The following is a 55,255-nucleotide window of genomic DNA, read 5'->3' as shown; positions in this document are numbered from 1 at the left end:
AAGTCGATGACGCGCGGGCCGTCCTCTGCGAGCAGCACGTTGCCGGGCTTGAGGTCGCGGTGCACCAGCCCGACCCGGTGGATCTCGCGGAGTGCCTCGGCCAGTCCGGCGGCCAGCCTGCGCACCTCGGGCGGGGGCAACGGACCCTGGCCGGCGACCCGCTCGCCCAGCGACGGGCCGGGGACGAAGAGGGTGACGAGCCAGGGCGCCGGAGCGTCGGCGTCCGCGTCGAGCACGGGCGCGGTGAACGCGCCGCTGACCTTGCGCGCCGCCGTGACCTCCAGCCGGAACCGGGCCCGGAACTCGGCGTCCGCGGCCAGCTCGGGCCGGATCACCTTCACCGCCACCTGGCGGCCGGACACCGACCGGGCGCGGTAGACCACGCCCATCCCGCCCGCACCGAGCCTGCCCTCCAGGAGGTACCCGCCGATCTCCCGCGGATCGTGCTCCATCAAGCTCACGTGCCGATTCCCCCCAGGCGTGTACGGCCGACCGGCCCAGCCTAGTGGGGCGCCCGTTCGCGGACGGGGGGCGGCTCGGGGGAGGACCTGCCTCGACGACCCGTCGGCGGGGAAGAAAAAACGGCCGGTCGATCCGAGGATCAACCGGCCGTTCTCTGTGCGCGAGGGGGGAGTTGAACCCCCACGCCCTTTCGGGCACTGGAACCTGAATCCAGCGCGTCTGCCTATTCCGCCACCCGCGCATCTGGGTGATGGGTTAACTATAGACCACCCTGAGGGGTGCCTCCGACCACCTCAGCCCCACCGTGGGGAAGCCGCCGCACCGGCCTGCGACCATGAGCCCGTCGACCCACCGAGCGGAGGATCCGCATGGAGCTACGGCAGCTGCGCTGCTTCGTCGCCGTCGCCGAGGAGCTGCACTTCGGCCGGGCCGCCGAGCGGCTGCTGCTCGGGCAGCCCGCCGTGAGTCAGCAGGTGCGACGGCTGGAGCGCGAGTTGAAGGTCGAGCTGTTCGACCGGTCGCCCCGGTACGTGCGGCTGACGCCCGCGGGTGAGCGGTTCCTGCCCGCCGCCAGGAACGTGCTGGCGGCCGAGGACGCCGCCCGGGCGCTCGCCGCCGATCTGGCCGCGCCCGCCGTGCTGCGACTGGGCACCATCACCGGGCTGGGCGAGCGGCTGGACCTGATCCTGGACACCTACCAGCGGCAGGCGCCGGGCGTGCGCGTCGAGCTGCAGTCCGTACCGGTGCGGGAGCGGCTGGCTCGGCTGACGGACGGGCGGCTCGATGCCGCCTTCGTGCGCGGGGCGATCGCCGGGGGCAGTCCCGAGCTGCGGTTCCTGCCGGTCTGGGAGGACGAGTTGCTGCTCGCGCTGCCCGCCCGGCACGCCCTCGCCACCCACCCCGAGGTGGATCTCGCGGACCTCGCCGCCCTGCCGCTCCGGCTGACCGACCGCCGCAACAACCCGGCGCTGGTGGACCTGGTGATGGGCGCGTGCGCGGAGGCCGGCTTCCGGCCGGTCCTCGGCCCGGCGCACGGCGCGCTGCAGGACACCCTGGCCTCGATCGGCACCGGCACCCCCATGTGGACGGTGGTGTACGCCGTGAACGCCCGGATGACCAACTCCCACCGGGTGGCCTTCCGGCCCTGCCGGACGCGGCTGGCGCTGCCGACCTCGCTCGCCGTGCGGCGGTCCGCCCCGCTCCCCCGGCTGCTCCTCGCGGCTTGCCGCGAAACACCGCCGACCTGCGACGATCAGGATTCGTGATCGCTGTGAGAGCGATTCGGGTCTGGGTGCGGGCCGCCGGATCGGGTGGACTGCTCCTCGCCGGGGGAACCGGCCGAGGAGCCGGGCGGAAGAGCCCGGCAGGAAACCCGATCAGGAGCCGAAGATGCCGATCGTCACCATCCAGCAGGGTCCGCGCAACGTCGAGCAGAAGCGCGAACTGGTCAAGAAGGTCACCGAGGCCTTCGTGGAGGCGCTGGAGGTTCCCGCCGAGAGCGTGTACGTGTGGATCCAGGAGTACCAGCCGGAGAACTGGGGTGCGGCCGGCAAGCTCACCGCCGACCGGTAGCCGCCATCGGCGTGACCGAGGCGTCGAGGTGCGGGCCGCCGGCGGTGAGCCGGCGGCCCGCAGCGGGCGGACGGCCGCCAACGACCAGCTCCCCGACTCGTCGACTTTCTCGCCAACTCCGACCACTTCGACCGCTTCGACTTCGGCCCGCGCACCGGCCCGGCCTCCGCCTCGTCCGACGGCCCGCCGACCCGCGGCGAACTGCGCCTCGACGGCACGCCCGTCCCGGTCGGGACCCACCACGGCCCGGGCTGCGCAGCGCGATGATCACCGAACTCCCGGGCCGGCAAGGCCATGTGACCGTCACCGCGCCCGACGAACACCGGGACGCCGTCGCCGATCCGGTCCTCCGCCCTCCGGCTGACTTCCCCTCAGTCTTCCGACCGGACATGGCCTGAACTCGACAATGCCGACCGGGGAGGGGGTTAGCCTGACGATATGGTTGCAAACTACAAGGAAGAAGTGGCCATGACCGACCAGGAGTTCGTCAGCGCACCCGCCTCGATCCTCCGGTCCCTGGTCTCCGACCCGCACCGGCGGGCCGTCACCACCGCCGACGGCGTCGAGATCACCGGCGGCGACTTCGCCGCCGCCACCTACCGCCTCGCCCACGAGCTCATCGCCCGCGGCGTGGGCCGCGGCGCGACGGTCACCCTGCTCACCGGCAACACCGCCGAGGCGCTCAGCGCCCGCTACGCCGCGGGTCTGGCGGGCGCGCGGGTGGTCAACCTGTACGACGGGATGAGTGCCCCGGTCCTGGCCGAGATCACGGCCAGCGTGGACACCACCGTCCTGCTCGTCGACGCCGAACGCTACGCGGGCGCCGCCGAGTTGCTGCCGTTGATCGACGTGCCCGCCGTCCTGACCCTGGGCCCCGGCCCCGGCCCCGACGGCGCCGGCGTCGCCATCGGCGAGGACGTGATCGCCGCCTCCGCCGGCCGTCCCGCCGAGGAGCCCGCCGTCCGCATCGGCCCCGACGACGACCTCGGCATCCGCCACACCGGCGGCACCACCGGGATCCCCAAGGGCATCCTGAGCCTGCACGGCCCCTACCGCGACATGTTCGACGTGCCCTTCGCCGGCCGCCCCGAGGACGAACCGCCCCGCCTCCTCGCCGCCACCTCCCTGGCCCACCTCGCCGGGGTGCTCTCCGACGTGACGCTCCAGCGCGGCGGTTCCGTGGTCCTCCAGCGCTCCTTCGACCCCGGCGAGGTGCTCGCCGCGATCGAACGCGAACGCATCACCGACATGTGGGTCCTGCCCCCGCTGATCTACCAGCTCCTCGACCACCCGGCCATCGGCCGCACCGACCTGTCCAGCCTTCAGCGGCTCGACTACGGCGGCTGCGCCGCCTCCCCGACCCGGATCCGCGAGGCGCTCAAGGTGTTCGGGCCCGTCCTGGTCAGCCTCTACGGCATGTCGGAGGCGCAGAAGATCGCCGCCCTCGCCCCCGCCGAGCACGCGCGGTTCGGCGACGACGGACCGCTCCCCGTCGGCCGTCCCTTCCCCGACGTGGAGGTGGAGATCCGCGCCGCCGACGGCACCGTGCTCCCGACCGGCGAACAGGGCGAGGTGCACGTCCGCTCGGACACCCTGATGGCCGGGTACTGGAAGCAGCCCGAGCTCACCGCCCGGGTCCTGCGGGACGGGTGGCTGGACACCGGCGACATCGGCTACTTCGACGCCGACGGCTACCTCTACCTCGCCGACCGCCTCAAGGACCTGATCATCGTCGTCGGCGGCCACGTCTACCCGACCGAGGTCGAGGACCTGCTGCTCACCCACCCGGCGATCGCCCAGTGCGCCGTGTTCGGCGTGCGCGACACCCAGGAGTCCGAGCACGTCCACGTCGCCGTCGTCCCCGCGCCGGGGCAGCAGCCGCGGCTGGAGGAGGTCCGTGCCTTCGTCACCGCCCGCAAGGGCCGGATCTACGCCCCCGAGGCCCTGCACCTGGTCGACGCGATCCCCCTGACGTCCGTCGGCAAGCCGGACAAGAAGCGCCTGCGCGCGACCCTCGTGGGCTGAACGGCACCCGGGGCGCCCACCCCGGCCTCCGGAGCGCCTACCCGGGGCCGGGGCAGGAGCCCCGGCGCGAGGTCCGAAAGCCGCCGGTGCGGGCGGGATCCGCTTCGCAGGACGGGCGCATGACCAGTGCCGCCGCTGCCGCCGCCTTCGACGGGCTCCTCGACCGGTTCCTGCTCGCCAGCGGCGGGTTCGAGCGGATCCTGCGGTCCGTCCGCCCCGGGCAGTGGACCCTGCCCACGCGGAACCCCGCTCTGATCCCCACCCGGTTTCACCCCCAGGCGGGGTTTGGCTCAATGAACCACCGGCCCGGTGCCGAGGAGCCAATGGGGGGTGGCGGCGCTGAGGGCTGCCACCCCTCCCCCTCCTCCCGCTCCTCGACGGCCACCGGTCACTCCTGGGCGGCGGCGTCCAGGCAGCACCGCACGAAGTCACGCACCACCGGGTTCCCGTCGTCCGCCGGGGACCAGGCGACCCCGATCCGGCTCGGGCTCACGCCGCTCACCGGCCGGTAGGCGATCCCGGGGCGGGCGTAGAAGCGGGCGGTGGACTCCGGGGCGAGAGCGACGCCGTAGCCGTTGGCGATGGCGCTCAGCCAGTCGTCCGGGTGCTCGACGACCGCGCCGAAGCGGACGGGATGCCCCTCGCGCTCGTCGGCGGCGACCCAGTAGTCCCGCCAGCGACCGGTCTCGGCCGGGGCCGCCACGAAGGGCTCGTCCCACAACGCGCGGAACGGGACCACCTCCAGCGCGGCCAGCGGATGCGCCGACGGCAGCGCGACCCATCGCGGCTCGGCGAACAGCTCGGCCACCCGCAGCCGCTCCTGCCCGGGGAACGGCAGCCGAAGCAGCGCGGCATCGGCCTCCCCGGCGGCCAGACCCGCCGTCGGGTCCGACCAGGCCGTGTGCCGCATCTCGACCCGCCAGCCGGGGTGGCGGGCGGTGAACCCGGCGACGATGCCCGGCGTCGCCTCGTTGGCGGCGCTGGCCAGGAAGCCGACCCTCAGCACCCGCTCCGCCCGGCTCGCCGCGCTCCTGGTCTCCCGCAGCACCGCGTCCCATTCCGCCAGCAGCCCCGGCACCCGCGCCGCCAGACTCCGCCCCGCGACGGTGAGCGCCATCCCGGCCCGGGAGCGTACGAACAGCGGCACGCCGAGCAGGCTCTCCAGCTGCCGGATCTGCTTGGTCAGCGCGGGCTGGGAGACGTAAAGCCGCTCCGCCGCGCGGGTCAGACTGCCCTCCTCGGCGACGGCGGCGAAGGTGCGCAGCAGCCGGGTGTCCACATCCATTCCACCAGGTTATGGAAGCAGGTATTGGACGCGAGGGGAGCACCCCGAAGAGGCTTGGCGGCGGGGCGAAACCGCCCGATCTCCCGATCTCCCGCCCCGCCCCGTCCAGTCCCGTCCCGCCCGCCCGCCCGCCCGCCCGCACGCACGCACGCACACGAAGGAATCCCATGCCGTCCGCCCTCGTCATCGTGACCGTCCTCGCCGTCGCCGCCAACGGCGCGATCGCCGCCGCCGACTTCGCCAAGGCCGAGTTCGTCCTGGCCAACTCGGCCGAGGTGAACGTCAAACCGGAGTGGGTCCCGTGGCTGGCCTCGCTCAAGATGGCCGGCGCCGCCGGACTGCTGCTCGGCCTGGTCGCCGTCCCGCCGCTGGGCGTGGCGGCCGCAGTCGGGCTGGTGCTGTTCTACGTCGGCGCCGTGGCCACCCACCTCCGCACCCGGGTCATCCACAACGTCCACTTCCCCGTCGGCTACCTGGCCCTGGCCGCCGCCACCCTGGGCCTCACCCTCGCCCGCTGAGCCCTGGGCACCCCTCGGAACGCCCCGCACCACCACCGCGCACACGGTCGGCGTTGCCGTCCGACACGGAACTCCCTCATGTCGAACGGGAGTTCAGGTTGACGACACCCCACCCACCGCCCGCAGGGCGAACGGCAGCAGGCGGTCGGCGGTCTCGCGGGCGGCGGCCTCGTCGACGTCCTCGGGCAGCCGCGGGGTGAGCAGGAAGTGGGTCATCACCGGGCCGACCACCACCTCGCCCAGCAGGTCCACCCCGTCGACGGGCGGGATCTCGCCGCGCTCGACGGCCCGCCGGACCACCTCCGCCACCCTCCCGTACAGCGGCTGGAGGAAGGCCGTCACCAGCGCCTCGGCCAGGGCGGTGTTGTGGGCGGCCTCGCCGATCAGGGCGCGGATCAGGCGACCGGCTTCGCCGGTCATGGCGGCGGCCTTGTCCCGCAGGACGACCCGCAGGTCGCCCTCCAGGGTGCCGGTGCCCGGCTGCTCGTACGAGCTCTCGCCGTGGAGCGCGGCGGCGGCGATCACCAGTTCCTCCTTGGAGGACCAGCGGCGGTAGAGGGTCGCGGTCGAGACCCCGGCCCGGGCCGCCACGGCGGCGGTGGTCAGCCCGCCGTAGCCGTTCGCCGTGAGCACGGCCAGCGTGGCGTCCAGCAGGGCCCGGTCGCGGGCGGCGTCGCGGGGGCGGCCCCGGCGCGGGGCGGGCGCGGGTTCGGCGGGGTGGGGCGGGGGCGTGCCGTGCGTCATGCCGTGAAGTTTACCGAAAACAAGAAACGAAATCGTTTCGTTTCGTTTACGCTCGGCGGTATGAGCCTCTCCGTCGAAGTCACGCCCACCGGCGATCCCGAGAACCCCGGCAACGCCGAGAACACCGGCGACGACACCGCCGCGACCGTCTCCCGCCTCCACGCCGCCTTCGCCACCGGCCGCACCCGTCCCCTCGCCTGGCGCAAGGCCCAACTGCGCGCCCTGCGCCGCCTGTTGGTCGAACAGGAAGCCACCTTCACGGCTGCCCTCGAGGCCGACCTCGGCAAGAGCGCCGCCGAGGCGTACACCACCGAGATCGGCTTCACGATCAACGAGATCGACCACACCCTGCGCCACCTCGACCGCTGGCTGCGCCCGCGCCGCATCCCGGTGCCACTCGCACTCCAGCCCGCCCGGGCCCGTACGGTCCGCGAACCGCTGGGCACCGTACTGATCATCAGCCCGTGGAACTACCCGCTGCAGCTGGCCCTCGCCCCGCTGGTCGGCGCACTCGCCGCGGGCAACTGCGCGGTGGTCAAGCCCAGCGAACTCGCCCCCGCCACCTCGGCCGCCATCGCCCACTGGCTGCCCCGAACCCTCGACCGGCAGGCCGTCGCAGTCGTCGAGGGCGGCGTGCCGGAGACCAGCGCCCTGCTGGAACAACGCTTCGACCACGTCTTCTACACCGGCAACGGCACCGTCGCCCGCATCGTGATGGCCGCCGCGGCCCGCCACCTCACCCCGGTCACCCTGGAGTTGGGCGGCAAGAGCCCCGTCGTCGTCGAACCCGGCACCGACCTCGCCACGGCCGCCCGCCGGATCGCCTGGGGCAAGTTCATGAACGCCGGCCAGACCTGCGTCGCCCCTGACTACGTCCTCGCCATCGGCGGCACCGCGAGCGCTCTGGAAGCCCACCTCACCGCCGCCATCCGCGAGATGTACGGCACCGACCCGGCCACCAGCCCCGACTACGGCCGCATCGTCAACGAACGCCACCACGACCGCCTGACCGCCCTGCTCTCCGACGGCCGCCTCGTGACCGGCGGCGACCACGACCGCGCCGACCGCTACCTCGCCCCGACCGTCCTCGCCGACGTCGACCCGGACGCCCCGGTGATGCGCGAGGAGATCTTCGGGCCCGTCCTGCCGATCATCCGCGTCCCCGACCTCGACGCCGCGATCGCCTTCATCACCGCCCGCGACAAGCCCCTCGCCCTCTACGCCTTCACCGCCTCGGCCGCCACCAAGCGCCGCCTCACCGCCGCCACCTCCTCCGGTGCGCTCGCCTTCGGCGTCCCCAACGCCCACATCGCCGTCCCCGGCCTGCCCTTCGGCGGCGTCGGCGAGAGCGGACTCGGCCGCTACCACGGCGCCCACTCCATCGACACCTTCAGCCACACCAAGTCCGTCCTCGACAAGCCCCTCCTCGCCGACCCCCTCCGCCCCGCCTATCCGCCCTTCACCCCCCTCAAGTCCCGTCTCCTGCGCCGCCTCCTCTGACCCCGTCCGGTTGGGCTTCGGCTATTCGTCGATCAGCCGTGGAGGGAACGCCATGAGCAACGAGATCGGCGGCAACGTCACGATCGACGGCCGGGTCCTCCGCCTGCTCGCCCACCTCGCCGCCACCGGCACCCCGGAGGCCACTGCGGCCCGCGCCCTGGCCGACCGCCTCAGGGGCCCCGCTTCCGCTAAGGCCTGAAGATCGGCTCGTACGCGTTGCCCTCCACCGCGTTGAGCAGCGTGTACGACGGCCCGAGGCCGAGGGCGATCTCCCGCAGCCGCGCCAATGCCTCGGCGACGGTGGGCACTTCGAGACCGATCGCGGCGGCGGCCGCGTCCCGGTCGGCGAGCAGGTCGGGCTCGTCGGCCAGGTAGTCCTCGGCCGCCTCCGTGCTCTCCTCCTCGGTCAGCCGCCGGCAGTCCCGCCACCACGGCACCGCGAGCAGCAGCCGGACCATCTCCTCGAGCCCGACCGCCAGCAGCGCCGCGCTGCCCTCGGAGTCGGCGTAGAGGACCGGCCGCTCGTCGCCGCCCTCGCCGCACAGGAAGAAGGTGCCGCCCGCGCCGCACTTGGCCACCTCCTCCAGGGCCTCGCCGGAGGCGAGCACGACCTCCTCCACGTGCGAGTAGGCGTCGAGGGAGAAGTCCCCCGGCCAGAGCAGGTAGTCGACGGTGGCGGGGGTGGCCCGGAGGCGCTGGAGGAAGGACATGGCGGCCAGCCTAGGACGTGCCTCGTGGGTTCAGGCCGCGAGCCGCTCGGCCAGGAACTCCTCCCAGGTGCGCCGCCCGTGCTCGGCCCCGGCCAGGTTGAGGTTCGCCCCTGCCCGGTACGCGCGCCCGACCTTTCCCGGCACCCGTACGGGCAGCCGCCGGCGGCTGCGGCCCCGCGCGGCCAGGTACGCCCGGACCAGCTCGTCCATCGCGTACACCGTCGGCCCGGCCCGCCGGGCGGCCGCGACGAGGCGACGCGTCGCCTCGTCGTCGCCCTTGGGACCGCCCGCGAGGTGCAGCACGGTGTCGACGCCGGCGAGCGCCTCGTCCAGCCGGGCGGCCGCCTCGGCCGCGTCGCCGAGCAGGTCACCGCGCACGTGCGTCACGCCGTCCGCCGTCACTCCGTCCCGCTCCCTCCGGCTCAGCACCCGCACCGGCAGGGCCGCTGCGCGCAGCAGCGGTACGACCTGCCGGCCCAGGGTGCCGGTGCCGCCGGTGACCAGTACCGGGTCGTTCGTCACGATCGTCTCCGTTTCGTCCCGGGCCGGGAGTTGATCCCCGGCCGCCCCCGCTGTTGGGTGGCTCTGCTGCCCTGACCCGAGGTGACGAAGGAAAGTGACACGGTGGACGACGGATCTGCCCGGACCGCGCTCTTCGAGGAGCACCGCCCGCACCTGCGCGCGGTCGCGTACCGGATGCTCGGCTCGATCAGCGAGGCCGAGGACGCCCTCCAGGACGCCTGGCTGCGGTACGACCGCACCGACACGGCCGAGGTGGGCAATCTCGGCGGGTGGCTGACCACGGTGGTCTCCCGGGTGTGCCTGAACCTGCTGCGCGACCGCGCCGCGCGCCGCGAGGAGCCGTTGCAGCCGACCGGACCGGACGGCGCGAGCGGCCCCGAGCGCATCCCGGACCCACTGCTGCGGCGCGAGGGGGTGGTCGACCCGGAGCAGGAGGTGATGCTCGCGGACTCGGTCGGCCTGGCGCTGATGGTGGTGATGGAGTCGCTGTCGCCCGCCGAGCGGGTCGCCTTCGTGCTGCACGACCTGTTCGCGGTGCCGTTCGAGGAGATCGCCCCGCTGATCGAGAAGACCGCGGCCGCGACCCGCCAGCTGGCCAGCCGGGCCCGCCGCAAGGTGCAGGGGCAGGCACCCGCGCCCGACCCGGACCAGGGCCGCCAGCGCCTCGCCGTGGACGCCTTCTTCGCCGCCGCCCGCAACGGCGACCTGGACGCCCTGCTCGCGGTGCTCGCCCCCGACGTGGTGCTGCGCTCGGACGGCGGGGCCGGCCAGGCCCGGCACACCGTGGTGCTCACCGGCGCGGGGACGGTGGCGGGGCAGGCCGTCCTGTGGGGCAAGCTGTCACCGTTCGCCCGCCCGGCACTGGTCAACGGCACCGCGGGCGCGGTGGTCATCGGCGACAACGGCCGGGCACTGTCGGTCATGGCGTTCACCGTCGTGGACGGCGCGATCGCCGCGATCGACGTGATCGTCGACCCGGAGCGGCTGGCCTCCTTCGACCTCTCGGCCTTCCGGGACTGACCCTCACCAGCGCGGGGCGGCCGGGGTTCCGGCCGCCCCTGCCGCGCTCAGCGCCCGACGGCCCCGTCCAGCTGCTCGCGGATGATGTCCGCGTGCCCGGCGTGCCGGCCGGTCTCCTCGATCATGTGCACCAGCACCCAGCGCAGCGACGGCCCCTCGACGGCGTCCGGCCGCAGCGAGCGCGCACCCGGTCGGTCGAGGTCCGGGGCGGCCGCGGCCACCGCGTTCGCCCGGGCGATCGCGTCCCGGTAGGCGGCGACCGCCGCGGCCACCGTGAGGTCGGCCGACGCGGCCTCCTCGCTGTCGAAGGGCTCCTCCCCCAGTCCGCCGTAGGCCCACTCGAACCAGTTGTGCTCGACCACGGTCAGGTGCCGCACCAGCCACAGCAGGCTGGTGCCGGAGGCGACGCCGGGGCGCCGGGCGTCCTCGTCACCGAGGCCCTCGACCTTGGCGATCACGGCCTCGCGCAGGTAGTCGAGGAAGGCCAGCAGGGTGGTCCGCTCGTCGGCGTTCACCGTCGGCGGACGGCTGTCGGAGAGCTTGCTCGGCGCAGCGCCAAGGGGCGCGGTGTTCTCGTTCACCGCGCCACCCTAGCCACTCGCGCCGACCCGACGCACCGTCACCAGCCCTGGGTGCGCACCCAGTCCGCGAGGTGCCGGGCGCAGTCGTCGACCGACTCCCGCCAGGTGTGCCCCGCGCCGTCCCCGGCCTCGTCGCTGACGTACTTGACCAGCCGCACCGGCACCCCTGCCCGGTGGGCGACGGTGGCGACGGCGTAGCCCTCCATGTCGACGAGGTCGGCGTGCTCGGCCAGCCGCTCCTTGGCCGCCGGGGAGTCGACGAACAGGTCGCCGGTGGCCAGCACCGGGCCGTCGCCCCTGCCGACGACCAGCGGGGTGCCGTAGCTGCGGCCGGTCAGGGCCCGCAGGGCCTCGCTGTTCAGGTCGTGCTGGATCACCTGGACGACGTGGTGGACGCCCTCCCAGCCGGGGCGCAGCGCGCCGGCGGTGCCGAGGTTGATCACCTCGGAGGGCTGCTCGCCCTGGGCGAGCACGGTGGCCAGGGCCGCGGTGGCGTTGACCTTCCCGATCCCGGTGAGCAGCACGGGCAGCCGGTCGTCGAGGTGGGCGGCCTCCTCGCGGACCGCGACGACGAGCAGCGGGCGGTCGGGCGAGATCGTTCCAAGCAGTCGCATGGGGCCCATGGTACGGAGGGGCGGGGTGCCGCACCCGGGATCAGCGCGGCGCGCAACCGTGCGGGGCACCGCCCGCGTCGCACCCATCGCCACCTCTCCGTACGGCCGGACCGGGCCTGGAGGCACGACGCACCGGTACGGGCCGGCCACCGGCCGGCCCGTACCGCTGCGCGCCGACCCGACGCCGCGCGAGCCGGTACGAACGGTACGAGCCGTGCGGGAGCGTGCCGAAACCGTGCACGACATGCTCAAGATCCGCGCAAGTCGGGTGTGGCCGCGGGGAGTCACGGCCATACTGCTGCCATCGGTCGGGCCCCGGGTGTCGGGTCCGGCCCCAGGGGAGGATGAGGCGGGTGGCAACACCAGTAGGCAACGGCACTCCGGGCGCCGCGTTCCCGGCACGGCCGAGCGCGCCACCGGCCGTACCGGGGGCGGCACCGGCGGCAGCGGCACGGGGTGCGGCGCCGCCCGGCCTCCCGGGACCCGGACCGGGTGGCACGCCGACGAACAAGCCCCGGCCAGCCGCACCCGTCCGCGGCGTACGCGCCCGGCTGGCGCAGGCCACCCGCACGCCCCCGGGCCGGCTGCGGCTGGCCGGGGTGGTGCTCGCGGTCCTCACGGTGGCCTTCGGCGGGCTCACCGCCTGGCAGTTGGAGACCAGGGCGTCGGCCGCCGACCGGGTGGTCTCGTACAGCCAGCCGCTGACCCGGGACGCGGCCGAGATCCACCGCTCGCTGGCCGACGCCGCGACCACCGCGGCCTCCGGCTTCCTGCTGGCCGGCGCCGAACCCAAGGACGTCCGGGCCCGCTACGAGCAGGACCTCGCCCAGGCCGCCAAGCTGATCTCCCAGGCCGCCGCCCGGACCACCGCGACCTCCCCGGCCCAAGACTCACTCTCCCGGCTGAACCAGCAACTCCCGGTGTACGCCGGTCTGGTGGAATCCGCGCGGGCCGACAACCGGCAGGGAATCCCGCTCGGCGGCGCCTACCTGCGGTACGCCTCCGAGCAGATGCAGACCGTCCTGCTGCCAGCCGCCGCCGAGTTGAACACCATCGAGACCAGGGAACTGGCGGACGACTACGCCGCGGCCCGGGCGGTGCCGTGGGGCGCGTACGGCCTGGCGGTGCTCACCCTGGCCGCGCTGGGGTGGGTACAGGTGACCCTGTTCCGCCGCACCAACCGGGTGTTCAACATCGGCCTGCTGGGCGCCACCGCCGCCGTCCTGGCGGGCACGCTCTGGCTCGCCGTGGCCGGGCTGACCACCGGTTCGGCCCTGGAGGAGAGCGACCACGACGGCGCGACCCCACTGCGGGCGCTCAACACGGCCCGGGTGGACGTGCTGACCGCCCGGCTGGCGGAGAACCTGAACCTGGTCGCGCGCGGCTCCACCGCCACGTACAACGGGCAGTACGCGGAGGCCACCAAGCGCCTGGCCGGAACCGCCGGGAAGTCGACCCCGATGCGGCGGCGCAGCGGCTCCCTGCCGAACGCTCTGGCCCTCGCACCGCGCGACGCCGACCAGTCCCTGGCTGCGGCCGCCGACCAGTACGACTCCTGGCAGGACCGCTACGCCGCCGCGCACACGGCCGAGGTGACCAACGCCGACTACCAGGGCGCCCTGAACAAGACGGTGTCGGCCACCGACACCACCGACACCGCCGACGCCGCCTTCAACGGCACCGACCGGGCGCTCGCCCAGGCCGCCGACATCGAACAGGCCCGGTTCAGGGCCGCCGCCGACGGCACCGCCGGGGACCTCCGCCTGGCGGCCGGTGCGGCCGCGGTGCTCGGCCTGGTGGCCGCGGCCGCCGCGCTGCGCGGCCTGGGCCGACGACTCGCCGAGTACCGGTAAGGAGGGAACGGGAGAGATGCGCAGCAGAACCGTACCGACCAGGAGCGCCGCGGCGCTGGCAGTGCTGGCGGCCTGCGCGGCCGTGCTCGGCGGGGGCGGCCCCTCCGGCGCCGCGCCGGCCGCCGCGACCGTCGCGCCGCGGGCCGTCCAGCAGTCGCAGGAACAGCAGACGCAGTCCGACGCCTGCGACATCTACGCCAGCGTGCCGCCGAGTTCGGTGGACGGCCCGGCGGTGAAGGCCATCAAGGCCAGGCGCAGCCTGGTGATCGGCGTGGACCAGAACAGCTACCGCTGGGGCGCCCGCAACCCCAACACCGGTCAGATCGAGGGCTTCGACATCGACCTGGCCCGGGCGATCGGCACCGCCATCATGGGTGACCCGGAGAAGGTGGTGCTCAAGCCGGTGGCCACCGCCGACCGGTCCGACGCGGTGCAGCAGGGCCGGGTCGACCTGATCGTCCGCACCATGACCATCAGCTGCAAGCGGATGGACGAAGTGGCCTTCTCCAAGCCGTACTTCAGCATCTCCCAGCGGGTGCTGGTCCCGAAGACCTCTTCGGCGAAGAACCTCGACGAGGCGATCGGCGGCAAGAACGTCTGCGTCGCCAAGGGGTCGACGGCCGCCGACGTCCTCGACCCGGCCAAGGGCGCCAAGAAGGACGCCGGCGCCCACCTGACGGTCGTGGAGAACCAGCTGGACTGCCTGGTCCTGATGCAGCTCGGCAGGATCGACGCCACCATGACCGACGACGGCCTGGCGGCCGGTCAGGCCGCGCAGGACCAGACCGTGCGCATCGTGGACGGCGACGTGCAGCCGGAGGTGATCGGCGTCGCCATGCTCAAGAGCAGCCCGGACCTCACCGCGCGGGTCAACCAGGTGCTGGCCGACTACCACGCCGGCGGCGAGTGGGCGCGCAGCTACGACCGCTGGCTGAAGCCCTACATGCTCAACGACGCCGAGCACTACTGGCCGGTCCCGCACTGAGGCCGGCGCCGGTACGGACGGGTACGGACCAGTGCGGACGCGGGGTGTTGACGCCGTCTTGACGCCCCGCGCCCGCACCGCCCGGACGCCCACCGGCTAGGGTTCGGGACGATCACCACGGGGAGACCGGTGGTGGGCACGGGGGCTGTCGCGGGACCGCCCGTCGCACGCGACGGCGGCCCGCGCGAGGAAGGAAGGACACCGCGGTGGCGGCATCGGCTGGCCCGGTACTGAGCCGGGAGGAGGTGGACCGCGCGCTCGCGCGCCTCGGTGCGGAGCGGGACGCGGTCGAGTCGGCGCTGCTCGCCCTCCAGGACCACCCGGGCCTGCGGCTGCTGGACGGCGCCGAACTGAGCGGGCGCACCCTGGAGCGCTGGTCCGTCGCCGGCAAGGGCCTGCCGCTGCTCTGGGCGCTGTTCGACCGCTACTCCGAGGCGCTCGCCTCGGCCCGCGCGGTCCGGGCCCGCAAGGCCAAGCCCGGCAATCCCGAACTCGCCGAGCTGAGCGAGCTGCTGACCGGCGACGCGGTGACCGTCCCGGGAGGCGCGCTGCCGGACGGGCCGCAACTGCTGGGCGCGCCCGCCAAGCTGGTCGAACGGGTCAGCCTGGACACGCTGATGGCCCGGATGAACTCCTGGTACGCCACCGTGCTGGAGGTGGTCAGCGCCGCCGACGCGGTCTGGTCGGCGCTGCCGGCCCGGATCGACCTGCTGCTGGCCGAACTGCACCGGGTGCAGACCCTGGCCGCCTCGCTCGGCGTGCGCGTGGGCGGCCACCCTCTGGGCGACGACCTGACCGGACTGGCCCACGACCTCACCGAGCTGCGCACCGAGGTCCGCGAGGACCCGTTGGCGCTGTGGCGCCCGGCCCGGGTGCCCGCCCAGCGCGGCACGGTGCCGGAGGGCGAGGCCTTCGCCACGCCCTCCGGGGTGGTGGACACCGAACGCTTCGACCGGGCCGGGCGGGCGCTGGACGGCGTCCGGCTGGAGCTGGAGAACCTGCTGCGGCTGCGCGACGACGCCGAGGAGCGCCTCCAGGGCGTCGGCGACCTCCTCCAGCGGGCCGACGCCACCCTGGCCGAGGCCCGCCGGGCGCGCGGCGAGGTGCTGGCGAAGATAGCCTCCAGCGACGTCCCGGCCGTGCCCGGCCCGGCCTCGGCGCTGCGCGAACGGATCGTCACCGCGCTGGACCTGCGCCAGGGCGGGCAGTGGGGCCGGCTGGCGCCGCTGCTCGACGCGCTGGAGGACGCCGCCGCCAAGGAGCTGGCCCGGGCCCGGCAGTCGCTCACCGAGGTCACCCAGCCGCTGGCCGTCCGGGCCGAACTGCGCGGCCGGCTGGACGCCTACAAGGCGATGGCGGCCCGGATGCGGGTCGCCGAGGACCCGGAAGTGATCGAGCGGTACGAGAAGGCGCGCTGGCTGCTGTGGAGCGCGCCCTGCGACCTGCGGGCGGCGGCCGCCGCGGTGGCCCGCTTCCAGCAGTCGCTGCGCCCGGCCCGGGCCGAGACCTCCGACGGCGCGCAGGCACACGAGGGCGCGCAGGCACGACAGGGCGCACAGGCACACGAGGCGGCCGGCCAGACGCCGGTCGACGGACAGGTACAGGGGGGCTGAGGTTGATGGGCGAGGTGTGCGTACGGCCGGACTGCTCCGGCAACGGCAGGATCGACGCCGACGGCTACTGCGACGAGTGCGGGCTGGCCCCGGCGGGGACCTCCACGGTGGCCCCCGCGGGCACCAGCGGAACGACCGCACCCCCGCCGACCGCCGCCGGCCCCGGTTCCCCGTGCCCACGGGACTGCGCGGGCACCATCGACGCGGACGGCTACTGCGACGAGTGCGGACTGACCCCGCCCGGCGCCGACACCGGCGTCACCCAGCCCTACGTCCCGTCCGCCCGGGTCGCCCCGGACTCCGCGCGCAGCGGCTCGGTCCGCTCGCTGTCGGCCCGCACCGGCTCCGCCCGCTCGATGTCCGGCCGCTCCCGCTCGCACCGCTCGACCCGCACCGGCAGCAGCCGCTCGGTCTCGGTGCGCTCCACCCGCGGCAGCGTCAGCGCGGGCACCCGCAACCGGCTGGGCGCCGGCCTGGTCACCGTGCCGACGGTGGCGACGGCCGACCCGGCACAGGCCGTGCTGGCCAACCCCGAGGTGCCCGAGCGCAAGCGGTTCTGCTCCAAGTGCGAGGCCCCGGTGGGCCGGGCGAAGAACGGCCAGCCGGGCCGCCCGGACGGCTTCTGCACCAAGTGCGGCACGCCGTACTCCTTCACGCCCAAGCTGCGCCGCGGCGACCTGGTCGGCGGGCAGTACGAGGTGGTCGGCTGCCTGGCGCACGGCGGGCTCGGCTGGATCTACCTGGCGGTGGACCGGCGGGTCAACGACAAGTGGGTGGTGCTCAAGGGCCTGCTGGACACCGGTGACGAGGACGCGCTCGCCGCTGCCGTCGCCGAGCGGCGCTTCCTGGCCGAGGTGGACCACCCGAACATCGTCCGCATCATCAACTTCGCCGAGCACCCGGACCTGCGCACCGGCTCCACCGACGGCTACATAGTGATGGAGTTCGTGGGCGGCAAGTCGCTCAAGGACATCGCCAACGACCGCCGCACGCCGGACGGCCGGCGCGAGCCGCTGCCGGTCGAGCAGGCGATCGCGTACGCCCTGGAGGCGCTGCCCGCGCTGGGCTACCTGCACGGCCGGGGCCTGGTCTACTGCGACTTCAAGATCGACAACGTGATCCAGAGCGGCGACACGCTCAAGGTCATCGACATGGGCGCGGTCCGCCGCTTCGACGACGACGGCCCGATCTACGGCACCATCGGCTACCAGGCCCCGGAGATCGCCACCGACGGCCCCTCCCCCGCCTCCGACCTCTACACCGTGGCCCGCACCCTCGCGGTGCTCACCTTCGACTTCCAGGGCTACAGCACCACCTACCGCGACTCGTTGCCCGGCCCCGAGGACGTCGAGGTCTTCGCCAAGTACGAGTCGTACTACCGCTTCCTGGTACGCGCCACCGACCCGGACCCGGCCCGCCGCTTCTCCTCCGCCGAGGAGATGGCCGACCAGCTCACCGGTGTGCTGCGGGAGGTCCTGGCCCTCCAGGACGACCGGCCCCGGCCCGCGCCGTCCACCCTGTTCGGCCCCGAACTGCGCGTCGTCGACACCGAGTTGGTGCTGCCCACCGCTCAGCCCGGGCAGCTCCGGGTGGCCGCCCTGGACCCGTCGGCCGCCGCCCTCGCCCTGCCCGTCCCCCGGGTCGACCCGGGGGACCCCAACGCCGGCTTCCTCGCCACCCTGCTCGCCACCGACCCCGAGGAGGCGCTCGTCGCCCTGGGCGGCGCCCCCGCCGTCTCGACCGAGAGCCGGCTGCGCGAGCTGCGCGCCCTGCTCGAACTCGGCCGCCACGGCACGGCCGTGGAGAGACTGGCCGAGCTGGAGCACGACCACCCGGACGACTGGCGGGTGGTCTGGTACCGCGGCCTGGTCGCCCTGGTCGGGGCCGCGGACGACTCCGACAACGGCGGCAGCGCCTCCGGAGGCGGCGCCGGAACCGGCCTCCGGGCCGCCGCCGAGGCCTTCGACGCGGTCTACGACGCCTTCCCCGGCGAGGCCGCGCCCAAGCTCGCCCTCGCCATCTGCGCCGAACTGCTGGGCGACGGCGGCGACGCGGCCGAGTTCTACCGCCTGGTGTGGACCACCGACCACGCCTACCTGAGCGCCGCCTTCGGCCTCGCCCGGGTCCGCCTCGCCGAGGACGACCGGCCCGGCGCGGTGCGCGTGCTGGAGTCCGTCCCGGCCACCTCCAGCCAGTACACCGCCGCCCGGATCGCCGCCGTCCGCGCCCGGCTGCGCGAACGGGCCGTCACCGACCCGCTCGCCGCCGACCTCGCCGCCGGCTCCGACCAGCTGACCGCGCTGCGGCTGGACGACCGCCGCCGCGAGGAGCTCTCCGTCGAGGTGCTCGGCGCGGCCCTCGGCTGGGTCGGCGCCGGTTCGGCCGGTGCGCCTCAGGGCGTCGACCTGGTGGTACTGGGACGTCCCGCGGTGGAGCGGGAACTGCGCTTCGCCCTGGAACAGTCATACCGGGTACTCGCCCGGTTGGCCGACCGGGCCGAGACCAGGATCGAGATGGTGGAACGGGCCAACCGGGCCCGCCCCAGGACGTGGGTGTAGCCGATGCCGCAGCAGACCGAGTGCCCGAGCTGTTCCGAGCCGATGGACCCCGACGACGCCTTCTGCGGGCGCTGCGGGACCGGCCGGGACGGCCGGGCGGCCCCGGGCGCGATGCCCGCCGGCTGGGCCGCCGCCCGCGGGGGGGCCGTCCCGTCGCAGCGCGGGCCGGTCTGCGTGAACTGCGGGCAGCCGCAGGTCACCGAGGACGGCTACTGCGAGGGCTGCGGCAGCGCCCAGCCGCGCCCGCGCGACCACATGGAGAAGGCGCTCGCGGGCGTCGCCGGGGTCAGCGACCGCGGCGTGCGCCACCACCGCAACGAGGACTCCTTCACCGTCGCCGCCAGCTCGCTGCCCGGCGGGGAGCCGGTCGTGGTCGCCGTGGTGTGCGACGGCGTCTCCTCCTCCGACCGGCCCGACGAGGCCTCGGAGACCGCCGTCGACGCCGCGTCGGAATCCCTGCTGACCTCGCTGGAGGCCGGCCGGGACCCGGAGGAGGCGATGCGTGCGGCCGTCGCCGACGCCGCCAAGGCCGTCGCCGACCTCGCCACCGACGGCACCGGACCCGCCCGCCCCGACGTCAACGCGCCCGCCTGCACCTTCGTCAGCGCCATAGCGGCCGGCGGCCGGATCACCATCGGCTGGGTGGGCGACACCCGGGCGTACTGGATCCCGGACGACCGTGCCACCGCCGTCCCCTTCCGGCTCACCCAGGACGACTCCTGGGCGGCCCGGATGGTCGAGGCCGGGCTGATGGGCGAGGCCGAGGCGTACGCCGACCCGCGCGCCCACGCCATCACCGGCTGGCTCGGCGCCGACGCCGAGGAGGTCGTGCCGCACACCCTCGACTTCACCCCGCACGTCCCCGGGGTGCTGCTGATCTGCACCGACGGGCTGTGGAACTACGCCGAGGCGGCCACCGACCTGGCGTACTACGTCCGGCCGGACGCCCGCACCGAGCCGCTCGCGGCGGCGCAGACGCTGGTGAAGTTCGCGGTCGCGGCCGGCGGGCACGACAACATCACCGTCGCGGTGCTGCCGATCGACCCGCCGACGGCCTCCGTCGAGGAGGTCGAGGAGACGCCGACCGCGCTGAACCTGAAGGTGATCACCCCGGCCACCGCCAAGAGCGCCCCGGAGGACGACCCGGACTACGAGCCGACCCTGCCGGACCTCCCGGTGATCGGCTCCCCCGCCGCACCGCTGCCCCCGGTCACGGGCGCCCCGGCCGCCCCGCCGGCGCCGCCCGCACCCCCGGCGGCTCCCCCGGCCCCGCCCGCACCGCCCGTCGCCCCGCCCGTCCCGCCGCAGCCGCCGCAGCCGCCGACCGCCTGACCGGCCGTCCGCCGCCGGCCCGACGGCCCTCGTCCGCCGCACCGCCGGCCCGCCGGACCGCCCCACCGACCCGATCGCATCCACCCCTCACCCGACGGGAGCCACCGCCCCATGGCAACACTGGCGAAGCCGAACCTGCCCAGGTTCGATGTGGAGATCTTCCAGAACGAGTACCTGGCCGACGGCGCCCGCGAGGTGAACGCCATCGTCACCGTCACCTCCACCGGCGGTGGCACCTCCGGCGGCCGCCCGCTGGGCCTCACCGACGCCGGTCCGAAGCGAGGCGACGCCGACGCGGCCGTGGTGATCCTGGTCGACTGCTCGGGCTCGATGGACTACCCCAAGACCAAGATCAACGGCGCCCGCGAGGCCACCGCCGCGGCCATCGACGCCCTGCGCGACGGCACCGCCTTCGCCGTGGTGGCCGGCACCCACGAGGCCCGCGACATCTACCCCGGCGACGGCACCCTGGCGACCGCCTCGCCGGGCACCCGGGAGCAGGCCAAGGAGTCGCTGCGCCGCCTCACCGCGGCCGGCGGCACCGCGATGGGCACCTGGCTGGCCAAGGCCGACAAGCTCTTCCTCACCCGCCGCGACATCGCCATCCGGCACGCCATCCTGCTCACCGACGGCAACAACGAGCACGAGTCGGCGGAGGACCTGGCCCGCACCATCGAGCGGGTCACCGGCCACTTCACCGCCGACTGCCGCGGCGTGGGCACCGACTGGCGGATCGACGAGCTGCGCAAGATCTCCTCGGCGCTGCTCGGCACCACCGACATCGTCGCCGAGCCCTCCGGCCTCGCCGAGGACTTCCGCTCGATGATGGCCGGCGCGATGGGCAAGCAGGTCGCCGACGTCGCGCTGCGGATCTGGACCCCGGCCAACGCCACGGTGAAGTTCGTCAAGCAGGTCGCACCCGCGGTCGAGGACCTCACCGGGCGCCGCACCGAGGCCGGCCCCCGGGCCGGTGACTACCCGACCGGCTCCTGGGGCGACGAGAGCCGCGACTACCACGTCTGCGTCGAGGTCCCGGCCGCCTCGGTCGGCAACGAGATGCTCGCCGCCCGGGTCAGCCTGGTGCTTCCCCCGCAGGTCGGCGGCGGCACCCCCGAGGTGCTCGGCCAGGGCCTGGTCAAGGCGGTCTGGACGGACGACCTGGCCTCCTCCACCCGGATCAGCCCGCAGGTCGCCCACTACACCGGGCAGGCCGAGCTCGCCTCCTCGATCCAGGAGGGCCTGGAGGCCCATCGCGCCGGGGACGTCGACACCGCCACGGCCAAGCTGGGCGCCGCCGTCCGGATCGCCCACGCGACCGGGAACGACGGCACCTACAAGCTCCTGCAGAAGGTGGTGGACGTGGTCGACCCGAAGGAGGGTACGGTTCGGTTCCGTAAGAACGTGAGCGAGGCCGACTCGATGACCCTTGAGACCCGGTCGACCAAGACGGTACGTGTGAAGAAGTGACCGCGAAGTGACCGCTGAAGACGTGACCGGGCCGGCTGCCCGGCGCGACGCCGCGCCGCACCGGCCCGAAACGAGGGGGACCTGATGCCGATCTGCCCGAGGGGCCACGAGTCGCAGGCCGAGGACTGGTGCGACTTCTGCGGCTTCCCGATGACTCCGCCGGTCCCGACGCCGGGCGCCCACGGGGGCTACCCGGGAGCGCCCGGCGCCGACCCCGCGTCCGGCGCAGCCGCCGGGCACCCGCAGCACGGCGGTGCGCCCTTCGGTGCGCCGCCCCCGCCGCCCGGGGCCGTACCGCCGTCCCCGCCCGGGGCGTTCCCCCCGCCCGGCGCCTACCCGCCGCCGCCGGGAGGCGCGTTCCCGCCGCCCGGGGCCGTCCCGCCCCCGCCGCCGCACGGCCTCACCGAGGGCCTGTCGGTCTGCCCGATCTGCCGCAGCCCGCAGACCGGCCGGTTCTGCGAGGAGTGCGGCTACGACTACGAGCTGTCCACCCCCTCGCGCCGCCAGGTGCCGGCCGGCGGCGCACCCGCGCCCGCGCCCGGCCCGGACCAGCCCCCGCCGCTGAACATCCCGGCGGCCTACGGCGGCACCGCGCAGCCCCCGCAGGCCCCGCCCGTCCCGCCGCAGCCCCAGCCCCACCAGCCGCCGGCTCCCGAGTACCCGCACACCTACGGCTACCCGCCGCCGGAGGGCGCCTTCCCCGAGGCCCCGGTGCGCGAGGACTCCGGCCCGGTGTACGCCCAGCCCGCCGGCCCCGGCCCGAACAACCGCGGCGGTGACTTCGGCACGTCCTTCCACCTGGCCCCGCCGCACCCACAGCCGGGAGCCCAGCCGGAGCCCGTCCAGGCCGAGCCGGTCCGGGCCAACTGGATCGCGGTGGTCTCGGCCGACCGCGACTACTTCACCGACATGATGGCCCGCAGCGGCCCCGAGGCGGCCGGCCTGTTCTTCCCGCCGTACTGCCCCGAGCGCCGCATCCCGCTGACCGGCCGCGGCCAGCTGCGGATCGGCCGGCGCAGCCAGCACCGGGGCACCGTCCCGGAGATCGACCTGTCGGTACCGCCGGAGGACCCGGGCGCCTCGCACCAGCACGCGCTGCTCGCCGAACAGGCGGACGGCAGCTGGGTGCTGGTGGACCAGGACTCCACCAACGGAACCACCGTGAACGGCGGCGCGGAACCGATCTCCCCGCACACCGCCGTCCCGCTGAACGACGGCGACCGGATCCACATCGGCGCCTGGACGACGATCACCGTGCACCGCGCCTGACCTGCGGTTTGAGGTCGCGTCAGGGACAACTGCGGCCGGGCCGGGCGGAATTCGATAATTCCGCCCGGCCCGGTTTTCTCATGCCTTCCTCAGGAAATCCGCAAATCCCGGTCCGCGGTGTGCACAAGACGCCTCGAAAGCCCTATTCTCTGGCCTCATGACTGCTGCTATATCCGCTGACGGCATCCGCCAGCGGTACGGGGATGTGCAGGCCGTCGACGGGGTGTCGTTCACCGTCGAGGCCGGCGAGTTCTACGGGATCCTGGGCCCCAACGGCGCCGGGAAGACCACCACCATGGAGATCCTGGAAGGGGTCCGCAAGCCCGACGAGGGCCGGGTCGAGCTGCTGGGGATGTCCCCCTGGCCGCGGAACCCCAAGCTGCTGCCGCGGATCGGCGTTCAGTTCCAGGCCTCCGCCTTCTTCCGGAAACTGACGGCCCGGGAGACCATCCGCACCTTCGCGTCGTTCTACGGGGTCGGCCCCAAGCGGGCCGACGCGATGCTGGAGCGGGTCGGCCTCGCCGACAAGACCGAGACCCTCACCGACCAGATGTCCGGCGGCCAGGCCCAGCGCCTGTCGATAGCCTGCGCGCTGGCCCACGACCCGGAGCTCGTCTTCCTGGACGAACCCACCACCGGCCTCGACCCCCAGTCCCGCCGCAACCTCTGGGACCTCCTGCGGGACATCAACAACGAGGGCCGCACCGTCGTCCTGACCACCCACTACCTGGACGAGGCCGAGGTGCTCTGCGACCGGGTCTCGATCATGGACCACGGCAGGATCCTGCACACCGGCGCCCCGGCGGCGCTGATCCGCGAGATCGACGACACCGTGCGGATCAGCGTGGCCTCCGGCCAGCTGCCGGTCGAACGGGCCCGCGAGCTGCTGGCCGCGGCCGGCGCCGACGTCGCCACCCTGGAGGACGACACCGTCTCGCTCTCCGTCTCCACCCGCCTTCCGGCCCCGGTTCTCAGCGTGCTGGCCGAGCAGAACGCGCTGCGCGGCCTCGAAGTGCGCGGCGCCACCCTGGAGGACGTCTTCCTCCAGCTGACCGGACGGGAGTTCCGCGCGTGACCACCACCACTTCCACCGAGCCGAAGGTGCCCGCCCCGCGCGGGGGGTCGGCCGGCGCCGCCGACGGGCGGGAACGGGTCAGCGCGTTCTGGAGCCTGTCCCGCGCGATGCTCCTCGGGATGAAGCGCGACCGCACCGCGACCTTCTTCATCCTGCTGTTCCCGCTGGTGTTCCTGGTGTTCTTCGGCAGCGTGACCAAGGGCTCGAGCAGCCCGCACGCCAAGGTGGCCCAGGTCGGCGCGGTGAAGCTGTTCGACTCGATGCAGGGCGAGGCCCGCACCGAGCTCGACAAGGTCCTCACCATCACCCGCACCGACGACGAGGCCGGCACGCTGGAGAAGGTCCGCAAGGGCGACTTCGACGCGATGATCGAGCAGGGACCGGACGGCAAGCTCGAGCTGCGCTACACCGCCGCCGACCAGGTCCGCGCCGGAGCGCTCCAGGGCATCGTCGACTCGGTGGTCCAGGGCGCCAACCAGGCGGCCACCGGGAAGCCGCCGGCCTACGTGGTGGACGCCCAGCAGGTCGAGGACAAGTCGCTCAAGCCGATCCAGTACCTCACCCCAGGCCTGCTCGGCTGGGCCGTCGCCACCGGCGCGGTGTTCGGCGCCGCGCTGACCCTGGTCGGCTGGCGCAAGTCCAAGGTGCTGCGCCGCCTGCGGCTGGCCCCGATCAGCGCCGGGACGGTCGTCAGCTCCCGGATCGTGGTCTCGCTGCTGACCGCCTTCCTCCAGACCACCGTCTTCCTGGTGGTCGCGACGAGCTTCTTCGGGCTCAAGCTCACCGGCAACTGGTGGCTGGTCCTCCCGCTGGTGGCCTGCGCGACGCTCGCCTTCATGTCCATCGGCCTGCTGGCCGGCTCGGTCGCCAAGACCGAGGAGGCGGCGAACGGCATCTCCCAGCTGATCGTGCTGCCGATGTCCTTCCTGTCCGGCTCGTTCTTCCCGCTGGACGGCGCCCCGGGCTGGCTGAAGACCGTCTCCCAGGTCATGCCCCTGAAGCACCTGGTGTCGGCCGCCCAGTCCGTCCTGACCCGCGGCGGCGGCGTGATGGACGCACTGCCCACCATGGGCGGACTGCTGCTCTTCGCGGCCGTCTTCACCGGCATCGCCTGGAAGCTGTTCAAGTGGGAAGACGCCTGACCGTCGCCCGCCGGTCACCTCACTGACCGCCTCCACTGACCGCCGAACCCCGCGGGGTCGTACGCCTTTGGTCCCGGTGTACGACCCCGTCGGCGTCTGCGACCATGGTCGGGTGACTGAAATCGGACGAGGCACGTTCAGCGAGGAGACCTTCTTCGAGCAGGTCGGCGGTGAGCCGACCTTCCGGCTCCTCACCCGCCGCTTCTACGAGGGCGTCGCCCAGGACGAGTTGCTGCGGCCGATGTACCCCGAGGAGGACCTCGGCCCGGCCGAGGAGCGGATGGCGCTGTTCCTGATGCAGTACTGGGGCGGCCCGCGCACCTACAGCGAGCGGCGCGGCCACCCGCGGCTGCGGATGCGGCACGCGCCGTTCAAGGTCGACAAGGCCGCGCACGACGCCTGGATGACGCACATGCGGGCGGCCGTGACCAGCCTGGAGCTGCCCGCCGAGCACGAGCAGCAGCTGCTGGACTACCTGACCTACGCCGCCGCCTCGATGGTCAACACCCCGGGCTGAGCCGGCCTGCCGCTGCTACCGCAGCGGGCTGAGCCCCAGCCCCGCGCCCGGCGCGGCCACGGTCCGCACCACCACCGAGCCCGCCGGAGCACTCAGCCGCAGCCAGCCGCCAGCCCGGTGCACCGAGAGCGGGGCGGCGGGCTTCAGGAAGCCGATCACGTACGCGGCGTGCACCGCGCGCAGCGGCAGCTCCGGCAGCACCCCGACCGGCCGGGACCAGATCTCGTCCGCCAGCTGGTCCAGCACCGCGCGGGTGCGGTGGTGCGCCGGGACGGCCTCGCTGCGCTCGCGGAACTCCCGCACCCCGGCCATCAGTTCCGGGTACACCTCGGCCACCGGCGGGGCCCCGACCGGCCGCCAGCCGGCCCGCGGCGGCAGCAGCCCGGCCCAGGCCGGGCCGGTCACCGGCCCGGGCAGCGCGACGGCGCCCGCCCCGGCGTCCACGCCGTCCAGCAACTGGCCCGCCGAGACGGTCAGGTCGACCGGCTCGTCCAGGCCGCTCAGCCGGGCGGTGCGGATCGCCAGCGCGCCGGAGCCGCCCAGCGGCAGTCGTCCGAAGACCGCCAGCACGCCGTCCTCCCCGGCGGGGCCGACCGCCTGCAGCCGCACGGCCGCCGCCTTGTCGAAGCGCAGCAGGCGCAGCAGGAAGGCGGAGAGGTCGGCGGCCTCACCTGTGTCGGTCAGGGCGAGGCGGGCGGTGACGGTCAACGCGGCTCAGCTCAATCGGTTCGGGGGTCCTGGGAGTTTCAGACTGCCGCGACGGCCGGGGCCTCGTCCATGAACCGGGAGAGGAACTCCCGCTCCACCGGCGAGATCCGGCGCGGCCGGCCTTCGGCCAGGTCGTAGGGCACGACCACGGTGGAGGCCCGGACGTACACCGTCTCGGAGCCGTCCGGGTGGACGTCCTTGATGTCGTAGGAGACGGTCAGCGACGCGCTGCCGATGCGCGTCACCCGGGTCTCGACGGTGACCGGCTCCGGCCGGTGCACCAGCGGGCGCTTGTAGTCGATCTCGTGGCGGGCCACCACCGAGCCGCCGGCGAACTCCCCGGCGCCGGCCTCGGCGGCCTGGGTGAACATGAAGTCGATCCGGGCCTCCTCCAGGTAGCGCAGGAAGACCACGTTGTTGACGTGCCCGAAGGCGTCCATGTCGGACCAGCGCAGCGGGCAGGCGTAGATGTGGCGAGCCACGGGTTGTTCTCCTCGGTGTCCGGTCGCCCGCCGGCGCCGCTTCTCGGCGACGGCCGGCGGTGACGGCTGGCCGCGGCCCGGCAGGCCGCCCCGGGAGGGCGGTCCGCCGGGCCGTCGTGACAGCTGGATGTCAGCCTCGGGTCAGCTTCTTGTACGTGGCCCGGTGCGGACGGGCGGCGTCGGCGCCCAGTCGCTCGATCTTGTTCTTCTCGTACGACTCGAAGTTGCCCTCGAACCAGAACCACTTGCTGTCACCCTCGTAGGCGAGGATGTGGGTGGCCACCCGGTCCAGGAACCAGCGGTCGTGGGAGATGACCACGGCGCAGCCGGGGAACTCCAGCAGGGCGTTCTCCAGCGAGGAGAGCGTCTCGACGTCGAGGTCGTTGGTGGGCTCGTCGAGGAGCAGCAGGTTGCCGCCCTGCTTGAGGGTGAGCGCCAGGTTCAGGCGGTTGCGCTCACCGCCGGAGAGCACGCCGGCCGGCTTCTGCTGGTCCGGGCCCTTGAAGCCGAAAGCGGACACGTAGGCGCGGGACGGCATCTCGACCTGGCCGACGTTGATCCAGTCCAGACCGTCGGAGACGACCTCCCAGAGGGTCTTCTTCGGGTCGATGTTGGAGCGGGTCTGGTCGACGTAGCTGATCTTGACGGTCTCGCCGACCTTGACCGAGCCGCTGTCCGGGGTCTCCAGGTCCTGGAGCATCTTGAACAGGGTGGTCTTGCCGGCGCCGTTCGGGCCGATGATGCCGACGATGCCGTTGCGCGGCAGGGTGAAGCTCAGGTCGTCGATCAGGACCTTCTCGCCGAAGGCCTTGTTGAGGTTCTCGACCTCGATGACGACGTTGCCCAGGCGCGGGCCCGGCGGGATCTGGATCTCCTCGAAGTCCAGCTTCCGCATCTTGTCGGCCTCGGCCGCCATCTCCTCGTAACGGGCGAGGCGGGCCTTGGACTTCGCCTGGCGGCCCTTGGCGTTGGAGCGGACCCACTCCAGCTCTTCCTTGAGCCGCTTGGCGCGCTTGGCGTCCTTCTGGCCCTCGACCTTGAGACGGGACTGCTTGGTCTCCAGGTAGGTGGAGTAGTTGCCCTCGTACGGGTAGGCGCGGCCGCGGTCGAGCTCCAGGATCCACTCGGCGACGTTGTCCAGGAAGTACCGGTCGTGGGTGACGGCCACGACCGTGCCCTTGTACTTCTCCAGGTGCTGCTCCAGCCAGTTCACCGACTCGGCGTCCAGGTGGTTGGTGGGCTCGTCGAGCAGCAGCAGGTCGGGGGCCTCCAGCAGCAGCTTGCAGAGCGCGACGCGGCGCTTCTCACCACCGGAGAGCTTGGTGACCGGCCAGTCGCCGGGCGGGCAGCCCAGGGCGTCCATGGCCTGCTCCAGCTGGGCGTCCAGGTCCCAGGCCTCGGCGTGGTCGAGGTCCTCCTGGAGCTTGCCCATCTCCTCCAGCAGCGCGTCCGAGTAGTCGGTCGCCATCAGCTCGGCGATCTCGTTGAAGCGGTTGAGCTTCCCCTTGATCTCCTTGACGCCGTCCTCGACGTTCTCCAGGACGGTCTTGGACTCGTCCAGCGGCGGCTCCTGGAGGAGCATGCCGACGGTGAAGCCCGGCGAGAGGAAGGCGTCACCGTTGGAGGGCTGCTCCAGGCCGGCCATCATCTTCAGCACGGTCGACTTACCGGCGCCGTTGGGGCCCACGACGCCGATCTTCGCTCCGGGGAGGAAGCTGAGCGTCACGTCGTCAAGGATGACCTTGTCTCCGTGAGCCTTGCGCACCTTGCGCATCGTGTAGATGTATTCCGCCACGTGAGATCGCTCCGGCGTCGTCGGGAGTAATTCGGCTTGCAGCCTTCCATTGTGCCGCACCCGGCCCGGAGCCCCGAACCGCCCAGGTGACCACCCCGCCGGGCTGCCCGGGGCGGCAACGGGCCCACGCGCGGCCGGTTCGACCCACCCGCCTGCCGGAACGCCGACGGCCCGGCTCCCCGCAGCGAGTGCGGGGAGCCGGGCCGTGGCCGAGCAGCACCGATCGGTGCTGCCGGCGGGTGCTACCGGTTCAGGCGGCTACCGGGCTCAGGCGGCGCTGCCACCGTGGCGGCCACGGCGACGCAGGAAGAAGACCGCCGCGCCACCGGCGACGACCAGGGCGCCCGCGATGCCGGCCAGGAGCGGGGTGTTGCTGTTGGCACCGGTCTGGGCCAGGCCACCGGTACCCGGGGCGGCGCTGGTGGTCGACGGGACCGGCTGGGCGGCACCGCTGCTCGGGGTGCTGGAGGCGGTGACGGTGCCGGTGGCGGCCGGGGTGCTCGGGGCGGAGCTCGGGGTCACCCCGGTCTTGCAGTCGAGGACTCCGGTGAACTTCTTGGAGTAGCCGTTCGGGCCGGTGACGGTGACGGTGTACTCGGCCTTCTCGGCGACCTTGACGAGCGCGGTCTCGGTCTTGCCCGGCTGGACGGTCAGCTGCTGCGAGCCGACCGTGACGGTGCCGGCCTCGTCACCGCTGTTGGTGACGGAGACGCGCACGCCGTTGTTGGCGCACTCGACCTTGGCGGAGCTGTCGATCAGCGCGCCCTTGCCCTGCTTCCAGGCGGCGTTGGCCGCGGCCGCGACGCTCACCTTGGTGGAGCCGGCCAGGATCATGGTCTGGCTGTGACGGCCGCGCGCGTCCAGGTCGCTCATGAAGACCCGGCCGCTGAGCACGTTGGCGTCGGCGCTGGCGCTGACGGTGGCCTTGCCGTCCGGGGTGCCGGCCGGCACGTCCAGGAACAGCTGGGTGTCCTTGGCGATCGGACCGGCCAGGGCGCCGTTGACCGGCTTGCCGTCCTTGTCCACCAGCTTCGCCTTGTCGGCGGCGTCGCCGGAGACGGCGAGCTTCACCTCGTTCGCGCTGGAGTTCAGGACGAACGGGCCCAGCTTGCTGCCCGACTTGCCGGACACGGAGTCCGGGGTCAGCGTCAGCGAGGGCTTCGGCTCGGCCGCGACGCCCTTGTTCACGTCGCTGACCAGGTAGTCCCGGAGCTTCTTGGCGTTGTCGTTCCGCGGAACGGCGGTCTTGTTGTCCGAGAACTTCCAGATCGCGGCCTGGGTTCCGGCGGCGGCGTCCTCGTCGCTCAGGCTGTCGACGTGGATCGCCGCGGCCAGCGACTTCAGGTTGACCTGCGGGTACGAGTTCTCCAGGATCCAGCGGATCTTGGGGGCGTTGGCGTTGCTGTTGAGGGAGCTCGACGCCCAGTCCGCCTCGTGGTACTTGGCGGCGCTGTCCAGGTACACCGGGTTGTCGAAGTCGATGCAGTAGGTCTGGAGCTTCTCACCTGCGGCCGTCTTGAGGGTGAACAGCCCACCCTCGACAGCACCCTTGCCCTGAACGTCGATCGTCTCGCCGAGCATGGTGTTCTGGACCACCGCGCTCACGCCCGAAGCCGGGGTGTCCGCCGCGGCCGCCGCACCAGCCGCGAACAAGCCTCCACCCAGCGCCAGACTGGTCGTGAGCATGACAGTGGTTATGCGGGACAGGCTCCGCCTCTGCCTCTTGAACATCTGGGATCCCTCCGGAGCGGGCCGCACCGAGTGGGCAGCCCGCCGACTTGCCGTGCCGCGCGTGCCCCCTGTGGCACTGCTGCGGGTATGAACCAGACGAATCCTATTGAGCCCCGGAGGCCTCGAAACCCCCATGCGAAATCAGGACGATTCCGTATCTGGATCGTTATCAACCCCCTCAGCTTCCACACAAGCTGACGCCTCGGCAGAATCTTCCGATGACTTTCCGTTATCCGGACGAGATTGCGCGTGCGGGCACAACGACGTTCTCGATCAACATATTTGTCGACAGAGCAGGCCGCCGACCCGTCAGCTCACCGTCGCCCGTCCTTCACCTCCCGTCTCCCCCTCGGACACGCCGTCCTGCTGCTCCGTCAGCGAACGGCCCGCCCGAGGCAACTCGGGCAAACGGGGCGCCGCGGCCACCGCCGACGCCACCATCGAGGCCCGGCGCGACTCCAGCGCGTTGACGATCCACCCGGGCACCGGCTCCTCCGCGACCTCCGCCCCGGCGACCCCGGCCGCGCCCGCCGGCTGCCCGCGCACCCCCGCCGCCCACCGGAACGCCGCGGTGCCGCGAGTGAGATCGTGCCCGACCGACCGGGCGCTGATCTCGGCCCGACTGCGCTTCACCTCCCCCTCCGTCCACTCGTGCACCCGCAGCCGGCCGGTCACCAGTACCGGATCGCCCTTGGACAGCGAGCCGATCAGGTTCACCGCGAGCGCCCGCCAGGCCGTCACCCTCAGCCACTGCGCCTCGCCGTCCACCCAGCAGGCCCGCTCGCGGTCGTACCGCCGCTCGGTGAAGCCGAGCTGGAAGTTCGCCATCGGCACCCCGCCGGAGGACTCCCCGTAGCTCACTTCGGTCGCGACATTGCCGATCACCGTCACATGCGTCTCGCTCACGGCACACCCTCCGTTCTCGCCGATGCACCGTACGGAATCGAGCGGTGCGAGTTGAGAGTGCGCCCCGGAGGAAATCCCGACCACCGGGTTCCGAAATCCTGTGGACAACTCCTAGGCCGATCGGCAGGGTGAAAAAGAGCTGTCACCCGCAGGGGTGAATTTCGGCCTTCGCACACCGCCGGGGCCGCCACTTCTTCGCGGTCATGACAACAAACCGGCAGATCGCGGCCCCGCCGGAGCGCGACCGACGGGCCGCCGGGAGCCGTCCGCGCACGTCATCCGACCGGAGCAAGCCGAATAGGACCCCCACCCACACCGTTGGCAGGACATTCTCCGTGTCGAATCCATAACGGGTGAGGAGGCAGCCCCGTAACGACTGCACAACGTCCGGCCCGGAACTGTCCCAGACCGCTGCACGCACGGTCTTCACCTGCGATTATCGGACCGCTCCACCGAACCGACACACCAACGACGGTGTCGTCACACCCGGCCGAGGAACTGGACACCCTTATCCTGTCCCCGACAGGGCGAGGGCCCACCAACCCCCACCCCCACCCCTCAGGTACGGGCCGGACAACGCGCGCCCCCGGCGCTCGTCGCCCGATCCCGGCCACGGTCACGCCCGCCAGGGCGCCGTCCGTCCCGCCCCCATAGCTCAGCGGATAGAGCACCCGCCTTCTAAGCGGTAGGTCGCAGGTTCGAATCCTGCTGGGGGCGCCACCCTGCAATTCCGCAGGCCACCGCACCCGTGAACACTTTCCGTGTCGGTTTCGGACCTCCGGGTAATCCCCACCCGCTGCGCATAACCCGTGACAATGCGTGTCATGACCGCCGCGAAAGGCGCCCCGGCCGGAAAACCGGAATTCCGGGGCGAACCCCCCACCCCCGAACGAAACAGCCCCGGCCTGACCGGCCGCCAGCGAATCCGGAAAATCCGGACAGCCGGACAGTCGGACGTGCGGGAAGCCTGACGTGCGGGAAGCCTGACGTGCGGGAAGCCTGACGTGCGGGAAGCCGGACGTGCGGGAAGCCGGACGTGCGGGAAGCCGGACGTGCGGGAAGCCGGACGTGCGGGAAGCCGGACGTGCGGGAAGCCGGACGCCGGGGAAGCGGAACGGCCGAACAACCGGGCAGCGACGGCCGACGGTCGGACGCCGGTCAGCCCCTAAGCGACCAGCCCCGCCAGATACGCGTCGAGCAGGGCGACCTGACGCTCGGCCGGGAACTCCGCCGGGGCGAACAGCGACTGCACCACCAGCCCCAGCACGAAGGCCTGCGCCCCCGCCGCGAGCCCGGCGGGATCGGCTCCGACCGGGAGCTCGCCGAGCCGCTGGGCGTCCGCCACGAGCGCCGTGAGCGCCACCCGCGAGCGGGCGTAGCGCCCGGCGTGCGCAGCCGCCAGCTCCGGGTCCGCCAGGGCGACGTCCCAGGAGCTGACCCAGATCCGGTTGCCGGCCTCGCTCGCCTCGTCCAGCGGCAGGACGTCGAGCAGCGCGGCCCGCAGCCGGGCCATCCCGGCGGGCGGCGGCGGGGTGCCGTCGACGGGCGCCATCCGCCGGGGCCGGGCGGCGGAGCGGCGGTCGAGCTCCTCCAGGGCGTGGCTCAGCAGTGCCCGCTTGTTCGGGAAGTAGTGGGTCAACAGGCCGGTGGAGGCACCCAGTTCGGCCGCCACCGCGCGCAGCGTGAGCCCCTCGAAGCCCCGGGTGGAGAGCACCCGCCACACCCCCTCGGAGACTTCCGAGCGGCGGGCGTCATGGTCTCCACGGGCTGGGGTCATGGGGGCTATCGTACATACCAAACGTTTGTTATGAATGGACCAGACCGCCCGCCGCACGACCCGTGAAAGGCCCGCCCGTGTTTTCCGTCCCCCTCGCCGAGAACGCCGAACTGCGCCCCCTGGAGCCCTGGCAGGCCCCCGAGTTCCTGGCCCACATCGACCGCGCCCGCGCCCACACCGACCCCTGGATCCCCTGGGCCACCTTCTCCACCGACCTGGATTCGGCCCGCGCTACCCTGCAGCGCTACGCCGACCGCCAGGCCACCGACTCCGGCCGGATCTTCGGCATCTGGCAGGACGGCACGCTGGTCGGCGGCGTGATGTTCGTGCACTTCGACACCAAGAGCGGCAACTGCGAGATCGGCGCCTGGACCGAGCCGGCCGGTGAGGGCCGCGGGCTGATCACCGCCGCCGTCCGGCTGCTGCTCGACTACGCCTTCACCACCCGGGGCCTGCACCGCGCCGAGTGGTGGTGCTCGGCCGTCAACGCCCGCAGCCGGGCCGTGGCCGAGCGGCTCGGCATGCGGCGGGACGGCGTGCTGCGCGAGTGGATCCTGCACAACGGGGTCCGCCTCGACAAGGAGATCTGGGCGATCCTGGCCCCGGAGTGGGCCGCCACCACCAAGGCCTGATCGGCGGCAAGCAACCAGGCGCCTGCTGCCGGCCGGCGAACGCGCGGACGCGGCCCTGCCCGCCGCCCTGTCCGGTCCGCCACGCCGGACGAGGCCCCCCGCGCCTTCGCTCCGGTCGAGCACGGCCTCGGCGACGACCGCGCCCGCGCGGCCTGAGAGAGTGGGCGCACCACGACCGACCGGAGGTGCGCATGGACCAGCCGCTGCTCACGCGGGACCGCTCCGCCCTGCCCGCCCAGGCCGAGGGCCTGAACGCCTACGTCGGCGAGGACGGCGTCGCGGTCCTGGAGTTCGCCCGTCCGCACCGCCGCAACGCGGTGACCCTGGCGATCTGGCAGGCGCTGCCCAAGGTCCTGGACCAGCTGGCCGAGCAGGACGGCGTGCGCGCCCTGCTGCTGACCGGCGCCGGGAACACCTTCAGCGCGGGCGCGGACATCACCGAACTCGCCGAGGTGTACGGCGATCCGCTGCGCGCGGACGCCTACCACGCGGTCAACGTGGCCGCCGAGGAGGCGCTCGCGACCTTCCCGCACCCGACCCTCGCCGTGGTACACGGCGCCTGCGTGGGCGGCGGCTGCCAGCTGGCCGTCGCCTGCGACCTGCGCTTCGTCGCGGAGGACGCCCGGCTGGGGATCACCCCGGCCAAGCTCGGCGTGGTCTACCCGGCGGTGCCGACCCTGCGGCTGGCCCGGCTGGTCGGCCCGGCCCGGGCCAAGTACCTGCTGTTCTCCGGCGAGTTGGTGCGCGGCCGGGACGCGCTGCCGCTGGGCCTCGCCGAACGGGTCCTGCCCGACGTCGAACTGGACGCCGCCGCGCTGGAGTTCGCCCGGCTGCTGGCCACCCGCTCGGCCCAGACGATCGGCGCGGTCAAGGCCGCGCTCGCCGTCCCGGCGGAGCGGGCGGCCGAGGCGCTGGCGCCCTGGGAGCGGCGGTCCCGGGAGGCCTCGGACGTGCACGAGGGGCTGGCCGCCTTCCTGGAGGGCCGCCCGCCGCGGTTCTGACCCGCGAGCGGACGCGGAAGGCCGGCGGCACCGGCGGCTCACGTACGATCATCTGACCGGCCGGCCGGCCGCGACCGTCCAGCCGCCGACCCGCCCTCCCCGACCGGAGCACCCACCCCGATGACCACCGAGGCCACGACCGCCCCCACCAGCCGGACGCTCTGGGCCCGCCGGGTCACCGACGGCGTCGAGCCGAAGAACGTGATCATCGCGGTCTGCCTGCTGATCGGCGGCCTGCGCTACGACTGGTCCGGCCTGGGCTGGGCCGCCTTCGCGGCGCTGTTCGCGGCCGTCATCCCGACCCTGTTCATCCAGCGCGGCATCCGCAAGGGCACGCTGGAGGACCGCCACGTCGGCCACCGCCGGCGCCGGCTCACCGTCATCCCGTTCATCATGGGCTCGGTCGCGGTCAGCTTCGCGGTGATGATCTGGGCCCACGCGCCCCGCGACCTCACCGCGATGGTGGCGGCGATGTTCGCCTCGCTGGTGCCGATCCTGGTGATCACCGTCTGGTGGAAGGTCTCCGTCCACACCGCCGTCGCCAGCGGCGCGGTGGCCTGCCTCGGCATCGCGCTCGGCCCGCTGTGGCTGCTGCTCTACCCGCTGGTCGCGGTGATCGGCTGGTCCCGGGTGGTGCTGCGGGACCACAGCACCGCGCAGACGGTCGTCGGCGCGGTGGTGGGCGCCCTCACCGCCGGGCTCACCTTCTGGCTGGCCCGCTAGCCGGGGGCCGTCCGGCTACCGGATCGGCATCCCAGAGACCGCCCGGGCGATGACCAGCCGCTGGATCTCGCTGGTCCCCTCGAAGATCGAGTAGATCGCGCTGTCCCGGTGCATCCGCTCCACCGGGTACTCCCGGGTGAACCCGTTGCCGCCGAGTATCTGCATCGCCTGCGCGGTGACGAACTTGGCCGTCTCACCCGCGTAGAGCTTGGACATCGAGCCCTCGGCCGAGGTGAACGGCTGGTTGTTGACCGCCATCCAGGACGCCCGCCACACCAGCAGCCGGGCCGCGTCGACCCGGGTCTTCATGTCGGCGAGCTGGAAGGCCACGCCCTGGTTGTCGATGATCGGGCGGCCGAACTGCTCCCGGGTCTTGGCGTAGTCCAGCGCCACCTCGTACGCGGCCCGGGCGATGCCGATCGCCTGCGCCCCGACGGCCGGGCGGGAGGCCTCGAAGGTGGCCATCGCCGCGTTGCCCCCGCCGCCCGCGCGCTTGACGCCCTCGCGGGCCCGGGCCAGCCGCTCGTCCAGCTTCTCCTTTCCGCCGAGCAGGCAGCTGCCGGGCACCCGGACGCCGTCGAGCACCACCTCGGCGGTGTGCGAGGCGCGGATGCCGTGCTTCTTGAACTTCTGGCCCTGGCTCAGCCCCGGGGTGCCCGGCGGGACGACGAAGGAGGCGTGCCCGCGGGTGCCCAGCTCCGGGTCGACGCTGGCGACCACCACGTGCACGGCGGCGATCCCGCCGTTGGTGGCCCAGGTCTTGGTGCCGTTCAGCACCCACTCGTCCTTGGCCTCGTCGTAGACGGCCCGGGTGCGCAGCGCGCCCACGTCGGAGCCGGCGTCCGGCTCCGAGGAGCAGAACGCCGCCACCTTGACGTCGTCCGGGGTGCCGAACATCTGCGGCGTCCAGGTGCCGATCTGCTCGTCCGTGCCGTTGGCGAGCACCGCGACGGCGGCCAGCGTGGTGCCGACGATGGACAGCCCGATGCCCGCGTCGCCCCAGAACAGCTCCTCCATGGCGATCGGGATGCCGACGCCGGAGGGGTCGAAGTACTGCTGGGCGTAGAAGTCCAGCGAGTAGATGCCCAGCTTGGCGGCCTCCTGGATGATCGGCCAGGGGGTCTCCTCGCGCTCGTCCCACTCGGCCGCGGCGGGGCGCATCACGTCGGCCGCGAAGCCGTGCAGCCAGTCGCGTACGGCGAGCTGGTCCGCGCCCGGGTCCAGCGAGAACGTGCTGCTCATGGTGCTGCCTCCGCAGAAGGGATACGACGCAAGGGAACGGCCGCGGGGTACGACCGGGGGGGGGACGGCCGGGGCCACCGCCGGGAACACGACCGCGGGGACGCGACCCACCGGCGGTGTTACCCCGGGTAACACCGTGGGAGTCTGCTACTGATTGGTAACCGGTGTCAACGCCCAGGCCACCCAGAATCCGAGGAGCAGCGCATGTCCCGAGAGCCCCGCCGCGAGCAGCTGCTCAACGCCGCCGACCGGGTCATCCAGCGCGAGGGGCCGAGCGCCAGCATGAACGCCATCGCCGCCGAGGCCGGCATCACCAAGCCGATCCTCTACCGGCACTTCGGCGACCGGAACGGCCTGATCAGCGCCCTGACCGAACGCCACACCAGCGGCCTGCTGGCCGCCGTCCGGGCCGCCCTGGCCGAACCGCTGGAACGCCGCGACCGGGTCGAACACGTCCTGGACACCTACCTCGCCGGGATCGAGGCCCGCCCCCAGGTCTACCGGCTGCTGACTCACCCCGAACCGGGCGACCCGAGCGGCGCCGGCAACGCCCTCGCCCCCGCCCTGCGGCAGATCGCCGAGGAGATCACCCGCGCCGTGCAGAGCCAGGTCGACCTCGGCGCCGACCGTGACCTGCTCGCCGAGGCCTGGGGCCGGGGCATCACCGGCATGGTGCTGGCCGCCGGGGACTGGTGGCTGGAGACCAGACCCTGTTCGCGCACCCGCATGGTGCAGGCCCTGGCCGACCTGCTCTGGGGTCGCCTGGCCGCCGCCGCGGACCTGCCGACCGCCGTCCTGCCCGCCGCCCCGGCCGAGCCGCCGAGCCCCGGCACGGACTGAACTCCCTTCGGTTGAACGCCCGTCGGCCGAACTCACGTCGGCTGGACTCCCGCGGGCCGAACTCCCCCTGGCCGAACCACCCGTGAGCGCACGACCCTTGTGCCGCCCCCGGCAGCGCGGGCATCATCGGGGCCCCAACCCCCGCCGTGCGAGGTCCCCGATGCGCCTGCGCCGCACCGCCGTTGCCCTGCTGCTCGCCGCCACCGCCGCCCTCGCCGCCTCCCCCGCCCCGGCCCCGGCCGCGGCCGCGGACCACGGGGACGGGCACCGGGCCCACTTCCCCACCGGAACGGCCACCGGTCCGGACGGCCGCACCGCCCTCACCGACCCCCAGGGCCGCCGGCTCCAGCTGCGCGGCTTCAACCTGGACAAGTACGCCGAGGCCACCCCGGCCGACCTCGACTCGGTCGCCGCCCAGGGCTTCACCCTGGTCCGGCTGCCGGTCTCCTGGACCAGGCTCGAGCCCGAGCGCGGCCGGCTCGACCCCACCGAGCTGCACCGGATCCGGCAACTCCTTGACCGGGCCGACCGCCTGGGGCTGCTCGTCCTGGTCGACTTCCACCAGGACGTCTACGGGCCGAAGTTCGGCGGCGGCACCAACGGCATCCCGGTCTGGGCCACCCGCGACGACGGGCTGCCCTTCACCCCCGACCCGGACGACTGGTTCGCCGGCTACTTCCAGCCCGCCGTCCAGGCCGCCTTCCGCCACCTCTACGACGACCCCGACCTGCGCGCCTGGCAGGCCGACTTCTACACCCGGCTCGCCCGCGAACTGCGCGGCCACCGCTCGCTGTTGGGTTACGACCTGTTCAACGAGCCGTTCGGCCCGGTGGACGGCGACCCGACCGACCCGGCCGTGCTCGCCGCCGCCTCCGCCGCCCTGGAACGGGGCCGGCTCGCCGACATGTACCGCCGCCTGATCACCGCCGTGCGCCGGGTCGACTCCCGCGCCTGGCTGTTCGTCGAACCGACGGTCCTGGTCGGCCAGGGCGTACCGACGCGGCTGCCCGGCTTCACCGACCCCCGCGCGGGCGCGCCCCGGCTCGGCTACGCCCCGCACTTCTACGACACCGCGGTGGAGAACGGCGCGGACTGGAACCCCGGCGACGGCTTCCTCCAGCGGTACACCGCCGCGATCACCGGTTACCCCACCGCCCACCGGCTGCCCGTCCTGGTCGGCGAGTGGGGCCCGCCGAACTCCCGCACCCCGGGCAACACCCTGCTGGTCCACGGCCAGGTCGCCGCGATGGACGGCTTCGCCGAGGGCTGGACCATGTGGTACTGGTGCCGCGGCACCGGCGGCTACTGCGCGCTCGACCCCGCCGGGCACCCCGCCCCCGGCGACAGACCCGCCTTCGGTCCGTACCCGGTGGCCGTCGCCGGCACCGGCGTCCGAACGGAGGGCACCACCGTACGCTGGAACGCCGACGGCAGCGGGCGCACCAGCGAAGTCCTCCTGCCGCCCGCCGGTTTCCCCCGCGGCGTCCGGGTCGCCGTGTCCCCGGCCGACGCCCGGGTCGAGGTCGAGCAGCCCGCGGACGGACGTGCGGGAACCGTACGGATCCGGCTCCCGCACACCCGCCCCGGCACCCCGGTGACGGTCACGCTCGCACCGCGCTGACGATGCACCGCGCCGGCAACGCACCCGCGCCGGCGCCGCACCGCGCCGGCGCCGCACCGCGCCGGCGATCAGGCCAGCCCGCGGCGCTCCAGCAGCGGCCCGGTCTCCGGCGCCCGGCCGACCACCGCACGGAAGGACTCCAGCGGGTCCCGGCTGAACCCGCGCGCCAGCAGCTCCCGCCGGAACAGCTCGCCGCTGTCCCGCACCGAGCGCCCGTTGGTCTCGATCCACCGCACGGTGTCCGCGTCCAGCACCTCCGACCAGATGTACGCGTAGTACCCGGCGCTGTAGCCGCTGGAGAAGATGTGCTGGAAGTACGGCGTGCGATAGCGCGGCGGGATCGCCGGGACGACGATCCCGGCCTCCGCCAGCGCCCGCGCCTCGAACTCCTCGGCGTCCGCGACCCGGTGGCCCTCCGGCAGGGTGTGCCAGGCCCAGTCCAGCAGCGTCGCCGCCAGGTACTCCACCGTCCGGAAGCCCTGCCCGAAGCCCTCGGCCGCGGTCATCCGCTCGACCAGCTCGGCCGGCAGCGGCTCCCCGGTCTCGTGGTGGCGGGCGTAGTTGGCCAGCACCTCCGGCCGGACCATCCACATCTCGTTGACCTGCGAGGGGAACTCCACGAAGTCCCGCGGCACCGCGGTGCCCGCGAACAGCGGGTACCGCACGTCCGAGAACAGCCCGTGCAGCGCGTGCCCGAACTCGTGGAACATGGTGCGCACCTCGTCCCAGCTCAGCAGCGCCGGCTCGCCCGGCGCCGGGCGCGGGACGTTGAGGTTGTTCAGCACCACCGGCCGCCGACCGGTCAGCCCGGACTGGCCCACCAGCTCGTCCATCCAGGCACCGCCGCGCTTGGACGCCCGGGCGTGGAAGTCGCCGATGAACAGGCCCAGCGGGGTGCCGTCCTCCTCGAACACCTCGAAGACCCGGGCGTCCGGGTGGTGGGCCGTCAGCTCCGGCCGCTCGGTGAAGCTCAGCCCGTAGGCGAGCCCCGCGGCGAAGAACACGCCGTCCTTCAGCACCCGCTCCAGCTCGAAGTACGGGCGCAGCGCCGCCGCGTCCACCTGGTAGGAGGTCTGCCGGACCTTCTCCGAGTAGTACGCCCAGTCGTGCGCCGCGATCTCCCCGATGCCGTCCGCGGCCGCCACCCTGGCCAGCTCCGCGGCCTCCCGGCGGGCGTTCGCCACGGCCGGCTCCACCAGCCGGGCCAGCAGCCCGGACACCGCCTCCACGGTGCCGGCCGTCTCGTCCGCCACCACGTACGCGGCGTGGCTCGGGTAGCCCATCAGCACGGCCCGCTCGGCGCGCAGCGCGGCCAGCCGGATCGCCAGCGGACCGTTGTCCTCCGTGCCCCGGGCGAGCGAGGCGGCCAGCAGCCGCTCGCGCACCGAACGGTCGGAGAGCTGGGCCAGCTCGGGCTGGGTGGAGGTGCTCTTCAGGCTCAGCACGTACCGGCCCTCGTGGCCGAGCACCCGGGCGTTCTCCGCCGCGGCGGCGATCGCGCCCTCGGACAGCCCGGCCAGTTCCTCGGCGGAGTCCACGACCAGCGCGGCGGCGCGGGTGGCGGCGTTCACGTTCTGCTGGAACGTGGTGCCCAGCGCCGCCAGTTCGGCGTTCAGCTCGCGCAACCGGGCCTGCTCGGCCGCGCCCAGCCGGGCGCCGGAGCGGACGAACGCGGTGTACCAGCGCTCCAGCAGCCGCAGCGACTCCGGGTCGAGTCCCAGGGCGGCCCGGTCCTCGTGCAGCGCCTCGATCCGGGCGAACAGTTTCTGGTCCAGGTGGATCGCGTCGTGGTGGGCGGCGAGCAGCGGACTGACCTTCGCCTCCACCTCGTCCAGCAGGTCGGTGGTGTCGGAGGAGGACTGGTTGCGGAACACCGCGTCCACCCGGCGCAGCAGCTCACCGGAGCGCTCCAGGGCCACCAGGGTGTTCTCGAAGGTCGGCGCGGCCCCGTCGTCGGTGATCGCCGCGATCTCGGCCAGCTGCTCGGCCATGCCGCGCTCGTAGGCGGGCAGGTAGTGCTCCTCCCGGATCTCGGCGTAGGGAGGCAGTTCGTAGACCAGGGGGCTGGCCGCGAAGAACGGGTTCTCGGTCATTTCGCCGACCCTACGCGGTGTCATCCCGCGTGCCCATACACCCCTGGTCGTCGTTGTCAGACCCACCCGTTAACGTCGACGGCGCAGACCCACGGGCCGCACACCCGCGCCCCGTCCGTACACCCGACCGCCCGACCGTCAGAGACCGCCCGCCCGAGACCGCCCGAGACCGCCCGGTCGGGCCTCCCGTGCGAGACCCCACCGGAGAGGAGGCGCCCGCCGTGGCCCCCAGAACCGCCCTCGTGCCCGATCCGCACGGCCCCGGCGGCCGCCTCCAACCGCTCGACGAGGCGGGCGGCCCGCTCGGCCCCCCGGAGGCCGTCCGCGACCTCGCCGCCGTCGTCGCCGCCCGGGAGGCCGCACAGCACCCGCGATGGGTCTGGGCCGCCGCCGACTCCGGGTACGCCCCCCTGCTGCCCCGGCTGCCCGACCGGCTCGCCCGCTGCCACGACCTGCGGCTGGTCGAGGCGCTGCTGCTGGGCCACGAGGGCCGCTTCGGCGCGCCGCGCTCACTCGGCGCCGCCTGGTCCCGGCTGCGCGGCCTGCCCGTCCCGGACGACCTGCCCGAACCCGGCCTGGCCGACGCGGACGACGGGCAGGACACCCTGTTCGCCCCCGACCGGCTGCAACTGCCGCCCGGCGCCGATCCGTTGGCCGCCGTCGTCGCCGTGCACGCCGAACAGCAGCGCCGGATCGCCGCCCTCGACGACCCGGCCGCCCGGCAGCGCTTCCGGCTGCTGGTCGCCGCCGAGTCGGCCGGCGCCCTGGTGGCCGCCGAGATGGCCCACGACGGCCTGCCCTGGCGCTCCGACGTCCACGACGAGCTGCTCACCGACCTGCTCGGCCCCCGCCCCACCGTCCCCGGCACCCAGCCCCGGGTGCTCGCCGACCTCACCGTCGAACTCCACCAGGCACTCGGCGCCAAACCGTTCAACCCCGACTCGCACACCCAGGTGCTGCGCGCCTTCGCCGAGGCCGGCATCCAGCTCGGCTCCACCCGCTCCTGGGAGCTCAAGAACATCGACCACCCGGCCGCCCGGCTGCTGGTCCGCTACAAGGAGCTGTCCCGGATCCACGTCGCCCACGGCTGGGCCTGGCAGGACGCCTGGGCCCGCGGCGGCCGCTTCCGGCCCGAGTACGTGGTCGGCGGCGTGGTATCCGGCCGCTGGGCCAGCCGCGGCGGCGGCGCCCTGCAGATCCCGCGCATCCTGCGCCGCGCCGTGGTCGCCGACCCGGGCTGGCTGCTGGTGGTCGCCGACGCCGCCCAGCTGGAGCCGCGGGTGCTCGCCGCACTCTCCGGGGACGCCGGACTGGCCCGCACCGCCGCCGGCGGCGACCTGTACGAGGCGCTCGCCGCCCACGCCTTCCAGGGCGACCGCGACAAGGCCAAGCTCGGCCTGCTCGGGGCCATGTACGGGCAGACCAGCGGCGACATCGGCCCGCTGCTGAACACCCTGCGCCGCCGCTATCCCGCCGCGATGGGCTACGTCGAGGCCGCCGCCCGCACCGGCGAGGACGGCGGCGTGGTCACCTCCCGGCTCGGCCGGGTCTGCCCACCCGCCTCCGCCGCCTTCCTCGACCTCACCGAGGCCGACACCTCCGGCGAGGCCGGCGGCCGCACCGCCCGCGCCCGCGGCCGGTTCACCCGCAACTTCGTCATCCAGGCCAGCGCCGCCGACTGGGCGCTCGCCCTGCTCGCGGCGCTGCGCCGACGGCTGAACGAGCTGCCGGTGGCCGTCCCGACGGACCGCCCCCACCTGGTGTTCTTCCAGCACGACGAGGTGATCGTGCACACCCCGGCCAACCTGGCCGAGGAGGTGGCCGCCGCCGTCACCGGGGCCGCCGACGAGGCCCGGCGGCTGGTCTTCGGCGACACCCCGGTGCGCTTCCCGCTCAGCACGGCCGTGGTGGACTGCTACGCGGACGCCAAGTAGCCCCGGACCCGCCCGCCCTACTGGAGCTTCCGGAAGGTGCGTGCGTCCTCGGCCGCCGCGACCACCTCGGCCAGCCCCGCCCCGGTCGAGGCGGTGACGACGGCGGCCACCGCGCCCTCCACGAACGGCGCGTCCACCAGCTTCACGCCCGGCCTCGGCTCGTCCTCCAGCACGGTCACGGCGGTGAGCACCGAGCTGCCGAGGTCCGGCAGCACGACCACGCCCGCCCCGCCGTCGGCCTCCGCGATCGCCCCGGCGATCAGCTCGTAGCTGGTGCCGAGCCCGCCGTCCTCCGTCCCGGCCGCGACCACCACCCGCACGCCGTCCGGGGCGAGTTCGCCGAGCAGCTCGCGCAGCCCCTCCGCGAGCCGAGCGCTGTGCGAAACCAGAACAATGCCCACGTGTTCGCTCATGCCAGCGACCCTACGGCCCCGTCCCACTGCTCCGGGAGGGTGAGCGGAATCGCGCGTGTCGCACCCCGTGCCCGGGCCCCCCGTCTGGCGTAGCGTCAGCGCCGGGGCCGTCCTGCGGACCGGGCCCCTGCAGCGTCCGCCGTAGCGTCCTGTTCTCAAGGCCACCTAGGGAGCGAAGAGCGTTGAAGAAGCTGATCAACACCCCGGAGAGCGTCCTGGAGGACGCCCTGGCCGGAGTCGCCGCCGCCCACCCCGAGCTGACGGTGGACATCCCCAACCGGGTGATCACCCGGGCCGTCCGTCCGGCCGGCCGCAAGGTCGCGCTGGTCTCCGGCGGCGGATCCGGCCACGAACCGCTGCACGGCGGCTTCGTCGGCCCCGGCATGCTGGACGCCGCCTGCCCCGGCGAGGTGTTCACCTCGCCCGTCCCGGACCAGATGCTGGCCGCAGCCAAGGCGGTGGAGAACGGCGCCGGGGTGGTCTTCGTCGTGAAGAACTACACCGGCGACGTGATGAACTTCGAGCTCGCCGCCGAACTCGCCGCCGAGGAGGGCCTGGAGGTCCGCACCGTCCTGGTCAACGACGACGTCGCGGTCGAGGACTCCACCTGGACGGCCGGCCGCCGGGGCACCGGCGCGACCGTCCTGGTCGAGAAGACGGCCGGCGCGCTGGCCGAACGCGGCGCCGGACTGGACGAGGTGGCCGCGCTGGGCGAGCGGGTCAACGCCGCCTCCCGCTCCTTCGCCGTCGCGCTCACCGCGGCCACCGTCCCGGCCGCCGGCAAGCCCGGCTTCGACCTGCCCGAGGACGAGATCGAGGTCGGCGTCGGCATCCACGGCGAGCCCGGCCGCCGCCGCGAAAAGCTCCGCCCGGCCCGCGAACTGGCTGGCGAGGTGGTCGAGACCGTCCTCGCCGATCACCACCTGACCCCCGGCGACGAGGTGATCGCCCTGCTCAACGGACTCGGCGCGACCCCGCTGCTGGAGCTGTACGTGGTCTACGGGGAGGTAGCCGCCCGGCTCGCCGAGCGCGGCATCACGGTGGCCCGCAGCCTGGTCGGCAACTACGTCACCAGCCTCGACATGGCCGGTTTCTCCCTCACCCTCACCAAGGCCGACGCCGAGCTGCTGGACCTCTGGGACGCCCCGGTCGACACCCCCGCCCTCAAGCGGGCCTGAGTCCCTGGAAGGAGACCCGATGGACTTCGACACCCCGCTGTTCGACTCCGTACTGGCCGAGACCTGGATCCGCGCCATCGCGGCGGCCGTCGAGGAGGAGGAGGCCCTGCTCACCGAGTTGGACTCCGCGATCGGCGACGGCGACCACGGCAGCAACCTCCGGCGCGGCTTCGCCGCCGTCCTGAGCGCCCTGGACGGCCTCCAGCCGACCGGCCCCGGCGCCGTCCTCACCAAGACCGGCACCACCCTCATCTCCAAGGTCGGCGGCGCCTCCGGCCCGCTCTACGGCAAGGCCTTCCGCGCCATCGGCGCTGCCCTGCCCGAGCCGGCCGGCCCCGCCACCCTCGCCGAGGCCCTGGCCGCCGGCCTGGACGCGGTCCGCATCCTCGGCAAGGCCGAACCCGGCGACAAGACCATCGTGGACGCCTGGACCCCGGCCGTCGCCGCCCTCCGCGCGGCGGCCGCCGCCGGCGCCACGCTCCCCGAAGCCACCGCAGCCGCAGCCGACGCCGCCGACCAGGGCGCCCGCGCCACCATCCCGCTCCGGGCCCGCAAGGGCCGTGCCTCCTACCTGGGCGAACGCAGCACCGGCCACCAGGACCCCGGCGCCACCTCCACCGCCCTGCTCTTCCGCGCCCTCGCCGACGTCGCGCACAACTAGCACCAGCCCGCTCCTCCCCGTGCCCTGACGGGGAGCGGGGAGGAGCGAGCTGGTGCTAGGCCTGATCGAGGAGGCCGTCAAACTGGCCGCACTGGTGCTGGTCAGCCGGCGGCTGCGGGTGGGCGGCCTGCGGTACGGGCTGGTGCTGGGCGCCACCGTCGGCGCGGGGTTCGCCGCGTTCGAGAGCGCCGGGTACGCGTTCAACGCGGTGCTGAGCATCCAGGGCCTCTCGCTCGACGACCTGGTGGAGACGGAGATCCTGCGCGGGGTGCTCGCCCCGGTCGGCCACGTCCTGTGGACGGCGATCATCGGCGGGGTGCTGTTCCGGGCGCGGCGCGGCGGCCGCTTCCGGGTCACCGCCCCGGTGGTGCTCACCTTCCTCGGCGTCTCGCTGCTGCACGCTCTCTGGGACAGCACGGGCGGCATCGCCGTCTGGCTGGTCGCCCGCACCACCGCCAGCGACTTCCAGCGGGCCCTGTTCGACCTCGGCTACATGCCGAACCCGTCCAGCGAGCAGATCCACCTGTACACCGTGTACGACACGACCGGGCTGCTCGTGGTCTCCTTGGGTGGACTGCTCTGGCTGTGGCTGCTGATCCGGCGGGAGCCGACCGCGCCGATCCCGGCGCAGTCCCCCTCCTCCCCGGTCTGACCGGCCCCGTCGCCTACGATGCGATCCTCCTCACCCACCCCTCCAGGAATACCCCTGAGGGGTATGGTGTCGTGAAGAGCAAGAGCGCCAGTACCGCACCGACCTCCAGGAGGCCCCGATGTCCAGCACCATCACCTACACCGTGTCCGGCATGAGCTGCGGCCACTGCGAGAAGGCGATCACCGAGGAGCTGGCCGGCCTGGCCGGTGTCACCGACGTCGTCGCCGACGCCCAGGCGGGTACCGTGACGGTCTCCTCCGCCGCCCCGCTGGAGGAGGAGCAGGTCCGCGCCGCGATCGACGAGGCCGGCTACGAGCTGGTCGGCCGCGCCGCCTGAGCCACCCCGCTACGGCGGGGCCGGCGCCGCCGCCCCGCCGTACGCCCCACCAAGGAGCCACCCCCGCATGACCACCTCCGCCCCCGGCGTCGACGCACGGGACCGGGTCGAGCTGTCGATCGGCGGGATGACCTGCGCCTCCTGCGCGGCCCGGATCGAGAAGAAGCTCAACCGGATGGACGGCGTCGAGGCCACCGTCAACTTCGCCACCGAGAAGGCCCGGGTCGACTACGGCTCCGGCGTCACGGTCGAGGAGCTGATCGCCACGGTCGAGCGCACCGGCTACACCGCCGAGCTCCCGCCGCCCCCGGCCCCCTCCGCCCAGCCGGCCGCCGGCCGCCGGTCCGCCGCCGTGCAGCCCGCCGCGCGGGACCCGCTGCGTGACCGCCTGCTGGTCAGCGCTGTGCTCGGCGTCCCGGTGGTCCTGCTCTCGATGGTCCCCGCCCTGCAGTTCACCGACTGGCAGTGGCTGGCCTTCGCCCTCACCGGCCCGGTCGTCGTCCACGGCGGCCTGCCCTTCCACCGCGCCGCCTGGACCAACCTCAAGCACGGCGCCGCGACCATGGACACCCTGGTCTCGCTCGGCACCCTGGCCGCCTTCGGCTGGTCCTGCTGGGCACTGTTCCGGGGCCACGCCGGCCTGCCGGGGATGCGGCACGACTTCTCGTTCTCGGTCGGCGACACCGACGCCTCCGGCACGCTCTACCTGGAGACCGCCGCCGCCGTCACCGTGCTGATCCTGCTCGGCCGCCACCTGGAGGCCCGCTCCAAGCGCCGGGCCGGCGCCGCCCTGCACGCCCTGCTCGACCTCGGCGCCAAGGACGTCGCCGTCCTCCAGGGCGGCGGGGAGGTCCGACTGCCGGTGGACCGGCTGGTCGTCGGCACGCGCTTCGTGGTGCGCCCGGGCGAGAAGATCGCCACCGACGGCACGGTGGTCGAGGGCAGTTCCGCGGTGGACGCCTCGATGCTCACCGGCGAGTCCGTCCCGGTCGAGGTCACCGTCGGCGACGCCGTCACGGGAGCGACCGTCAACGCGGGCGGCCGGCTGGTGGTCGAGGCGACCCGGGTCGGCGCGGACACCCGGCTGGCACGGATGGCCAGGCTGGTCGAGGAGGCGCAGAACGGCAAGGCGGCCGTCCAGCGCCTCGCCGACCGGATCTCCGCCGTCTTCGTCCCGGTGGTCATCCTGATCGCCCTCGCCACCCTGGCCGGCCGGCTCCTGGCCGCCGGCAGCCCCACCGAGGCGTTCACCGCCGCGGTGGCGGTGCTGATCATCGCCTGCCCGTGCGCCCTGGGCCTGGCCACCCCGACCGCCCTCATGGTCGGCACCGGCCGCGGCGCCCAGCTCGGCATCCTGATCAAGGGCCCCGAGGTGCTGGAGACCACCCGCCGGGTCGACACCGTCGTCCTGGACAAGACCGGCACCGTCACCACCGGCCGGATGGCGCTGCACGCCGTGCACACCGCCGAGGGCGTCACCGAGGCCGAGGCACTGCGCCTCGCCGGCGCCCTGGAGCACGCCTCCGAGCACCCGGTCGCCCGGGCGATCGCCGAGGCCGCCGCCGACCGCCTCGGCGGACTGCCGCCGGTCGACGCCTTCCGCAGCACGCCCGGCCTGGGCGTGGAGGGCGTCGTGGACGGCCTCACCGTCACCGCCGGGCGCGAGACCCTGCTGGCCGACCGCGCCCAGCACCTGCCGCCCGCCCTGGCCCGCGCCAAGGCCGCCGCGGAGGCGGCCGGCCGCACCGCGGTCGCGGTCGGCTGGGACGGCGAGGCCCGGGCCGTGCTGGAGGTCTCCGACGCCGTCAGGCCGACCAGCGCCGAGGCGATCGCCCGACTGCGCGCCCTGGGTCTGCGCCCGGTGCTGCTGACCGGCGACAACCCGGCGGTGGCCGGGGCGGTCGCGGCCGAGGTCGGCATCGACCCCCGGGACGTCATCGCCGGGGTGCTGCCCGAGGACAAGGTCGTCACCGTCCAGCGGCTCCAGGCCGCGGGCCGGGTGGTGGCGATGGTCGGCGACGGCGTCAACGACGCCGCCGCGCTCGCCCAGGCCGACCTGGGCCTGGCCATGGGCACCGGCACCGACGCCGCGATCGAGGCCGGCGACCTCACCCTGGTCCGCGGCGACCTGCGCTGCGCGGCCGACGCCATCCGGCTCTCCCGCCGCACCCTCGCCACCATCAGGGGCAACCTCTGCTGGGCTTTCGGCTACAACGTGGCGGCGATCCCGCTGGCCGCCGCCGGACTCCTCAACCCGATGATCGCCGGGGCCGCGATGGCCTTCTCCTCGGTCTTCGTGGTCAGCAACAGCCTCCGGCTGCGCCGCTTCCGAGCCGCCTGAGCCAAACGGCCGAAGGGGTGCCCGACGGCACGAGGGGCCCGGACCGCAGGCGGTCCGGGCCCCTCGTCACCGCTCAACGCCCCAGCAGCTCCCCGCCGTTGCAGTGCAGGATCTCGCCGGTGATGAACCCGGCCTCGGGCGAGGCCAGGAAGTGCACCGCCGCCGCGACCTCGCCGGTCTCACCGATCCGGCCGAGCAGGGTGCGCGCCGCCCGGCGGGCCACCTCGGCCTCGTCCAGCCGCGGCCCGAAGAACTCGGTGCCGGCCACCGTGCCCGGCGCGACGATGTTGGCAGTGATGCCCGAGGTGCCCAACTGCGCGGCCAGGAAGTGGTTCCAGGCGTGCAACGAGGCCTTCGCCGCGCCGTACGAGCCGGCCCCGCGCAGGGCGGCGATGGAGCTGATGGTGACGACCCGGCCGGAGCCCGGGGTGAGCCGGTCCCGGATCGACTCGGTGAGCAGGACCACGGTCAGCACGTTGCGCTCGAAGTCGCCGCGCCAGCGGGCCAGCAGGGCGTGCGGCCCGCCACCGACCACCGTCTCCCGGCTGCCGGCGTTGTTCACCAGCACGTCGATCCGCTCGGGCAGTTCGGCCAGCGCGGCCTCCACCGCGTCCGGGTCGGCGAGGTCGCACACCAGCGGGGTGGTGTTCGGTCCGAGGTCGGCCGCGGCCTTCTCCAGGACGGCACGACGGCGACCGACGATCACCACCTGCTCGCCCGCCTCGGCGAACCGCCGCGCGACTTCGAACCCGATTCCCGTGCCACCGCCGGTGACGACGACGTTCCTGGCCATCTGCGCACTCCCTCCCCAGTTCCGCCGTCGCACGACGAGGGGGCGCGACGGTCCGTACCGGAATGCCACGATTCCTATCACGCTCGGTTGCCGTGACTGCGGGGAGGGTGACGTCGCGCGCGAGGGGAGGTGTGATATGAGCGCGGAACCGAGCGCCTACGGAGCGTGGCGAGAGGCAGCTCACACCCCTCGGGCGTAACTTCTCGCACCCTGATACGTCTTAGGTTGGTAGTGCGGCAGTTTTTCCGATGGGCGGGGCGCGACAGAACGGCAACGCGTCCCGCGCTTCCAGCGGCTGCCGCCGACGGGGCTCCGGCGGGCCCCGGGACGGCCGTCGTGCTTTCGACGGCCTTCGCGCACGGCGCCGGGGTGTGGCGGGCCAGGGACGCTTTGAGCGGCCGTCCCCGGCTGCAGCCGGCCCCGGAGTCGTGCGCCGTACGGTTCCGCCCCCGCGCGGGCCCTTCCGGGTCCGGGGCGCGAGGACGCGAAGGGGCCCGGCCGCTCAGCAGCGGCCGGGCCCCTTTCGGTGCGGTGCTACCTCAGCGCTGCTCGAGCTCGACGTAGTCGCGGATCGCGGTGCCCGTGTAGATCTGGCGCGGGCGGCCGATCCGGCTGGTCGGGTCGTTGATCATCTCGTGCCAGTGGGCGATCCAGCCCGGCAGCCGGCCGAGGGCGAACAGCACGGTGAACATGCTGGTCGGGAAGCCCATGGCGCGGTAGATCAGGCCGGTGTAGAAGTCCACGTTCGGGTACAGCTTGCGCGAGATGAAGAAGTCGTCCTTGAGGGCGTGCTCCTCCAGCTTGAGCGCGATCTCCAGCAGCTCGTCGCTCTTGCCGAGCTGGCCGAGGACCTCGTGCGCCAGCAGCTTGACCTGCGCGGCGCGCGGGTCGAAGGCCTTGTAGACGCGGTGGCCGAAGCCCATCAGCTTGACGCCGGCTTCCTTGTTCTTCACCTTCGTGATGAACGCGTCGACGTCGCCGCCGTCCTTCTGGATGCTCTCCAGCATCTCCAGCACGGCCTGGTTGGCGCCGCCGTGCAGCGGGCCCCACAGGGCCGAGATGCCCGCCGAGATCGAGGCGAACAGGTTGGCGTGGCTGGAGCCGACCAGGCGCACGGTGGAGGTCGAGCAGTTCTGCTCGTGGTCCGCGTGCAGGATGAGCAGCTTGTCCAACGCGTTGACGACGACCGGGTTGAGCTCGTAGTCCTCGGCGGGGACCGCGAAGGTCATCCGCAGGAAGTTCTCGACGTAGCTCAGGTCGTTGCGCGGGTAGACGAAGGGCTGGCCCATCGCCTTCTTGTACGCGTACGCGGCGATCGTCGGGAGCTTGGCCAGCAGTCGGACGGTCGACAGGTGGCGCTGGGCCGCGTCGAAGGGGTTGTGGCTCTCCGGGTAGAACGTGGAGAGGGCACCGACCACCGACGACAGCATGGCCATCGGGTGGGCGTCCCGCGGGAAGCCCTGGAAGAAGCGCTTGACGTCCTCGTGCAGCAGCGTGTGCTGGGTGATCTCGCGGTTGAACTCCGCCAGCTGGTCCGCGTTGGGCAGCTCGCCGTTGATCAGGAGGTACGCGGTCTCGATGAAGCCGCCCTGTGCTGCGAGCTGCTCGATCGGGTAGCCGCGGTACCGCAGGATGCCGTTGTCGCCGTCCACGAAGGTGATCGCGGACTTGTACGCGGCGGTGTTACCGAAGCCGTTGTCCAGGGTGACCAGGCCGGTCTGCGGGAGCAGCTTCGAGATGTCGAAGCCGGAGTTGCCCGCAGTGCTCTCGACGACGGGGTACTCGTACTCGCCGTCCTGGTACCGCAGTACTACCGAGTTGTCGCTCACGTCTTCCTCACCGACGAAATGAATCCTCTTCCAAGGTGCCCTGACTGTCTCTACCATCCCCCATCCGGAGGACAGTCGCGCACCCGGGGTGGCCCGGAAGGGCCCGCCCCTACAAAACCTGCCGCCGCAGCCGGTACGAACCGGACAAGATCGGCACCACCCTAGGCTCTGCCGTAAATCTCTTCACGTCAAGAGAACATTAGAGGCAACCATCCTGTTGGATAATCATCCAGAAGCAAGTCGATGATCGAGCGCGGCATGCCGCCGACCTGCGCTGACGGCCCTCACGGCCTGTGCGATCGCCTTCCGTGACCCGACCAGCACCACGAGTTTCCTCGCCCTGGTCACAGCGGTGTAGAGCAGATTTCGCTGGAGCATCGTCCAAGCGGACATCGTGACCGGAATCACCACCACCGGGTACTCACTGCCCTGCGAGCGGTGGATCGTGACCGCGTACGCGTGCGACAGCTCGTCCAGTTCGTCGAAGTCGTACGACACCTCCTCGTCCTCGTCGGTGAGCACCGTCAGCCGCTGGTCGTCCACGCTGAGGGCGGTCACCACTCCCACTGTGCCGTTGAAGACGCCGTTCCGCCCCTTGTCGTAGTTGTTGCGGATCTGGGTGACCTTGTCCCCCACCCGGAACGTCCGACCGCCGAACCGCCGCTCCGGCACCCCCTCCCGGGCCGGCGTCACCGCCCCCTGCAACAGCGTGTTCAGGTTCCCCGCCCCGGCCGGGCCGCGGTGCATCGGCGCGAGCACCTGTACGTCGCGGCGCGGGTCGAAGCCGAACTTCTGCGGGATCCGACGCGCCACCACGTCCACCGTCAGACCGGCCGCCAGCTCGGTGTCCTCCTCGACGAACAGGAAGAAGTCGGTCAGACCCTGCGTCAGCGGCGGCTTGCCCTCGTTGATCCGGTGCGCGTTGACCACCACCCCCGACTGCTGCGCCTGGCGGAAGATCCGGGTCAGCCGGACCGACGGGATCGGCCCGCCCTCCGCCAGCAGATCCCGCAGCACCTCCCCGGCCCCCACCGAGGGCAGTTGGTCCACGTCCCCCACGAACAGCAGGTGGGCCCCCGGCGGAACCGCCTTGACCAGCTTGTTCGCCAGGATCAGGTCCAACATCGAGGCCTCGTCCACCACCACCAGGTCCGCGTCCAGCGGCCGGTCCCGGTCGTAAGCGGCGTCCCCGCCCGGCTTCAGCTCCAGCAGCCGGTGCACCGTCGAGGCCTCCGCCCCGGTCAGCTCCGCCAGCCGCTTCGCCGCCCGCCCGGTCGGCGCCGCCAGCACCACCTTCGCCCGCTTGGCCAGTGCCATCATCACGATCGACTTCACCGTGAACGACTTGCCGCAGCCCGGACCACCCGTCAGCACCGCGACCTTGCGGGTCAGCGCCAGCCGCACCGACTGCTGCTGCTCCGGCGCCAGCTCCGTCCCGGTCCGCTTCGCCAGCCACTCCAGCGCCACCGGCCAGTCCACCTCGGCGGACCACGGCAACCGGTCGGAGTCCGAACGCAGCAGCCGCAGCAGTTGGTTGGCCAGCGAGATCTCCGCCCGGTGGAACGGCACCAGGTAGACCGCGGTGATCGGCTCGCCCGCCTCCCCCGGCACCGTCTCGCGCACCACCCCCTCGGCCGCGACCAGCTCCGCCAGACAGTCGATCACCAGCCCCACGTCCACCTGGAGCAGCTTCACGCCGTCCGCGATCAGTCGCTCCTCCGGCAGGTAGCAGTGCCCCTGGTCGCTGCTCTGCGACAGCGCGTACTGCAGCCCCGCCTTCACCCGCTCGGGGCTGTCGTGCGGGATGCCCACCGCCTGGGCGATCCGGTCCGCCGTCAGGAAGCCGATGCCCCAGACGTCCGACGCCAGCTTGTACGGCTCGTTCTTGACGACCCCGATCGAGGCATCGCCGTACTGCTTGTAGATCCGCACCGCCAGGGAGGTCGACACCCCGACCCCCTGGAGGAAGACCATCACCTCCTTGATGGCCTTCTGCTCCTCCCAGGCCTCGGCGATCTTCCTGGTGCGCTTCGGCCCCAGCCCGGGCACCTCGATCAGCCGGCTCGGCTCGTTCTCGATCACCTCCAGGGTGTCCACCCCGAAGCGCTCCACGATCCGCTCGGCGAACCGCGGCCCGATGCCCTTGATCAGCCCCGAACCCAGGTACCGCTGGATGCCCTGCACCGTGGCCGGCAGCACCGTCGTGTAGTTCTCCACCGTGAACTGCCGCCCGTACTGCGGATGCGAACCCCACCGCCCGTGCAGCCGCAGCGACTCGCCGACCTGCGCCCCCAGCAGCGCGCCCACCACCGTCAGCAGGTCGTTCCCGCCCCGGCCGGTGTCCACTCGGGCCACCGTGTAGCCGGTCTCCTCGTTCGCATAGGTGATCCGCTCCAGCACGCCCTCGACCTGCGCGAGCTGGCGCGTGACCTGCTGCCCCGACTGCGCCTGCTTGGCCACCGGAGCCCCCTTCGACCGGTACGGGTGGACATTCCGATACGCACCGTACCGTCCTGCGCGGACAACCCGGAGCCCCCTAAGGGCCGCGCACTCCCGAGCGCATCGTCCGTGCGTCCCCGCATCCTCCGTGCCCCCGCCCGCACATCCTCCGTACACCGATGGTGAACCCACCGTGCAGCGCTCCCACCGAGGTGCCAGGCTGGAGGGACACCCGGGGGGCCGTCGACCGCGCCCGCGCCCGCACGGGACCCGTCCGAGGAGCAGTACCGCCATGCTGACCACCGACTTCCGCCCCGGTTCCCCGGTCTGGCTCGACCTGAGCAGCGCCGACACCCGGGCCTCCGTCGACTTCTACACCGCCCTGTTCGGCTGGACCTTCGACTCGGCCGGCCCCGAGGCCGGCGGCTACGGCTTCTTCCAGCTCGACGGCCGAACCGTCGCAGCACTCGGCCCGCTCGCCGACGAGGGCGCGCTCCCCGGCTGGACGCTGTACTTCGCCACGGAGAACGCCGACCGCACCACCGAGCTCGTCCAGAAGGCGGGCGGTCGCGTGCGGTTCGCCCCCTTCAACGTCTTCACGGCGGGCCGGATGGCCGGCTTCACCGACCCGACCGGTGCCGACTTCGCCGTCTGGCAGCCGCACGACACCCGCGGCCTGGACCTCGTCAACGAGGAGGTCAGCCTCTGCTGGGCCGAGTGCTACAGCGTCGACGCCGAACGGGCGAAGGCCTTCTACGGAGCGGTGTTCGGCTGGCAGGAACAGGACGTGCCGTTCGGCGAGGCGCTCTACACCGTGCTCACCCCGGCCGGCGGGGGCACCGAGGACGCCCACGGCGGCGTCATGCAACTCGGCCCCGAACAGACCGCGCGCGGCACCGGCTCGCACTGGCTCCCCTACTTCGAGGTCCCCAACGTGGACGCCAGCCTCGCCATCGCCGACCGACTCGGCGCAACCGTCCGGCTCCCGGCGACGGACGTGCACGGCGTCGGCCGCCTCGCCCAGCTGCTCGACCCGCACGGAGCCGTCTTCGCCGTCATCACCAGTGCCGCATCCGGGGCCTGACCTGGCATCGGTCCAGAAGGGCCGTAAAGGGGTGCTACGGGCGTAGACAAGGCCGGTGCGGCCAGTCAGGACACCCTTATCCTCCGATCATGACTAAAACGGCCGTTCTGACCGTCCGACGGGCCACCGAGGCGGACCTGCCAGCGATCGTCGCCATGCTCGCCGACGACCCGCTCGGAGCCACCCGCGAGACCCCCGAGGACCTCACCCCGTACCGCACCGCCTTCGCCCGCATCGACGGCGACCCGCACCAGCACCTGGTCGTCGCCGAACGCGCCGGCCGCACCATCGGCACCCTGCAGCTCACCCTCGTTCCCGGCCTGTCCCGGGCCGGTTCCACCCGCGCGATCATCGAGGCCGTCCGCGTCCACGCCGACGGGCGGGGCAGCGGACTCGGCTCCGAACTGATCCGGTGGGCCGTCGAGCGAGCCCGCGAACTCGGCGCCGACCTCGTCCAGCTCACCTCCGACGCGACGCGCACGGACGCGCACCGCTTCTACGAGCGCCTGGGCTTCACGCCCTCGCACCTCGGCTTCAAAATGACGCTGCGCAGGTGACGGCGCCCTCGAACTGACGGAAATGGCCCGGAAATGCGAAGAACCCCCATCCGGAATCCGGATGGGGGTTCTTCTGAATGATTGTTCGGCGGCGTCCTACTCTCCCACAGGGTCCCCCCTGC

49 protein-coding genes and 2 tRNA genes are annotated in these 55,255 nt (G+C 73.4%); 31 read left to right on the top strand and 20 right to left on the bottom strand.

All coding sequences use genetic code 11. The features are described from left to right. Nucleotides 1-452, bottom strand: a 452-nt coding sequence (locus tag ACH4J0_RS36405) for a serine/threonine-protein kinase (RefSeq protein ID WP_396245463.1), incomplete at its 3' end; no start/stop codon positions are given. Nucleotides 453-619: 167 nt separating this feature from the next. Then, a tRNA-Leu gene (locus ACH4J0_RS36400) sits at nt 620-703 on the bottom strand. A 127-nt stretch (nt 704-830) separates the two neighbouring features. On the opposite strand from ACH4J0_RS36400, the gene ACH4J0_RS36395 reads away from it, so the two are divergent. The 3 genes from ACH4J0_RS36395 (at nt 831) to ACH4J0_RS36385 (ending at nt 4,059) form a co-directional block, all read left to right on the top strand. Next, nucleotides 831-1,727, top strand: a complete 897-nt coding sequence (locus ACH4J0_RS36395; protein ID WP_396245461.1) for a LysR family transcriptional regulator — start codon at nt 831-833, stop codon at nt 1,725-1,727. Next, the gene (gene dmpI / locus ACH4J0_RS36390) at nt 1,714-2,034 is read left to right on the top strand and encodes a 4-oxalocrotonate tautomerase DmpI (RefSeq protein ID WP_396245462.1); all 321 of its coding nucleotides are present in this window, start codon (nt 1,714-1,716) and stop codon (nt 2,032-2,034) included. The genes ACH4J0_RS36395 and dmpI overlap by 14 nt, the downstream gene beginning before the upstream one ends. A 468-nt stretch (nt 2,035-2,502) precedes the next feature. After that, nucleotides 2,503-4,059: an AMP-binding protein gene (locus ACH4J0_RS36385; protein ID WP_396245460.1), complete on the top strand. Its 1,557-nt coding sequence runs from the start codon at nt 2,503-2,505 to the stop codon at nt 4,057-4,059. Nucleotides 4,060-4,447: 388 nt separating this feature from the next. Here ACH4J0_RS36385 and ACH4J0_RS36380 read toward each other — a convergent pair whose 3' ends face one another. Further along, nucleotides 4,448-5,344, bottom strand: a complete 897-nt coding sequence (locus ACH4J0_RS36380; RefSeq protein WP_396245459.1) for a LysR family transcriptional regulator — start codon at nt 5,342-5,344, stop codon at nt 4,448-4,450. Between the two features lie 167 nt (nt 5,345-5,511). On the opposite strand from ACH4J0_RS36380, the gene ACH4J0_RS36375 reads away from it, so the two are divergent. Next, nucleotides 5,512-5,862 (top strand): DoxX family protein, encoded by a 351-nt coding sequence (locus ACH4J0_RS36375; RefSeq protein WP_396245458.1) that lies wholly within the window; start codon nt 5,512-5,514, stop codon nt 5,860-5,862. Between the two features lie 93 nt (nt 5,863-5,955). Here ACH4J0_RS36375 and ACH4J0_RS36370 read toward each other — a convergent pair whose 3' ends face one another. Next, on the bottom strand, nt 5,956-6,606 hold the full coding sequence (locus tag ACH4J0_RS36370; protein ID WP_396245457.1) for a TetR/AcrR family transcriptional regulator: 651 nt from the start codon (nt 6,604-6,606) through the stop codon (nt 5,956-5,958). Between the two features lie 60 nt (nt 6,607-6,666). On the opposite strand from ACH4J0_RS36370, the gene ACH4J0_RS36365 reads away from it, so the two are divergent. Both ACH4J0_RS36365 and ACH4J0_RS36360 read left to right on the top strand, forming a co-directional pair. Continuing rightward, nucleotides 6,667-8,106 (top strand): aldehyde dehydrogenase family protein, encoded by a 1,440-nt coding sequence (locus tag ACH4J0_RS36365; RefSeq protein WP_396245456.1) that lies wholly within the window; start codon nt 6,667-6,669, stop codon nt 8,104-8,106. Nucleotides 8,107-8,158: 52 nt separating this feature from the next. Then, the gene (locus ACH4J0_RS36360) at nt 8,159-8,305 is read left to right on the top strand and encodes a hypothetical protein (protein WP_396245455.1); all 147 of its coding nucleotides are present in this window, start codon (nt 8,159-8,161) and stop codon (nt 8,303-8,305) included. Here ACH4J0_RS36360 and ACH4J0_RS36355 read toward each other — a convergent pair. Further along, nucleotides 8,295-8,816: a hypothetical protein gene (locus ACH4J0_RS36355; protein ID WP_396245454.1), complete on the bottom strand. Its 522-nt coding sequence runs from the start codon at nt 8,814-8,816 to the stop codon at nt 8,295-8,297. The two genes, ACH4J0_RS36360 and ACH4J0_RS36355, sit on opposite strands and share 11 nt — an antisense overlap. Nucleotides 8,817-8,846: 30 nt before the next feature. Next, nucleotides 8,847-9,338, bottom strand: a complete 492-nt coding sequence (locus ACH4J0_RS36350; RefSeq protein ID WP_396245453.1) for an SDR family oxidoreductase — start codon at nt 9,336-9,338, stop codon at nt 8,847-8,849. 102 nt (nt 9,339-9,440) lie between these two features. Here ACH4J0_RS36350 and ACH4J0_RS36345 point away from each other — a divergent pair, with 102 nt between their 5' ends. Then, nucleotides 9,441-10,358 (top strand): sigma-70 family RNA polymerase sigma factor, encoded by a 918-nt coding sequence (locus ACH4J0_RS36345; protein WP_396245452.1) that lies wholly within the window; start codon nt 9,441-9,443, stop codon nt 10,356-10,358. A 47-nt stretch (nt 10,359-10,405) separates the two neighbouring features. Here ACH4J0_RS36345 and ACH4J0_RS36340 read toward each other — a convergent pair whose 3' ends face one another. Then, nucleotides 10,406-10,939: a DinB family protein gene (locus ACH4J0_RS36340; protein WP_396245451.1), complete on the bottom strand. Its 534-nt coding sequence runs from the start codon at nt 10,937-10,939 to the stop codon at nt 10,406-10,408. Between the two features lie 38 nt (nt 10,940-10,977). Further along, on the bottom strand, nt 10,978-11,553 hold the full coding sequence (locus ACH4J0_RS36335) for a nucleosidase (protein WP_396245450.1): 576 nt from the start codon (nt 11,551-11,553) through the stop codon (nt 10,978-10,980). A 353-nt stretch (nt 11,554-11,906) separates the two neighbouring features. Between ACH4J0_RS36335 and ACH4J0_RS36330 the strand changes: the two genes are divergently transcribed. From ACH4J0_RS36330 to ACH4J0_RS36285, 10 genes are all read left to right on the top strand, one after another. Next, nucleotides 11,907-13,406, top strand: a complete 1,500-nt coding sequence (locus tag ACH4J0_RS36330) for a hypothetical protein (protein WP_396245449.1) — start codon at nt 11,907-11,909, stop codon at nt 13,404-13,406. 16 nt (nt 13,407-13,422) lie between these two features. Next, nucleotides 13,423-14,391, top strand: coding sequence for a glutamate ABC transporter substrate-binding protein (locus tag ACH4J0_RS36325; protein ID WP_396245448.1), 969 nt, complete (start codon nt 13,423-13,425; stop codon nt 14,389-14,391). Nucleotides 14,392-14,597: 206 nt separating this feature from the next. After that, nucleotides 14,598-16,004, top strand: a complete 1,407-nt coding sequence (locus ACH4J0_RS36320) for a hypothetical protein (protein WP_396245447.1) — start codon at nt 14,598-14,600, stop codon at nt 16,002-16,004. A 5-nt stretch (nt 16,005-16,009) separates the two neighbouring features. Further along, nucleotides 16,010-18,562 carry a tetratricopeptide repeat protein gene (locus tag ACH4J0_RS36315; RefSeq protein WP_396245446.1) on the top strand — a complete coding sequence of 851 codons (2,553 nt, stop codon included), beginning with the start codon at nt 16,010-16,012 and terminating at the stop codon, nt 18,560-18,562. Nucleotides 18,563-18,565: 3 nt separating this feature from the next. After that, a complete protein-coding gene (locus ACH4J0_RS36310; RefSeq protein WP_396245445.1) occupies nt 18,566-19,894 on the top strand; it encodes a PP2C family serine/threonine-protein phosphatase in 1,329 nt (442 codons plus the stop codon). A gap of 111 nt (nt 19,895-20,005) precedes the next feature. After that, nucleotides 20,006-21,361: a VWA domain-containing protein gene (locus ACH4J0_RS36305; RefSeq protein WP_396245444.1), complete on the top strand. Its 1,356-nt coding sequence runs from the start codon at nt 20,006-20,008 to the stop codon at nt 21,359-21,361. An 84-nt stretch (nt 21,362-21,445) separates the two neighbouring features. Continuing rightward, nucleotides 21,446-22,630, top strand: a complete 1,185-nt coding sequence (locus ACH4J0_RS36300; RefSeq protein WP_396245443.1) for an FHA domain-containing protein — start codon at nt 21,446-21,448, stop codon at nt 22,628-22,630. 157 nt (nt 22,631-22,787) lie between these two features. Beyond that, a complete protein-coding gene (locus tag ACH4J0_RS36295) occupies nt 22,788-23,705 on the top strand; it encodes an ABC transporter ATP-binding protein (RefSeq protein WP_396245442.1) in 918 nt (305 codons plus the stop codon). Further along, nucleotides 23,702-24,847 (top strand): ABC transporter permease, encoded by a 1,146-nt coding sequence (locus ACH4J0_RS36290; protein WP_396245441.1) that lies wholly within the window; start codon nt 23,702-23,704, stop codon nt 24,845-24,847. Before ACH4J0_RS36295 ends, ACH4J0_RS36290 begins: the two co-directional genes overlap by 4 nt. Nucleotides 24,848-24,959: 112 nt before the next feature. Continuing rightward, on the top strand, nt 24,960-25,364 hold the full coding sequence (locus ACH4J0_RS36285) for a globin (protein WP_396245440.1): 405 nt from the start codon (nt 24,960-24,962) through the stop codon (nt 25,362-25,364). 15 nt (nt 25,365-25,379) lie between these two features. Here the strand turns inward: ACH4J0_RS36285 and ACH4J0_RS36280 are convergent, their stop codons facing one another. The 5 genes from ACH4J0_RS36280 to ACH4J0_RS36260 all read right to left on the bottom strand — a co-directional run bounded on the left by ACH4J0_RS36280 (nt 25,380) and on the right by ACH4J0_RS36260 (nt 30,986). Then, complete coding sequence (locus tag ACH4J0_RS36280) at nt 25,380-26,072, bottom strand: hypothetical protein (RefSeq protein ID WP_396245439.1); 693 nt, start codon at nt 26,070-26,072, stop codon at nt 25,380-25,382. Nucleotides 26,073-26,110: 38 nt separating this feature from the next. Beyond that, entirely contained in the window at nt 26,111-26,554 is a 444-nt protein-coding gene (locus ACH4J0_RS36275) for an acyl-CoA thioesterase (RefSeq protein ID WP_396245438.1), read from the bottom strand. 130 nt (nt 26,555-26,684) lie between these two features. Beyond that, entirely contained in the window at nt 26,685-28,349 is a 1,665-nt protein-coding gene (ettA, locus tag ACH4J0_RS36270; RefSeq protein ID WP_396245437.1) for an energy-dependent translational throttle protein EttA, read from the bottom strand. 267 nt (nt 28,350-28,616) lie between these two features. After that, complete coding sequence (locus tag ACH4J0_RS36265) at nt 28,617-30,035, bottom strand: Cys-Gln thioester bond-forming surface protein (RefSeq protein ID WP_396245436.1); 1,419 nt, start codon at nt 30,033-30,035, stop codon at nt 28,617-28,619. A 354-nt stretch (nt 30,036-30,389) separates the two neighbouring features. Further along, nucleotides 30,390-30,986, bottom strand: a complete 597-nt coding sequence (locus tag ACH4J0_RS36260; RefSeq protein ID WP_396245435.1) for a single-stranded DNA-binding protein — start codon at nt 30,984-30,986, stop codon at nt 30,390-30,392. 644 nt (nt 30,987-31,630) lie between these two features. Here ACH4J0_RS36260 and ACH4J0_RS36255 point away from each other — a divergent pair. Continuing rightward, nucleotides 31,631-31,706: transfer RNA gene (locus ACH4J0_RS36255), tRNA-Arg, on the top strand. Between the two features lie 445 nt (nt 31,707-32,151). Here the strand turns inward: ACH4J0_RS36255 and ACH4J0_RS36250 are convergent. After that, nucleotides 32,152-32,763 carry a TetR/AcrR family transcriptional regulator gene (locus ACH4J0_RS36250; protein ID WP_396245434.1) on the bottom strand — a complete coding sequence of 204 codons (612 nt, stop codon included), beginning with the start codon at nt 32,761-32,763 and terminating at the stop codon, nt 32,152-32,154. A 77-nt stretch (nt 32,764-32,840) separates the two neighbouring features. Here ACH4J0_RS36250 and ACH4J0_RS36245 point away from each other — a divergent pair, with 77 nt between their 5' ends. The 3 genes from ACH4J0_RS36245 (at nt 32,841) to ACH4J0_RS36235 (ending at nt 35,119) form a co-directional block, all read left to right on the top strand. After that, entirely contained in the window at nt 32,841-33,395 is a 555-nt protein-coding gene (locus ACH4J0_RS36245) for a GNAT family N-acetyltransferase (protein WP_396245433.1), read from the top strand. A gap of 191 nt (nt 33,396-33,586) precedes the next feature. Beyond that, a complete protein-coding gene (locus tag ACH4J0_RS36240) occupies nt 33,587-34,396 on the top strand; it encodes an enoyl-CoA hydratase/isomerase family protein (RefSeq protein ID WP_396245432.1) in 810 nt (269 codons plus the stop codon). A 120-nt stretch (nt 34,397-34,516) separates the two neighbouring features. Further along, nucleotides 34,517-35,119, top strand: coding sequence for a hypothetical protein (locus ACH4J0_RS36235; protein WP_396245431.1), 603 nt, complete (start codon nt 34,517-34,519; stop codon nt 35,117-35,119). Nucleotides 35,120-35,134: 15 nt separating this feature from the next. Here the strand turns inward: ACH4J0_RS36235 and ACH4J0_RS36230 are convergent, their stop codons facing one another. Continuing rightward, complete coding sequence (locus tag ACH4J0_RS36230) at nt 35,135-36,361, bottom strand: acyl-CoA dehydrogenase family protein (RefSeq protein WP_396245430.1); 1,227 nt, start codon at nt 36,359-36,361, stop codon at nt 35,135-35,137. Nucleotides 36,362-36,565: 204 nt separating this feature from the next. Between ACH4J0_RS36230 and ACH4J0_RS36225 the strand changes: the two genes are divergently transcribed. Together ACH4J0_RS36225 and ACH4J0_RS36220 are read left to right on the top strand one after the other, a co-directional pair. Then, nucleotides 36,566-37,201 carry a TetR family transcriptional regulator gene (locus ACH4J0_RS36225; protein WP_396245429.1) on the top strand — a complete coding sequence of 212 codons (636 nt, stop codon included), beginning with the start codon at nt 36,566-36,568 and terminating at the stop codon, nt 37,199-37,201. A gap of 160 nt (nt 37,202-37,361) precedes the next feature. Beyond that, nucleotides 37,362-38,822 (top strand): cellulase family glycosylhydrolase, encoded by a 1,461-nt coding sequence (locus ACH4J0_RS36220; protein ID WP_396245428.1) that lies wholly within the window; start codon nt 37,362-37,364, stop codon nt 38,820-38,822. 68 nt (nt 38,823-38,890) lie between these two features. On the opposite strand, the gene ACH4J0_RS36215 is transcribed toward ACH4J0_RS36220, so the two are convergent. Then, complete coding sequence (locus ACH4J0_RS36215) at nt 38,891-40,915, bottom strand: M3 family metallopeptidase (protein ID WP_396245427.1); 2,025 nt, start codon at nt 40,913-40,915, stop codon at nt 38,891-38,893. Nucleotides 40,916-41,136: 221 nt separating this feature from the next. On the opposite strand from ACH4J0_RS36215, the gene ACH4J0_RS36210 reads away from it, so the two are divergent. Continuing rightward, nucleotides 41,137-42,849 (top strand): bifunctional 3'-5' exonuclease/DNA polymerase, encoded by a 1,713-nt coding sequence (locus ACH4J0_RS36210; protein ID WP_396245426.1) that lies wholly within the window; start codon nt 41,137-41,139, stop codon nt 42,847-42,849. A 17-nt stretch (nt 42,850-42,866) separates the two neighbouring features. Here the strand turns inward: ACH4J0_RS36210 and dhaM are convergent, their stop codons facing one another. After that, a complete protein-coding gene (gene dhaM, locus ACH4J0_RS36205; RefSeq protein WP_396245425.1) occupies nt 42,867-43,262 on the bottom strand; it encodes a dihydroxyacetone kinase phosphoryl donor subunit DhaM in 396 nt (131 codons plus the stop codon). Between the two features lie 182 nt (nt 43,263-43,444). Here dhaM and dhaK point away from each other — a divergent pair, with 182 nt between their 5' ends. The 5 genes from dhaK (at nt 43,445) to ACH4J0_RS36180 (ending at nt 48,431) form a co-directional block, all read left to right on the top strand. Then, nucleotides 43,445-44,440: a dihydroxyacetone kinase subunit DhaK gene (dhaK, locus tag ACH4J0_RS36200; RefSeq protein WP_396245424.1), complete on the top strand. Its 996-nt coding sequence runs from the start codon at nt 43,445-43,447 to the stop codon at nt 44,438-44,440. 19 nt (nt 44,441-44,459) lie between these two features. Next, complete coding sequence (gene dhaL / locus ACH4J0_RS36195) at nt 44,460-45,101, top strand: dihydroxyacetone kinase subunit DhaL (RefSeq protein ID WP_396245423.1); 642 nt, start codon at nt 44,460-44,462, stop codon at nt 45,099-45,101. A gap of 52 nt (nt 45,102-45,153) precedes the next feature. Beyond that, nucleotides 45,154-45,753 carry a PrsW family glutamic-type intramembrane protease gene (locus ACH4J0_RS36190; protein ID WP_396245422.1) on the top strand — a complete coding sequence of 200 codons (600 nt, stop codon included), beginning with the start codon at nt 45,154-45,156 and terminating at the stop codon, nt 45,751-45,753. Nucleotides 45,754-45,871: 118 nt separating this feature from the next. Next, a complete protein-coding gene (locus ACH4J0_RS36185; RefSeq protein WP_396245421.1) occupies nt 45,872-46,090 on the top strand; it encodes a heavy-metal-associated domain-containing protein in 219 nt (72 codons plus the stop codon). Nucleotides 46,091-46,157: 67 nt separating this feature from the next. Beyond that, nucleotides 46,158-48,431, top strand: coding sequence for a heavy metal translocating P-type ATPase (locus tag ACH4J0_RS36180; RefSeq protein ID WP_396245420.1), 2,274 nt, complete (start codon nt 46,158-46,160; stop codon nt 48,429-48,431). Nucleotides 48,432-48,504: 73 nt separating this feature from the next. Here ACH4J0_RS36180 and ACH4J0_RS36175 read toward each other — a convergent pair whose 3' ends face one another. From ACH4J0_RS36175 to ACH4J0_RS36165, 3 genes are all read right to left on the bottom strand, one after another. Then, nucleotides 48,505-49,224 carry an SDR family NAD(P)-dependent oxidoreductase gene (locus tag ACH4J0_RS36175; protein WP_396245419.1) on the bottom strand — a complete coding sequence of 240 codons (720 nt, stop codon included), beginning with the start codon at nt 49,222-49,224 and terminating at the stop codon, nt 48,505-48,507. Nucleotides 49,225-49,763: 539 nt separating this feature from the next. Further along, nucleotides 49,764-51,053 (bottom strand): citrate synthase, encoded by a 1,290-nt coding sequence (locus ACH4J0_RS36170; protein WP_396245418.1) that lies wholly within the window; start codon nt 51,051-51,053, stop codon nt 49,764-49,766. 225 nt (nt 51,054-51,278) lie between these two features. Beyond that, the gene (locus ACH4J0_RS36165) at nt 51,279-53,513 is read right to left on the bottom strand and encodes an ATP-dependent RecD-like DNA helicase (protein ID WP_396245417.1); all 2,235 of its coding nucleotides are present in this window, start codon (nt 53,511-53,513) and stop codon (nt 51,279-51,281) included. A 271-nt stretch (nt 53,514-53,784) separates the two neighbouring features. On the opposite strand from ACH4J0_RS36165, the gene ACH4J0_RS36160 reads away from it, so the two are divergent. Then, nucleotides 53,785-54,576 carry a VOC family protein gene (locus ACH4J0_RS36160; protein WP_396245416.1) on the top strand — a complete coding sequence of 264 codons (792 nt, stop codon included), beginning with the start codon at nt 53,785-53,787 and terminating at the stop codon, nt 54,574-54,576. 89 nt (nt 54,577-54,665) lie between these two features. Then, complete coding sequence (locus tag ACH4J0_RS36155) at nt 54,666-55,133, top strand: GNAT family N-acetyltransferase (protein WP_396245415.1); 468 nt, start codon at nt 54,666-54,668, stop codon at nt 55,131-55,133. Nucleotides 55,134-55,255: the final 122 nt, after the last annotated feature.

This window comes from Kitasatospora sp. NPDC017646 (assembly GCF_044329365.1).
Taxonomy (GTDB): domain Bacteria; phylum Actinomycetota; class Actinomycetes; order Streptomycetales; family Streptomycetaceae; genus Kitasatospora.
This window is presented reverse-complemented; position numbering and strand designations above follow the sequence as displayed.

What these genes read in the sequence shown, in the direction of transcription:
- ACH4J0_RS36395 (WP_396245461.1), top strand. Translation starts at nt 831, where the DNA reads ATGGAGCTACGGCAGCTGCGCTGCTTCGTCGCCGTCGCCGAGGAGCTG.
- ACH4J0_RS36385 (WP_396245460.1), top strand. Translation starts at nt 2,503, where the DNA reads ATGACCGACCAGGAGTTCGTCAGCGCACCCGCCTCGATCCTCCGGTCC.
- ACH4J0_RS36380 (WP_396245459.1), bottom strand. Translation starts at nt 5,344, where the DNA reads ATGGATGTGGACACCCGGCTGCTGCGCACCTTCGCCGCCGTCGCCGAG.
- ACH4J0_RS36375 (WP_396245458.1), top strand. Translation starts at nt 5,512, where the DNA reads ATGCCGTCCGCCCTCGTCATCGTGACCGTCCTCGCCGTCGCCGCCAAC.
- ACH4J0_RS36370 (WP_396245457.1), bottom strand. Translation starts at nt 6,606, where the DNA reads ATGACGCACGGCACGCCCCCGCCCCACCCCGCCGAACCCGCGCCCGCC.
- ACH4J0_RS36365 (WP_396245456.1), top strand. Translation starts at nt 6,667, where the DNA reads ATGAGCCTCTCCGTCGAAGTCACGCCCACCGGCGATCCCGAGAACCCC.
- ACH4J0_RS36360 (WP_396245455.1), top strand. Translation starts at nt 8,159, where the DNA reads ATGAGCAACGAGATCGGCGGCAACGTCACGATCGACGGCCGGGTCCTC.
- ACH4J0_RS36355 (WP_396245454.1), bottom strand. Translation starts at nt 8,816, where the DNA reads ATGTCCTTCCTCCAGCGCCTCCGGGCCACCCCCGCCACCGTCGACTAC.
- ACH4J0_RS36335 (WP_396245450.1), bottom strand. Translation starts at nt 11,553, where the DNA reads ATGCGACTGCTTGGAACGATCTCGCCCGACCGCCCGCTGCTCGTCGTC.
- ACH4J0_RS36325 (WP_396245448.1), top strand. Translation starts at nt 13,423, where the DNA reads ATGCGCAGCAGAACCGTACCGACCAGGAGCGCCGCGGCGCTGGCAGTG.
- ACH4J0_RS36315 (WP_396245446.1), top strand. Translation starts at nt 16,010, where the DNA reads ATGGGCGAGGTGTGCGTACGGCCGGACTGCTCCGGCAACGGCAGGATC.
- ACH4J0_RS36310 (WP_396245445.1), top strand. Translation starts at nt 18,566, where the DNA reads ATGCCGCAGCAGACCGAGTGCCCGAGCTGTTCCGAGCCGATGGACCCC.
- ACH4J0_RS36305 (WP_396245444.1), top strand. Translation starts at nt 20,006, where the DNA reads ATGGCAACACTGGCGAAGCCGAACCTGCCCAGGTTCGATGTGGAGATC.
- ACH4J0_RS36300 (WP_396245443.1), top strand. Translation starts at nt 21,446, where the DNA reads ATGCCGATCTGCCCGAGGGGCCACGAGTCGCAGGCCGAGGACTGGTGC.
- ACH4J0_RS36295 (WP_396245442.1), top strand. Translation starts at nt 22,788, where the DNA reads ATGACTGCTGCTATATCCGCTGACGGCATCCGCCAGCGGTACGGGGAT.
- ACH4J0_RS36265 (WP_396245436.1), bottom strand. Translation starts at nt 30,035, where the DNA reads ATGCTCACGACCAGTCTGGCGCTGGGTGGAGGCTTGTTCGCGGCTGGT.
- ACH4J0_RS36250 (WP_396245434.1), bottom strand. Translation starts at nt 32,763, where the DNA reads ATGACCCCAGCCCGTGGAGACCATGACGCCCGCCGCTCGGAAGTCTCC.
- ACH4J0_RS36240 (WP_396245432.1), top strand. Translation starts at nt 33,587, where the DNA reads ATGGACCAGCCGCTGCTCACGCGGGACCGCTCCGCCCTGCCCGCCCAG.
- ACH4J0_RS36235 (WP_396245431.1), top strand. Translation starts at nt 34,517, where the DNA reads ATGACCACCGAGGCCACGACCGCCCCCACCAGCCGGACGCTCTGGGCC.
- ACH4J0_RS36230 (WP_396245430.1), bottom strand. Translation starts at nt 36,361, where the DNA reads ATGAGCAGCACGTTCTCGCTGGACCCGGGCGCGGACCAGCTCGCCGTA.
- ACH4J0_RS36225 (WP_396245429.1), top strand. Translation starts at nt 36,566, where the DNA reads ATGTCCCGAGAGCCCCGCCGCGAGCAGCTGCTCAACGCCGCCGACCGG.
- ACH4J0_RS36220 (WP_396245428.1), top strand. Translation starts at nt 37,362, where the DNA reads ATGCGCCTGCGCCGCACCGCCGTTGCCCTGCTGCTCGCCGCCACCGCC.
- ACH4J0_RS36215 (WP_396245427.1), bottom strand. Translation starts at nt 40,915, where the DNA reads ATGACCGAGAACCCGTTCTTCGCGGCCAGCCCCCTGGTCTACGAACTG.
- dhaM (WP_396245425.1), bottom strand. Translation starts at nt 43,262, where the DNA reads ATGAGCGAACACGTGGGCATTGTTCTGGTTTCGCACAGCGCTCGGCTC.
- dhaL (WP_396245423.1), top strand. Translation starts at nt 44,460, where the DNA reads ATGGACTTCGACACCCCGCTGTTCGACTCCGTACTGGCCGAGACCTGG.
- ACH4J0_RS36185 (WP_396245421.1), top strand. Translation starts at nt 45,872, where the DNA reads ATGTCCAGCACCATCACCTACACCGTGTCCGGCATGAGCTGCGGCCAC.
- ACH4J0_RS36180 (WP_396245420.1), top strand. Translation starts at nt 46,158, where the DNA reads ATGACCACCTCCGCCCCCGGCGTCGACGCACGGGACCGGGTCGAGCTG.
- ACH4J0_RS36175 (WP_396245419.1), bottom strand. Translation starts at nt 49,224, where the DNA reads ATGGCCAGGAACGTCGTCGTCACCGGCGGTGGCACGGGAATCGGGTTC.
- ACH4J0_RS36160 (WP_396245416.1), top strand. Translation starts at nt 53,785, where the DNA reads ATGCTGACCACCGACTTCCGCCCCGGTTCCCCGGTCTGGCTCGACCTG.
- ACH4J0_RS36155 (WP_396245415.1), top strand. Translation starts at nt 54,666, where the DNA reads ATGACTAAAACGGCCGTTCTGACCGTCCGACGGGCCACCGAGGCGGAC.